Raw genomic sequence first — 57,026 nt, forward strand, 5'->3', positions numbered from 1 at the left:
GCACGCAGGTGCTGGAAAAAGCGTATGAGATTAACGGTGTGCGGTATGACGACTGGGTGTATCGACTGGAGTGTGGTGCGGTTTGATGCCCACACTCCGGCCCTCTCCCACCGGGAGAGGGGAAAGGCAAAACCTACTTCAAAGACCCCTTCAGGAACTGCTGTAAACGTGGGCTTTGCGGGTTCGCTAACACCTCATCGGGATGCCCCTGCTCTTCGATTTTCCCCTGATGCAGGAAGATGACGTGGTTAGAGACGTTCCGGGCAAAGCCCATCTCGTGCGTCACCACCACCATCGTTTTGCCCTCTTCGGCGAGCTTCTGCATGATGCGCAGCACTTCGCCAACGAGTTCCGGGTCCAGCGCGGAGGTCGGTTCGTCGAACAGCAAGACTTCCGGCTCCATCGCCAGCGCGCGGGCTATGGATACGCGCTGCTGCTGCCCGCCGGACAGATGTACCGGATACTTCATCTGCTGGCGCTCATCAATACCCACTTTCGCCAGGTATTTCACCGCACGGTCTCGGGCGTCCTGTTTGCTAAGACCCAGCACCTGGATTGGCGCTTCCATTACGTTCTCCAGTACCGTCATATGGCTCCAGAGATTAAAGTGCTGGAAAACCATCGTCAGGCGCGTACGCAACAGACGTAGCTGATTTTTATCCGCCACCTTCAGCTGGCCGTCTTTGTCACGCACCAGATTGATGTTCTGCCCGCTCACCACAATTGAGCCTTCGCTCGGTTTTTCGAGGAAGTTAATGCAGCGCAGGAAAGTACTTTTACCGGAGCCGGATGAGCCGATAATACTGATGACATCGCCCGCGTTTGCCTGCAGCGACACCCCTTTCAGCACTTCATGTTCGCCGTAGCGTTTGTGCAGATCAATAACGTTTAATTTGTTCTCAGCCATCATCATTCTCAGTGCGTCGAAGAAGGTTTTATATGCTGCAACCAGCGTTTTTCTGCCTTACGGAACAGGCTAATCAGGACGTATGAAATTATCAAATAAAGCACTGCCGCAATACCGAATGCGGTAAACGGCTGATAGGTTGCCGAGTTAATATCCCGGGCAATCTTCAGTAAGTCCGGCACCGTGGCGGTAAAGGCCAGCGCCGTGGAGTGCAGCATAAGAATCACTTCGTTACTGTACGCCGGTAACGCAATACGCAGCGCCGACGGCAGAATGATGCAACGGTAAAGCTTCACGGAGGAGAAGCCGTACGCACGCGCCGCTTCAATTTCACCGTACGGGACAGAGCGAATCGCCCCTGCGAAAATCTCGGTGGTATAGGCGCAGGTATTGAGCGTCAATGCCAGCACCGTACAGTTCAGACCGCTGCGGAAGAATGCATTGAGCATTTCAGTGCCTTTTACGATCTCAAGCGTGTACATCCCCGAATAGAACACCAGCAGTTGCACGTACAGCGGCGTACCGCGAAACACATAGGTAAACAGCCAGATTGGGAACTGGATAAATTTATTGTTCGACACACGACCAATGGCGAGAAATACCGCCAGAATGCCGCCCATCACCACGGAGGAGATCAGAAGCCAGAGCGTAATGGCGACGCCGGTGAAGCGATAGCCATCTGTCCACAGCAGCGATTTCCAGTATTCCTGAATAATCTCAATCACAGATCAGCCCTCTTCACACCCACGGAGTAGCGACGTTCGAGCAGAAGCAGCACACCATTGGAGGCGGTTGTAAAGACCAGATAGATTACGCCACATACCACCGCAAAGTAGAACGGCTCCCAGGTGCTTTTGCCGGCAAGCTGGGTCGCTTTCACCACATCTTCCAGGCCAAGCAGAGAGACCAGCGCGGTTGCCTTAAGAATAACCTGCCAGTTGTTACCGATACCTGGAAGCGCATAGCGCATCATGGCCGGGAACATGATTCGACGAAACGTCTGTGAGGAGGTGAAACCGAATGCGGTTGCCGCTTCAATGTGGCCTTTCGGCACAGCCATATACGCGCCGCGGAAGGTTTCGGTGAAGTAGGCCCCGTAGATAAAACCGAGCGTAATAATACCGGCCACCATCGGGTCGATATCGATTTGTCCCATACCCATTGCGTCCGTTACGCTGTTAAGCGCAATCTGCAGACCGTAAAAGATCAGAAGCATCAGCACCAGATCGGGAACACCGCGAATCAGCGTCGTATAGCCTTCAAAAATCAGCGCCAGCGGCTTGTTAGCCGAAAGCTTCGCCCCCGCGCCCGCCAGACCTATCAGCACCGCCAGCACCACGGAGCTGAGAGCCAGCTCAAGGGTGACAAGCGCGCCCTGTAAAATAACGCCAGAAAATCCGTACAGCATACCGCGAGCCCTGTCGTATCGTGAGTGGTGGAACCGTGTCTTTTCCCCTCCCACAGTGGGAGGGGCTGCACGTTATTTGACGGGGCGATTAGCCGCCGTAAACATTAAAATCGAAGTATTTTTTCGCAATTTTCTCGTACGTGCCGTCAGCGCGCATTTCGGCAAACGCTTTGTTCAGCGCTTCACGCAGTTCGTTGTCTTCCTTGCGCAGGCCCATACCGGTGCCTACACCAAACAACTTCACATCCTTGATGGATGGACCGCCAAACTTATAGTCTTTGCCGACCGGCTGCTTCAGGAAGCCTTCGCTCGCCGCGACTTCATCCTGGAACGCCGCGTCAATACGACCTGCCGTCAGGTCAGCGTAGATATTTTCCTGGCCCTGATAAGAGACGATTTCAATCCCTTTCGGCGCCCAGTGTTCGTTACCGTAGGTTTCCTGAGTGGTCCCCTGCAGCACGCCCACGCGTTTGCCTTTCAGCGACTCGAGAGTGGGCTGAATGTCGGAAGATTTGGCGACGACCAGACGTGAATCTGCCGCGTAGAGTTTGTCCGTGAAAGCAATCTCCTGCTGGCGTTTTTCAGTGATGGAGAGCGAGGACATAATCACGTCGATTTTTTTCGCTTTCAGCGACGGGATCAGCGCGTCCAGTGGGTTCTCAACGTAGGTACACTGCGCTTTGATGCGTTTGCACAGTTCGTTGGCCAGATCGATGTCAAAACCAACCAATTCACCTTTAGAATTCTTCGATTCGAACGGTGCATAGGTAGGATCGGTACCGATTCGAATTTTCTGCGGAATTGCTGCGAATGCCGCGGTGGCGCTGGAAAAAGCCAGCACCAGAGAAAGTGACAATACTAGTTTTTTCATATCTGTCCTCAACAAACTGTCTACATACGGGATTTTTACGACGACGGGGTGGTGCTAATGTGCCATCAATCCCCTCCGTCAGGCAAAGAATAATGCCTTTGAGCCGGGATTTTTTGCATTATAAATGCGTAAGTATGCACACAGCGATCCAATACAGTGCATTAATTGCACCATATTGGATCATCCCGCCCAACAATGCACCTCAGCAGTGCATTGCCGTCAGGTATTAGTCACCGTAGACGTTGAAGTCGAAGTATTTCTTCGCCAGTTTGTCGTAGGTACCGTCTTTACGCAGCTCAGCAAACGCTTTGTCGAAGGCGGCTTTCAGCTCGGTATCGTCCTTGCGCAGGCCGATACCCGTACCGTCACCAAAGTACTTTTTGTCTTTCACGGACGGGCCAGCAAAAGCGTACTCTTTGCCCGCTGGCTGTTTCAGGAAGCCTTCGCTCGCGGCGACTTCATCCTGGAATGCCGCATCCAGACGGCCTGCCGCCAGGTCAGAGTAGATCAGATCCTGGTTCTGGTACGCCACTACGTCGACGCCCTTCTCACGCCAGTTCGCATTGGCAAACCCTTCCTGCGTTGAGCCCTGAAGCACGCCGACATGCTTGCCTTTCAGCGAGTCGATGGTGGGTTGAATCGGGGAGCCTTTAGCGGCAATCAGACGTGAATCTGCAGCGTAAAGCTTGTCAGAGAAGGCAATCTCCTGCTGACGTTTTTCGGTGATAGAGAGAGAAGAGATAATGGCGTCGATTTTCTTGGCTTTCAGCGACGGGATTAACGCATCAAAGTCGCTGCCCACCCATGTGCATTTCACCGCAATGCGTTTGCACATTTCATTTCCCAGATCGATATCAAACCCAACGAAATCGCCTTTCGCATCCTTGGAAGAGAATGGCGCGTAGGTTGCGTCTGTACCGATACGAACTGTCTGTGGAAGCGCTGCGTAGCTACCTGCTGCCGCACTTAACCCCACCAGCAAAGACAGAGCCAGAACCGTCTTCTTCATACATTTACCCTCAAGTACCGTGATTTTATTATGTATTGTGTTGTGTGTTGTGTTGCAGGCTTCTCTTGCAGGTCTTATGCCACATTGCCGTCTGGTGAAAAGTTCGACGTTAAATATGTTAATAAAACGTTGCGATATTGCCTTAATGGTGAAAGATAGCAGGTCTGCCGAACGAACCGGAAAGAGAAAAAGGGAAAAAGCGAATTAAATGTCGAGGATATGATCGCCGTTGCATAATTGCCCTGAAACAGGGCACGTTATCTTTTCATGCACGCTGTGAGTGCACAGATTCAGGCACCCTGCCAGCGGGTGAAGAGGTCTTCAGGCAGGTCGATATCAAACTGATCGAGAACGCGGTTAACCGTCTGATTAATCACATCATCCAGTGAAACGGGCCGGTGATAGAACGCCGGTACCGGTGGCATGATCACCGCGCCGAGTTCAGCAGCCTGAGTCATTAAACGCAGATGTCCCAGGTGCAGCGGCGTTTCCCGCACGCAGAGAACCAGAGGACGACGCTCCTTCAGCACCACGTCCGCGGCGCGGGTCACCAGCGTGTCGGTATAGCTGTTTACAATGCCGGAGAGCGTTTTAATGGAACAAGGCAGGATAACCATGCCGGCCGTTTTAAACGAGCCTGAGGAGATGCTGGCGGCGATATCGCGGGCATCGTGAACCACATCCGCCAGCGCCTGGACATCACGCAGTGAGAGGTCGGTTTCAAGAGAGAGGGTCTGACGTGCCGCCTGGCTCATGACCAGATGCGTTTCCACTTCTGCCACGTCGCGCAGCACCTGTAACAGACGTACGCCGTAAATCGCGCCACTGGCACCACTGAGCCCAACAATGAGTCGTTTCATGATTTTCGCCCTAACTGATTTCAGGGCAGACTGTGCAGGATTTTGCGGGGAGTTGCAAGTGAGGGCAAATGCCCTCACTTGCACAGACATCAACCTTCGTTGTGCATCTCTAAACTTTCGAGATCGTTTTGCAGCTGGACGGCTTTCGCATCGTCGTTGCGCAGCGAATCAAGGTAGTCGAGGTACTGCTGGTCAACGTCTTTCGTCACGTAAACGCCATTAAACACGGAGCATTCGAACTGCTGAATATCCGGGTTCTCAGCGCGTACTGCGTCGATAAGATCGTTCAGATCCTGGAAAATCAGGCCGTCGGCACCGATGATCTGACGAATTTCGTCCACTTCACGACCGTGAGCGATCAGCTCATTGGCGGTTGGCATATCGATGCCGTACACGTTCGGGAAACGAATTTCCGGTGCGGCTGAGGCCAGATACACTTTCTTCGCACCCGCTTCGCGCGCCATCTCAATAATCTGTTCTGAGGTGGTGCCGCGAACGATGGAGTCATCCACCAGCAGGACGTTTTTGTCGCGGAACTCAGCGCGGTTTGCGTTCAGTTTACGACGTACGGACTTACGGCGCAGCTGCTGACCCGGCATGATAAAGGTACGACCAACGTAGCGGTTTTTCACAAATCCCTGACGGTATGGCTTGTCCAGAATGCGGGCGATTTCCAGAGCGATATCGCAGGACGTTTCCGGAATAGGAATAACGACGTCAATATCCAGATCGTCCCATTCGCGGGCAATCTTCTCGCCAAGTTTTGTCCCCATGTTCACGCGCGCGCTGTAAACGGAAATCTTGTCGATAAACGAGTCCGGACGGGCGAAGTAAACATATTCAAACAGGCACGGATTGCTCACCGGGTTGTCAGCACACTGGCGGGTGAACAGCTGGCCCTTCTCAGTGATATAGACCGCTTCGCCAGGCGCAACATCACGCAGGAACTCGAAGCCGAGGGTATCCAGCGCCACGCTTTCAGAGGCAACCATGTATTCGGTACGACCATCACCGAGATCGCGCTTACCGAGCACCAGCGGGCGGATGCCGTTTGGATCGCGGAAGGCAACCATCCCGTGGCCGATAATCATCGCCACGCAGGCATACGCACCACGGATCTGGCGGTTAGTCGCGGCAACGGCGGCAAAAATGTTGTCTACTTCCAGCGGGTAGTGACGGAAGTTATCCAGCTCGCTGGCAAAGATATTGAGCAGAATTTCAGAATCAGAGGTGGTGTTAATGTGGCGACGTTTCTCTTCGAACAACTTCTTACGCAGCTCGTGCGCGTTGGTCAGGTTGCCATTGTGGGCAAGCGTGATGCCATACGGTGAGTTGACGTAGAAAGGCTGAGCCTCAGAGGCGCTGGAACTGCCAGCAGTAGGATAACGAACGTGACCGATCCCCATATTACCTTGCAGACGCTGCATATGGCGGGCTTCAAACACATCATTTACCAGACCATTCGCCTTACGTAAACGGAAGCAGTTGTTTGCATCAATGGTGATGATACCCGCAGCATCCTGCCCACGGTGCTGAAGCACCGTTAACGCGTCATAAATCGACTGGTTTACCGGCATGAAACCGGCGATACCGACAATACCGCACATTCGTCTTTTCCTCGTTAAGCCACATCTCAGAGCGCATTACGCTCTGGGCAAGAAACTCGACGAGCTTTGCAGATAGTCAAAGAACCATCTGATGATGAAACTGAACTCTGGAATGAGCTGCGATTTTTGCCAGTCTTCACTTTTGGAGAACCCGGTAAAGGTATCCAGGAAGAACAGGATCGCGGCCACAATCAGCACGCCTCGTAGTGCGCCGAAACAGATCCCGAGTACCCTGTCTGTTCCTGACAGACCGGTTTTCTCGACCAGCTGACCTATCACGTAATTTACGATAGCGCCGACAATCAGCGTCGCGATAAACAGCACCGCGATAGCGATTCCATTTCGGACCAGTTCATCTTCAAAGCCCGTGAACCAGACAGACAGGTAAGTGTAGTAATGACTGGCAACAAAGAAAGCACAACCCCAGGTTACCAGCGATAACGCTTCACGAACAAAGCCACGGATCAGGCTAACCAGACAGGAAAAACCAATCACCGCAATGATGGCGTAATCAATCCAGACCATATGTGTCCCACGATTTAACGCCCTGTCATCCAGTTCGGGGCGAATTCTAACAGAAAAAGAAAACGTTTGCGTAGGGATTTCCTTCCCACGCGTAAATAAAAAAGGCGCTGAAAAAATGTTCAACGCCGTGGCTTTTTACGTCTCTGTGGACGTCTGCCGTCACTCTTCCCCCCCACCTTCTCTTCATAGAAAGGATAAGGGTGAGGGAGGGGTTAGTTCGCGCTGTAGCTCATCACCACACCGCTCAGGCCGGAGATCTGCTTCAGCTCACCCAGCGATCCTTTAAGCTTATCTTTGGACGCTTCTGGCCCCACGAGAATACGGGTAATTTTACCCTGTACCGGCGTGGAAGGTGAAGTGTAAACACGATATCCCGCACTGCGCAGTTTACCCACGACCTCATTGACCTTATCGGCATTTTTCAGCGCACCCAGTTGCACGACGTAGGCTTTGCCCGTCGGTGCGGCTTCCTGCTGAGCCGGTTTCGCCGGAGGCGGTGTCTCAGTCGCTGCGGCAAGCTGTTCGCTCGTTTTATCACGCTGCGGTTTCGGCTGCGTTTTTTCGACCGGCTTCGGTTTCTCAGCCGGTTTAGGCTGCACGACCGGAACCGGTACAGGATCGATATCGTTGGTGTTGCTCGCCGCCAGACGAGACGGATCAAGAGACGGCGCAGCCGCATCACCCGCGCGAACCTCTTCCGCTGCGCCTTCCGGCGGCTGAGCAGGAAGGGCCTGTGTCGCCGCAGGCAGCATATCCGGCTCGTCGCGATCGCCCGGTTTCGGTACCAGAGGAATGGCTGCAAACTCATCCTGATAGTGCTTTTTCTGCCCGTCGAGCAGGCCCGGGAGAATAATGACTCCCAGCGCCACCAGCACTATTGTTCCTGCTAAACGGTTCTGAAACTTACTCGCCACCGGTTCTCCCCGCGTCCATCACTTCCATGACATGTGCCACCGTGTGGAACGAGCCACACACCAGCACGGTATCTTCTGGTTTAGCATCCGCCATCGCGGCATGCCAGGCCTGAGCCACGCTATTATAGATTGCGCCTTTGCCGAGATGTTCCATCAACTGCTCAGCGGTCGCCCCGCGTGGCCCCTCCAGAGGAGCACAATACCAGCTATCGACCACACTCTCCATGCAGGCCAGCGTACCGCCAATATCTTTATCATGAAGCATACCGATAACCGCCAGCACGCGCCCGGTTTTTGGTAACGATTTGAGACGTCCCGCGAGATACGCCGCGGCATGCGGGTTATGCGCCACATCGAGGATCAGGCGCGGTGACTCGCTGACAATCTGGAAACGCCCGGGCAGAATCGCCCGCTCGATGCCCTCGCGAATCGCCTGCTCGCTCACCGCCAGACCGCTTGCGCGCAGTGCCGCCAGCGCGGTTGCCGCGTTAGGCTGCGGCACCTGCGGCAATGGCAGGTTGTCCAGTGCGCCCTGCGCATCGCTAAAGCGCCAGCCGTCTGCCTGAACCTCATACTGCCAGTCTACGCCACGGCGCAGCAGACGCGCACCCGTCTCATTCGCCACCTCTGCAATGGTGTGCGGCATATCCGGCTCGCCGACCACGCCAGGTTTATTCGCCCGGAAAATCCCGGCTTTCTCGCGACCAATGCTTTCGCGATCCGGCCCCAGCCAGTCGGTATGATCCAGCGCAATGCTGGTCACGACGGCCACATCCGCATTCACCATGTTGGTGGCATCAAGACGCCCGCCGAGGCCGACTTCCAGAATCACCACGTCCAGCTGCGCCTGCTTAAACAACCACAGTGCCGACAGGGTGCCGTATTCAAAATAGGTTAATGAAATTTCACCGCGCGCGGCTTCAATTTCCGCGAAAGAGGCAGTATGCGCTGATTCCGGCAGCTCGCGGTTTTGCACACGCACCCGCTCGGTATACCGCACGAGGTGTGGAGAGCTGTAAACGCCAACCTTATAGCCTGCTGCCATCAGGACAGATTCCAGCGTGCGGCACGTCGTGCCTTTACCGTTCGTTCCGGCAACGGTGAACACAAACGGCGCTGGTTTCAGTACGTCGAGACGCGCGGCAACCTGGCTTACGCGCTCAAGCCCCATATCGATGGTTTTACTGTGCAGGTTTTCCAGATAAGAAAGCCACGCGGCCAGGGGCGACGTGGCTTGGGGAATGCTTTTATTTTCCATGATGCCCGGTCATTAACAGTTGAGAAAGCAAAAGGGCAGCGCCATCCGGCCCTGCCCTTTTCAGTTATCAGGCCTCGGGTTCCTGATCCGGCACCACCACGCCTTCGCGCGGCTCATCCGGGTTCGGCGCTGGCAGATTCATCAGCTTCGCCAGGATGCTTGCCAGTTTCAGGCGCATCTCCGGACGGCGGACGATCATGTCGATAGCGCCTTTCTCGATGAGGAACTCACTGCGCTGGAAGCCCGGCGGCAGTTTTTCACGTACGGTCTGTTCGATAACGCGTGGACCCGCAAAACCGATCAGCGCTTTCGGCTCAGCGATGTTCAGATCGCCCAGCATGGCAAAGCTTGCGGAAACGCCACCCATCGTCGGGTCGGTCAGCACGGAGATGTACGGCAAACCGCGCTCCTGCATTTTCGCCAGCGCAGCAGAGGTTTTCGCCATCTGCATCAGCGACATCAGCGCTTCCTGCATACGTGCACCACCGGAGGCGGAGAAGCAGATCAGCGGGCAGTTGTCTTCCAGCGCCTGCTCAACGGCACGCACGAAACGCGCACCCACGACAGAGCCCATTGAGCCACCCATAAAGGAGAACTCAAACGCGGCAGCCACCACCGGCATCGTGTGCAGGGTGCCTTTCATGACGATCAGCGCGTCTTTCTCGCCGGTCTCTTTCTGTGCAGAGGCCAGACGGTCTTTGTATTTTTTGGAATCACGGAACTTCAGCACGTCTTTTGGCTCAAGCTCGCTACCCAGTTCTACCAGAGAACCTTCGTCCAGCAGGCTATGCAGGCGATTACGCGCCGTCATACGCATGTGGTGGTCACACTTCGGACACACCTCAAGATTGCGTTCCAGCTCTGCGCGGTACAGAACCTGGCCGCAGCTATCACACTTCGTCCATACCCCTTCAGGAATGCTCGCTTTACGAGTCGGGGTTATGTTGCTTTTAATTCGTTCAATCCAGCTCATTGATAACCTTTCTGCCTGAACCTGGTCGTATGCCAGTTTTGCTATAAGAGGCGAATAATGCCATTTTTGCCTCCAACAGACCATGAATGTTGCACATTAAAACATAACAGCCCGAAACTTTGGATAAAAAAGTGGTCGAACCGCCAGTATGCATTTACTTCGCTTGCTTTGCTGCCGCACGTCGGTGACGAATAATCTCAATAACGCCAGGCAGTACCGAAAGCACAATAATCGCTACAATCAGTAACTTAAGGTTTTCCTGGACCACCGGGAGATCGCCAAACAGGTAGCCGGCATAGGTAAACAGCAGCACCCACAGCAGCGCGCCAACAACGTTATATGCCGCAAAGTGACGATAGGACATATGCCCCATTCCCGCCACAAACGGTGCAAATGTACGCACAATAGGCACAAAACGGGCAAGGATAATGGTTTTGCCGCCATGACGTTCATAGAACGCATGGGTTTTGTCGAGATAGCTGCGACGGAAAATTTTCGAGTCCGGATTGCTGAAAAGCCGCTCACCAAACACCCGTCCAATCGTGTAGTTCACCGCATCACCAATGATCGCGGCGATAACCATCAACACAACCATCAGATGCACATTCAAATCGTTAGTCGGTAACGCGGATAACGCGCCGGCCACGAACAGCAGTGAATCCCCCGGCAGGAACGGGGTGACAACCAGACCGGTTTCACAGAACAGAATGAGGAACAGAATAGCGTAAACCCAGACGCCGTACTGCGCGACCAGCTCCGCCAGGTGAACATCAATATGCAGGATGAAATCAATCAAAAAACGTATTACGTCCATTTTGTCTAAGCCTTAATTGCACCTTTGATTAGTCCGCTAAAAACAGCGGGCCCATTGGCGGTTTCGGCAGGTCAAACCGATCCGGATAGTCTACCGAGACCAGATACAGCCCTTCCGCTTTCGCCGTGGCTGCCGCAAGCGTTCTGTCCTTCGCTGCCAGCAGTTCTGCAATCCAGCTCTCCGGCTGGTGTCCGGCACCCACTTCCATCAGGCTGCCCACAATATTCCGCACCATATGATGTACAAAGGCATTGGCTTTGATATCCACCACCACATACGCGCCATAACGGCTGACGTTTATGTGCATGACATTACGCCACGGCGTACGGGACTGGCACTGCACCGCACGGAACGAGGTAAAGTCATTTTCACCAATCAGACACTGCGCCGCACGATGCATACGTTCAGCATCAAGCGGTTCATAAAAATGCGTCACGCCCTGGCTTAACACCGCCGGACGCAGGCGCTGATTGTAGATGACATAGCGGTAACGGCGCGCGGTGGCGCTGAAACGCGCATGAAAATCATCGGGAACATCTTTAACCCAACGAACCGCAATGTCTCCAGGTAAATTCGCATTCACCCCCAGCGTCCATGCAGCGTCCTTTCGCACAGCGGTGGTTTCAAAATGAACCACCTGCCCCGTGCCGTGAACGCCGGCATCCGTACGCCCGGCACAGAAAACGCTTATCGGTTCATTCGCCACCTGAGAGAGCGCTTTTTCCAGTTTTTCCTGGACGCTGCGCACCTCATTTTGACGCTGCCAGCCATAATACTTACTGCCATCGTACTCAATACCGAGGGCAATTTTATGAACAGGCTTGTGATCCACTTCTGACATCAGTACAGGTACTCCTGCACGAGTTTCTCCGCAATTTTCACCGCCATCAGCGCGCCGCCAAAGCGAACGTTATCGGCAACTGACCAGAACTGGATCTGCTCAGGCATTCCGTAATCGTTACGCACGCAGCCAACAGACAGATGTGCACTACCGGTCGCATCACCAACCTGCGTCGGGAACTCACTCTCTTCGGAGAGGGCGATATCCTCACCACGACCAAACGCGTCACGCGCTTCTTCTGCGGCGAGCGGGCGCAGCGCTTCAAAACCAACCATCTGCGCGTGGCCGTAGAAGACCGGAGACTGCACGCAGCTGGCAGAGATCATCAGGCCGTCATCCTGCAGGATTTTGCGGACTTCATCGACAATACGGCGCTCTTCGCGCACGCTGCCTTCGCGATCCGGCAGCAGTGGCAGCATGTTAAACGCCAGCTGGCGACCAAAATAGTCGTCTTCATCAATCGGAACGCCGCTCAGCAATTTCGCGCTCTGCCCGGCCAGTGCGTTAACCGCTTGCTTGCCGTTGGCAGACGCAGACAGCAGGCTGGTAACGAAGATACGCGACAGGCCGCCTTCGTCGATCAGCGGTTTCAGCGCGGTAAGCAGCTGACTGGTCAGGCTGTTCGGTACGGCGATAACGTTGCGGTTACGGTAGTCTGCCAGCACAAACGGGTTCACATCCGGCACCACCAGCGGCACATCCGGCTCAAGCGCGAACAGACCGCTTAAATCAATCACCAGACAACCCGAGTTGGTGGCCTCTTCAATATAGGACGCCGTAGCCTCAGCACCGGCTGCAAAAAACGCCAGCTGCGCCTGAGTCCAGTCGAACCCGGCCGCATCCTGAACCATGACAGATTTACCGCCAAAACGCAGATGTTCACCCGCGCTATCTGTACGCGCCAGCGCATAGATATCACCCACCGGGAACTGACGCTCAGCAAGGGTTTCGAGCAGGGCTTCACCCACGGCACCCGTGGCACCTAAAATGGCAATGTTCCAGCCTTCAGACATGGTGGTTTACTCCAGAAATAAAAAAGCGTCCCTGTCGGAGTATCCAACAGGGAGCATTAAGAAGACATTAATGTGCCGGGTGATGAACGGCGTTAAAACCCAGTTTATGCAGTTGCGTCGCAGCCGTTGCGTCGTCGCAAATCACATACAGGGAAGACCACTCGCGGCGCTCAACATAGTTCTTGCGCAGCTTATCAAACTCACCCGGAATACCCGCCACTTTACGCAGCAGCGCGTCATCGCGGCGCACATCATACACCAAATGGACCAGTCGTTTCAGCGTTGCCTGATCGAGTGGTCCGTGCAGGGTGATGCGGCCAAATTCAGGGGGAGGCAGTAAGGTATCCAGCGCCACCTGCTGTGGATGGCCGATAAAGGCGCTATAGGCCTCAAAGACCTGCGTCGTGCCGCGGGCTTTTCCTTCAAGGGTATAACCGGCAATATGCGCCGTTGCGACGTCCACCTTGTTAAGCAGCGCAACGTTAAGCTCAGGCTCCGGCTCCCAGACGTCCAGCACCACGCTAAGCGCTTGCCCCTCGTCCAGACATTTCAGCAGCGCAAGGTTATCGACCACCGGGCCCCGGCAGGCATTTATCAGAATAGTGCCAGGCTTCAGACGACGGATCAGGGCTTCGTCAGCAAGGTGCAGCGACTTATAAGGCCCCTCTTTAAACAGCGGCGTATGGAAAGTGATCACATCGCACTGCGCAACCAGTTCATCCAGCGAACGGAAGTCGCCTTCATCACCGTTGTCTTTACGCGGCGGATCGCACAGCAGAGTGCGAATGCCTAACGCCTCAAGACGTTTATGCAGGCGCCCGCCCACGTTGCCCACACCAACAATCCCGACGGTACGGTCCTGCAACGCAAAACCGTCGCGCTCTGCCAGCATCAGCAGGGAGGAGAAGACATATTCCACGACCGCAATGGCGTTGCAGCCCGGCGCGGCTGAAAAACCGATCCCCGCCTGCTTAAGCCATTTATCATCCACATGATCCGTCCCTGCCGTTGCGGTCCCGACAAATTTCACCGCTTTGCCGGAGAGCAACGCCTCATTTACTTTGGTTACCGAGCGCACCATCAGCGCGTCTGCATCATCCAGCTCGTTTACCGGGATCGGCCGACCCGGGACAGCCTTAACGTTGCCGAGGCGGCTAAAGAGCTCGCGGGCATAAGGCATATTTTCATCAACGAGGATTTTCACGTCTGAGTACCTGTTTGAGAGGAAGAAAACCCATCAAGTGTGCCATAATCTGGCCGCCAGGCATATACGTCTGCCAGGTTTACGCTGAGTTTTGACTTTAAGGATTTTTTGACGATGCAGCCCATTTCAGGTACGCCGCCGCGCCCTCCGGGTGAAGGCCCTGTCACACCAAACGTTGCAGGCGAACAACCGCTATCCACACAACAGCGCACCGTGCTGGAGCGACTGATCACGCGCCTGATCGCGCTGACGTCGCAGCAAAACGCGGAAGTCTGGGCTGGGGTAAAGCACGATTTAGGTGTCAGGAACGACGCACCTTTGCAGTCGCGCCATTTCCCTGCTGCCGAGCAAAACCTGAACCAGAGGATTGATACTGCACAGCAGAATCACAGCACACGCCAGATTGTCTCGCAGCTGACCGAGCTGTTGGGCCAGGGAAATAACCGCCAGGCGGTGAGTGACTTTATTCGCCAGCAGTTTGGTCAGACCGCCCTGAGCCAGCTGACCCCGGAACAGCTCAAAACCGTACTGACGCTGCTGCAAACCAATCAGCTGTCAATTCCACAGCCTCAGCAACGCCCTGCGACCGAGCGTCCGCTGCTGCCTGCCGAGCACAACACGCTCAAGCAGATGGTGACCAAGCTGGCCGCCGCCACCGGCGAACCGACGAAGCTTATCTGGCAATCAATGCTGGAACTCTCCGGCGTAAAAGCGGGCGAGCTTATCCCGGCGAAACAGTTTACGCATCTGGTGACCTGGCTACAGGCGCGTCAGACGCTCAGCACCCAGACCGCTCCAACCCTGCACACGGTTCAGGCGGCACTTAAGCAGCCGCTGGAGCCGAACGAATTTGACACCATTCGTGATTACGCCCAGCAGACCTGGCAGGCTACACCGCAAACGGTACTGACCACCGCGCAGGTGCAGGATGTGCTCAATCAGATTTTCGTTCGCCGCGCCGAACGCGAAGGGGGCGTGCCGGAGGCACGAAACATACAGCCAATCTACAATCCGCTGTTTGCGCCGGTGGTGGAAACGTTCAGACCCCTCTCTGCCCGTCCAGGATTGATGTTTATTGCGTTAATGATTGCACTGGCGATTTTCTGGCTGGTCGCATAACGGTTTCGCCCGGTGGCGCTACGCCTGCCGGGCCGACAGCACACCGGGGAGGGCTTGCCGCCCCGGCACTTAACCGCTAAGACTGACGAAACGCCACCAGCGTCACCACAATGCCCACAACCGCTGCAACCGCGCCCGCCAGGAAAACAGACGGATACCCGAACGACGTCGCTAACAGACCTGCCAGCGGCCCGGTTACCCCGTATGAGATATCCTGAAACGCCGCATAGCCGCCAAGCGCCGTGCCACGCACCTGCGGGGCGACACGTTTTACCACCTCCACGCCCAGCGCCGGGAAAATAAGCGAGCATCCGCAGCCGGTCAACGCCGCGCCTAACAACGCTACGGACGCAACGGGTGCATTCCACAGTAACAGCAAACCCAGAGTTTCAATCACCAGTGATGCCACTGCAACCTTCACGCCGCCAAAACGATCCGGCATCCAGCCGAACAGCACGCGCATTAAGACAAATGCGCCACCAAAGGCGGTCAGCGTAAAACCTGCCATCGCCCAGCCGCGGCTCACAAAGTAGAGCGAGACGAACGTACCGATTACCGCAAAACCGACGCCCTGCAGGGCCAGGCCAAGGCCCGGCTGCCAGATTTGACCCACCACGCTCCACAAAGACGGGCGCTCCCCTTTATGGGCAGGGACTTTACGCACCGGACCGTTGAATGCCCATGCCAGCAGCGGCAGCATCAGGGTGGTCGCTGCCAGCGCGGCAAAGCCAAAGTGGCTGTGGATAAGCAACCCGAGCGGGGCGCCTGCGGCAAGCGCGCCATAAATGGCCATGCCATTCCAGGACATGACTTTGCCGGAGCGTGCAGGCCCCACCAGTCCCATACCCCATGTCAGCGTACCGGTCAGGAGCTGGCTTTCACCAAAGCCCAGGATTAAACGCCCCACGATCAGCAGCGCAAATTTATACGCAGCGTCAACCGGCAGGAGAGCGGCCAGCAGCCATGCACCTCCCGCCAGACCACAGGCAAACATGCCCTGTAACGCCGAGCGTTTTGCCCCGTGCTGATCCGCCAGACGTCCGGCATAACCGCGGGTTAATACCGTAGCCAGGAACTGAATACCCACAGCGACGCCGACCATGGTGTTGCCATAGCCCAGCTCCTGATGAACAAACAGCGGGATCACCGGCAGCGGCAGGCCGACGGTCATATAGGTCAGGAACACCGCAAACGCGATGCGAAACAGCGAGACGTTCGCTGAAGAGGTTGTTTCTGTTTGAGTGACTGCAGTCATGCTTTACTCCGAAATGAAGAGTAAGGCGGGGAAAAACCACGCCCCCTCTTCCTGATAACCAGGATTTAGGTGCGTTGGTTGACGTTGAACGCTTACGCATTATCGTGAGGATAATGTTGAGGTAGGAAGTTTGCCTGCGAGATCAGCCGCTTGTCAATGCATAAAAAAAGGGAGCCGTCAGGCTCCCCTTTTGAATCAGTCAGAACTTATGCGTTGTACTTACGCATCACCAGCGTGGCGTTAGTACCGCCGAAACCGAAGCTGTTGGACATGACGGTAGTCAGTGTCGCTTCTTTTGGCTGGGTCACGATGTTCAGACCTGCGGCCTGCTCGTCCATCTCGTCAATGTTGATGCTTGGGGCGATAAAGCCATTTTCCAGCATCAGCAGAGAGTAGATCGCTTCCTGAACGCCAGCAGCACCCAGAGAGTGACCGGTCATGGCTTTGGTCGCGGAGATAGCCGGGCTGTTGTCGCCGAACACTTCACGGATCGCACCCAGCTCTTTCACGTCGCCTACCGGAGTAGAGGTACCGTGGGAGTTCAGGTAGTCGATTGGTGTGTCAACGCCGTGCATCGCCATCTTCATGCAGCGCACTGCGCCTTCACCGGATGGAGCCACCATGTCAGCGCCGTCAGACGTTGCACCGTAGCCCACGATCTCAGCGTAGATGTGCGCACCACGCGCCAGCGCGTGCTCCAGCTCTTCAACCACAACCATACCGCCGCCGCCTGCGATAACGAAACCGTCACGGTGCGCATCATAGGTACGGGATGCTTTATCCGGAGTTTCGTTATATTTGGTGGACAGTGCCCCCATTGCGTCGAATTCACAGGCCATTTCCCAGCCCAGTTCTTCGCCGCCGCCAGCAAACACGATATCCTGTTTACCCAGCTGGATCTGCTCAACCGCATTACCGATGCAGTGTGCGGAGGTCGCACAGGCAGAGCTGATGGAGTAGTTAACGCCGTGGATTTTGAACGGGGTCGCCAGGCAAGCGGAAACCGCTGAACCCATAGCTTTAGTCACAACATAAGGACCTACCGCTTTCAGACCACGTGGGCTACGCATTGCGTCGGCACCAAAGACCTGCGCTTTAGATGAGCCACCGGAACCGGCGATCAGACCTACGCGTGGGTTATTCTGGTAAACTTCCGCGCTCAGACCCGCATCCGCAATCGCTTCCTGCATGGAGAGATAAGCATAAATAGAGGCATCGTTCATGAAACGAACCACTTTACGGTCAATCAAACCGGTGGTGTCCAGTTTGACGTTACCCCATACGTGGCTACGCATACCTGAATCTTTAAACTCTTCAGAGAAAGTGATCCCGGAGCGTCCTTCACGCAGAGATGCCAGGACTTCCTGCTGGTTATTACCGATGCTGGAAACGATGCCCAGGCCAGTAATCACTGCACGTTTCATTCAATACCTCTGTAAGTCGCACTATATTAAGTTTCGAGTCGCACAATAGCGTACACTTGTACGCCGAACAAGTCCGATCAGACATTTTCTGCGGAAATTTGCACCGATGGACGCACATCGTTAAGATCGTGTCACTGCCTGTCAGACGAGTAACTTACGTGAAACAAAACGCTATACAACCCGCCAACCTCGAATTCAACGCTGAGGGTACACCTGTTTCCCGAGATTTTGATGACGTCTACTTTTCTAATGATAACGGACTGGAAGAAACCCGCTATGTTTTCCTCGACGGAAACCAGTTAAACGCCCGTTTCCCCACGCATCCGCGCAGTCTGTTCGTGGTCGCTGAGAGCGGGTTTGGTACCGGTCTGAATTTTCTCACCCTCTGGCAGATGTTCGATCAGTTTCACGCTGCTCACCCTGACGCTACACTGCAAAGATTACATTTCATCAGTTTTGAAAAATTTCCGCTCACCGCGCATGACCTTCGTCTCGCCCATCAACACTGGCCGGAACTTGCGCCATGGGCGGAGCAGCTTCAGGCGCAGTGGCCGCCGCACCTCGGCGGTTGCCATCGTCTGCTGCTGGACGGCGGGCGCGTCACGCTGGATCTGTGGCTCGGCGACATCAATGATCTGACCGATAAGCTTGATGATTCGATGAACCAGAAAGTGGACGCATGGTTCCTCGATGGTTTTGCCCCCGCCAAGAATCCGGACATGTGGAGCCAGCATCTGTTTAACGCAATGGCACGCCTGGCGCGTCCTGGCGCAACGCTCGCGACCTTCACCTCGGCAGGCTTTGTCCGCCGCGGATTGCAGGAGGCCGGCTTTACCATGCAAAAGACCAAAGGTTTTGGTCGCAAGCGCGACATGCTGGTCGGAAGAATGGATCAGACGCTGGAGATCCCCGCTCAGACGCCCTGGTTTTCACGCAGCGCCAGCACATCACGAGAGGTAGCAATTGTCGGCGGCGGGATTGCCAGCGCCCTGCTTTCGCTCGCGCTTTTACACCGTGGCTGGCAGGTAACGCTCTACTGCGCCGACGACGCGCCGGCAAAGGGCGCTTCCGGCAACCGCCAGGGGGCGCTCTACCCACTGTTAAGCGCTCACGATCCGGCGCTGAGCCAGTTTTTCCCGGTAGCCTTTACCTTTGCCCGGCGCCTGTATGATGCCCTGCCTGTGGCGTTTGACCACGACTGGTGTGGCGTTACGCAACTGGGCTGGGATGAGAAGAGCCAGCAAAAAATCGCGCACATGTTGTCGCTGGGTCTGCCGCTCGAAATTGCCCGGGCGGTGAATGCGCAGCAGATAACCGAAACCGCGGGCGTCGATACGGGCTGCGACGGTATCCACTATCCGCTCGGTGGCTGGCTGTGTCCGGCAGATCTGACGACGGCAGCCATTGCGCTGGCGCAGTCGCGCGGGTTGACGGTGCACTATTCCCGCCAGGTCGCCTCACTTCACCACACGGAGCACTGGAACCTGCATTTCACCACCGGCGAAGAGGCGCAGCATACCTGCGTAGTGCTGGCCAACGGTCACCCTATCAGCCAGTTCAACCAGACGGAAAAGCTGCCGCTTTACCCTGTCGGCGGCCAGGTCAGCCATATCCCCACCTCGCCAGCGCTGGAAAAACTGCAGCATGTACTCTGCTACGACGGCTATCTGACGCCACAAAATCCGTCCAACGGCCACCACTGCATTGGTGCCAGCTACCATCGCGGTGAGACCGACATGCGCTACAGCGAAGACGATCAGCAGCAAAATCGCCAGCGCCTGCTCAACTGCTTCCCGCAGGCCGACTGGGCAAAAGAGGTTGATATCAGCGCCGGTGACGCGCGCTGTGGCGTACGCTGCGCCACCCGGGACCATCTGCCGATGGCGGGAAATGTGCCTGACTATGAAGCAACGCTTGAGGCCTATCAGGATCTTGCTGAAAACCGTGATACCGCGGTGAGTGCGCCAGTTTATCCGCAGCTGTTTATGCTCGGGGGACTCGGTTCACGGGGATTATGCTCAGCGCCGTTGCTGGCCGAAGTGCTGGCGGCACAGATGAGTGATGAGCCCGTTCCGCTGGACAGCGTTACGCTTGCGGGGCTCAATCCCAACCGTTTGTGGGTACGGAAGTTACTGAAAGGAAAAAGGGTGAAGTAACGTGCGGGCCGATGTCCTCCCTCTCCCACCGGGAAAGGGAGGAGAAATGACTACCTGGCTTTTGCCTGCTGGAACAGGGTGTCCCACATACCCAGCACTAATGACTGGTCACGCGGAGAGAGTTCCCCTGCCTGGATCGCTTTCTCCAGGCTGCGGCTCACTTCATCATGAATGGCCTCGGCAGAGTGATCGTCCCCTGCTTCCAGCTCAGCGACAGCCAGCGTCAGGTGACCACGCAGATAACCGCTGGCGAACAGCTCATCATCACTGGCGTGTTCCACCATGTCATCAATTAACGCCAGAATGCGTGATTCAAATTCTGCGATCATCTTCTTTCCTCTGTTAAAGATCTTCCGGCCAAGGGAAGCATTCCGCCGTGATCTCCGGCGTGTGGTAATAATTCTGTAAGGCCTCGATCAGGCGCGCCGGACGTTCCGGGATGCCTTTCTCAAGATACTCCATCACCTGCGCATGAACGCGGCGCTGGAAGACAATACGGTCTGGCTCGACCTCTCCTTCGAGGTTGTCACAGCTGACGTTGAACGGGAAACCTGCCGCCACACAGAATAACCATTCCAGCGCCTGCGGTTTCACCTCCACATCTTCAAACTGGCTCTGCGTGGCGGCGTCACGGCCGTCCGGACAATACCAGTATCCGAAGTCCACCTGCTCACGACGCGCTTTCCCCGCTATACACCAGTGCGAAATCTCGTGTAACCCGCTGGCGTAAAAGCCGTGCGCGAACACGATACGGTTATACGGCACGTCCGCATCAGCAGGAAGATAGATCGGTTCGTCGTCGCCTTTAATCAGACGGGTATTAAAATCATCAGCAAAACAGCCATCAAAAATCTCAATCAGCTGTTCGTATTTATGCGTTGTGTTCATTAATTCATTCCCAGCCAGGTGAGGATCTCTTGTCCATGGCTGTCATAAAGCAGTTTGGCACTCATGACCGCTGAGACGACAACAATCATCGGGCGAATGAGCTTCTGTCCTTTGCTTAATACCAGACGCGAGCCCGCGCGTGCGCCTAAAAACTGCCCTGCCATCATCACAAATCCGGTTGCCCAGATAACTTTGCCACCAATGATAAACAGCAGCAGGCCGCCGACGTTTGACGTCGCATTGAGCACTTTGGCGTGGGCGGTGGATTTAGCGAGGTTAAAGCCGGCCAGCGTCACGAACGCAAGGGCATAGAACGAGCCTGCTCCGGGGCCAAAGAAGCCATCGTAAAACCCGACGCAGCCACCCGCGATAAGAGCGAACGGCAGGCCATGCAGACGACGCTGCCGGTCTTCTTCCCCGAGCTTTGGCATCAACAAAAAGTAGAGACCGATGCAGATAACCAGAATGGGGAGGATCTGGCGCAAAATATCGGACTGTACATGCTGAACCAGCAGTGCACCCGAGGTCGAGCCAATAAAGGTCATCAGAATATTGAGCTTCTGGTCAGCCAGACTGACGACCTTACGGCGAATAAAATAGAGTGACGCGGAGAGCGAGCCGCCGCACGCCTGAAGCTTGTTAGTGGCGAGCGCCTGTGCCGGGCTCATGCCCGCGGCCAGCAGCGCCGGTACGGTTAACAAACCACCGCCGCCCGCCAGAGCATCAATAAATCCGGCCAGCATCGCCACAAAGAAAAGCACCACCAGCAGAAGCGGCGACACCATAAACAGTTCGACGAAATTATCCATTAAAGTACATGCTCATCCAGTAGCGCCTGGCAGGAAGGCGGCAACGGAGGCGGTGTCTTCTTCTCAGGCTTAGAGGTTCCAGGTTTTGCCGGCTCAAACCAGCTCTGCAGTTCCGCACCACAGCCATCGCCTGGCGGGGGTAACGGCTGATCTTCACATTCCAGGCTGTTTGCCGGGCAGCGCAGACGAACGTGCATATGTGCACGATGCTGGAACCACGGGCGCACTTTACGCAGCCAGTCGCGATCGGTGCCGGCATCCAGGCAGAGCTGCTGCTTGATGGCCGGGTTAACGAAAATCCGCGTGACATCGTTATCTTTCGCCGCCAGCTTAATCATGCTGAAGACGTCCTGCGTCCACAACGATGGCACGACGTTTTTACCGTCGCGCGCCACCAGATCCAGCGCCTGCGGTTTCAGCAACTGGGCTGAACTCCAGCGCGCTTTCGGCAGTTGCAGGAAGATATCGACATCGAGACCGGTCTGGTGACTGGCGTGTCCGCCGTTGAACCGACCGCCGGCAGGCATCCCCATATCGCCAATCAGCATCGTGCCCAGCCCCAGGTTATGCACCTGGTTTCCCAGACGCTGGATAAACAGCACCAGGTCCGGATGGCCAAAATAACGACGCTGGTCGGTCCGCATCACCTGATAGGTATCGGACTGCAGCGGAAGTTCCTGTGCCCCAACGATACAGCCGTTCGAGAACGCGCCAATTGACTGCGCGCTGCCCGCCACAGGATGGGTAATTTTCTGCCATGGCGTCGCGGCCAGACTGGCTCCACTGGCAAGCAGTGCCAGCAGAGCAATGACGGTTTTTTTCATGTTTACCAGCGTGGAATGGTGGTCGTCACATCCGCATTCTGCGCGCGCTGGCGCAGGAAGTGATCCATCAGTACGATCGCCAGCATCGCTTCTGCGATCGGCACCGCACGGATCCCCACACAGGGATCGTGACGTCCTTTAGTGATCATCTCAACTTCTTCGCCAGAGCGGTTAATCGTGTGGCCTGGCACGGTAATGCTGGAGGTGGGTTTCAGCGCAATATTGGCAATAATCTGCTGACCACTGCTGATACCGCCGAGGATGCCGCCCGCGTGGTTGCTCTGGAAACCGTCTTTGGTGATTTCGTCGCGGTTCTGGCTGCCGCGCAGCGCAACGACGTCAAAACCGTCGCCAATTTCTACGCCCTTCACCGCGTTGATGCTCATCAGCGCGTGAGCGATGTCCGCATCCAGACGGTCAAATACCGGTTCACCCCAGCCTGGCGGTACACCATCAGCCACGACGGTAACTTTGGCACCAATGGAGTCGCCCTCTTTTTTCAGGCCACGCATCAGTTCGTCCAGCGCTTCCAGCTTATCTGCATCGGCACAGAAGAACGGATTTTGCTCGACCAGATCCCAGTCTTTGATAGCCAGTGGAATATCGCCCATCTGGGTCAGACAGCCGCGGATCACAATGCCAAATTTCTGCTGCAGATATTTTTTGGCGATAGCCCCTGCCGCAACGCGCATCGCGGTTTCACGGGCAGACGAACGTCCGCCGCCGCGATAATCACGGAAGCCATACTTTTGTTCGTAGGTGTAATCGGCGTGTCCAGGACGGAATACATCTTTGATGGCGCCGTAATCCTGCGAGCGCTGATCGGTATTTTCAATCAGCAGCCCGATGCTGGTGCCGGTGGTGCGGCCTTCGAAAACGCCGGAAAGAATTTTGACCTGGTCCGGCTCGCGACGCTGCGTGGTGTAGCGAGAAGTCCCCGGACGACGACGGTCGAGGTCGTGCTGTAAATCAGCTTCGGTCAGTTCGATGCCTGGCGGTACGCCGTCAACGATACAGCCCAGTGCCAGCCCGTGCGATTCACCAAAGGTGGTCACCCGGAATAATTGTCCAATACTGTTTCCTGCCATCACGGCTCCGATGTCGTTATTTGTGTTTGAGCGTTGTGAAACGGGCCGAAGCCCGCTGGATTAATCTTTGTAAATGCTGAAGTATTCGCGCGCGTCAAGCAGCTGCGCTTTGGTCAGCATAAAGACGCCGTCACCGCCGTTATCGAACTCAAGCCAGGTGAACGGCACATCCGGGTACTGCTCTATCAGATGTACCATGCTGTTGCCCACTTCACAAATCAGAACACCGTCGTCGGTCAGATAATCCGGCGCGCAGGCCAGAATGCGACGGGTAAGCTTCAGGCCATCAGAGCCTGACGCCAGACCCAGCTCCGGCTCGTGGCGATATTCGTTTGGCAGATCGGACATGTCTTCCGCATCTACATACGGCGGGTTGGTGACGATCAGATCGTACTGCAGCGTTGGCAGATCGCGGAACAGATCGGAGCGGATTGGCGTAACGTGATGGATCAGACCGTGCTCTTCAATATTGTGCTCGGTCACAGCCAGCGCATCGGTGGAGATATCCACGGCATCCACCTCCGCTTCCGGGAAGGCGTACGCACAGGCAATCGCGATACAGCCGCTGCCGGTACACATATCAAGGATATGCTCTGGCTGATGGTTAATCAGGCCTTCAAAGTGGTTGTTGATCAGTTCGCCAATCGGCGAGCGCGGCACCAGTACGCGTTCATCAACATAGAACTCGTGACCACAGAACCAGGCTTTGTTGGTCAGATAGGCAACCGGAATGCGCTCGTTAACGCGGCGGATAACACGCTCCACGATACGGTGCTTTTCGCTGGAGGTCAGGCGTGCGGTACGCATGTCTTCCGGAATATCGAGCGGCAGGTAGAGGGACGGCAGTACCAGTTGAACGGCCTCATCCCACGGGTTATCGGTACCGTGCCCGTACCAGATATTTGCGGCGCTGAAGCGGCTAACCGACCAGCGCAACATGTCCTGTATGGTATGCAGCTCGTTTACTGCTTCATCGACAAAAATTTTATCCACTCTTTCCTCCAGGGCATGCTCGCATAATTTTCGGCGGCTAGTTTGCCATGAAGACGGCGATAAATCAGCAATGACGCGTCGCGCTTGAGGTTAAAAAATGCGTTTAGTCGGGTACACTGTCGGAAATACGAGATGAGAATGACCCATGAAAAAGAAAACATCCCTTAGCGAGGAGGATCAGGCGCTCTTCCGTCAGCTGATGACCGGGACGCGTCAAATCAAGCAGGACATCATTGTCCACCGTCCGATGCGCAAAAAAATCACGGAAGTCCCGGTCAAGCGAATGCTCCAGGAGCAGGCGGATAATAGCCACTATTTTTCAGATGAATTTCAGCCGCTGCTCAATACGCAGGGCGCGGTGAAGTACGTACGGGAAGATGTCAGCCACTTTGAGCTGAAAAAATTACGCCGGGGGGATTACTCGCCCGAACTGTTTCTTGATCTGCACGGTTTGACGCAGATGCAGGCGAAGCAGGAGCTGGGCGCGTTAATTGCCGCCTGTCGTCGCGAACATGTTTTCTGCACCTGCGTGATGCACGGCCACGGCAAACATATCCTGAAGCAACAAACACCGCTGTGGCTGGCTCAGCATCCCCACGTGATGGCGTTTCATCAGGCACCCAAAGAGTACGGCGGAGATGCCGCATTACTGGTGTTGATTGAAGTAGAAGAGTGGCAGCCGCCAGAATTACCCTGACAGGACGGCGGGAGGCATGTTCTGCTCCCCGCCATATCGCACGTCACATCAGATAGCTTTTGCCATCTTCAGATTGCACGGACTCATTTGCCAGTTGAAGACCCCTTTGCCCGTTTCGTCGAGAGCGACGTTGGCAATGGCGGAAGTCGTGAACATCGGCGGCGTCTCGCCCGGGCACAGCTCAGATACCAGATAGCCAACCAGTGGCAGGTGGGAAATGACCAGCGCGGAAGCGACACCTTCATTGCACAGCGCCTGAAGATAAGCGCTGACAAGGCCGACATCACCGCACGGGGTGAGTTCCGAGAGAACATCCACACTGGCTGGCAGGTTCATACACTCCCCCACCACTTCCAGCGTCTGTTCTGCACGCAGGAACGGACTCACCAGAACGCGTTCGATGTCCACTTTTTGACCTTTAAGCCATGTCGCCATCAGACGAGATTCGTCGCAGCCACAGACGGTCAAAGGACGTACTGAGTCACTGGCGGCATCGAGTGCCGCGTCGCCGTGACGCATGATAAAAACTTGCATATTGCACCGCTTTTGTTAACCAGAATCACCGGCGTTGACTACCTGCGATTACCGCTCCGAGGTAGAAAACCCGATGGTCGGGCATTGTGCCTGATCCATTCGGTGAATGAAACGCTGTTTTTTACCTCAATGGCGTAAGTATAGTCAATCTCTGTTTACAAAATCGCCAAAACAGGTTCGTACACTTCAGGATTTACCCTTTTTTGACCTCAACTTACGAGGACAGTTTCCCTTGAAGGCCAAAATGTCTGGCCCCGTTCCGCCATCTGCAATAATTCGTCACACGGTGTAAACCGCGGACCGTATTGCGAGGCCAGACGTTGCAGGATTGCAACCACTTCACCCGCACCGAGAGTGTCCATGTAACGGAACGGGCCGCCGAGGAACGGCGGGAAACCAATGCCAAATACCGCACCGATGTCACCATCGCGCGCGCTTTTAATCACCTGCTCACCAAAGCAGCGTGCCGCTTCATTAAGCATCATCATCACACAGCGTTCAGCACACTGAACGGGTGACAGTTTCCCCTGACCGGTTGTCGGAATAAGCCCATAAACCGAAGGGTCGACCTGTTTCTTGCTTTTACGCCCTTTCGCGCCGTAAAGATAGAAACCGCGTTCATTTTTTCTGCCTTTGCGATCGTCCTTCAAAATTGCAGAAACAATGTTTGCAGGCGGGCTAAAACGATCTCCATAAGCATCTTCCAGCACAGGTATAATTTTAGTGCCGGTGTCGATTCCCACCTCATCCAAAAGTTGGATTGGGCCAACGGGGAACCCAAACTTCACCAGCGCCTCGTCGACGTGTTCGATCTTCTCCCCTTCCGTCAGCAGCCGCATCGCTTCATTTATATAAGGCGCCAGAATGCGGTTAACGTAAAAGCCGGCTTTGTCCGCCACCACTATCGGTGTCTTACCCTGCATTTTGGCCAGTTTAACCACGGTAGCAACGGTTTGCGGGCTGGTACTGGCGTGTGGGATAACCTCCACCAGCGGCATTTTTTCAACCGGACTGAAATAGTGCAGGCCAATCACCTGCTCCGGACGCTGGGCTCTGGCCGCAATATCACCAATGGGCAATGACGAGGTGTTCGACGCAAAAATGGTATGGGGTGCGCAATGTTGCTCAACGTCAGCCACCATCTGCTGCTTAAGCGCCAGGTCTTCAAACACCGCTTCAATCACCAGATCGCGATGGGCAAAACCGCTGTAGTCTGTCGTGCCGGAGATCAGTGCCAGGGTTTTATCACGCTCATTGGCCTTGATATGGCGGCGTTTAACCTTTTGATCAAGGTTCTGCCAGCTGTACTGCAGCGCGTGATTGATTCCCTTCGCATTGATGTCTTTGATACGTACAGGCAATTTGCCTTTGCTGGCGGTAACAAAAGATATTCCGCCCCCCATCAGCCCGCCCCCCAGTACGCCAATGGCATGCAGCGGTGCAGGTTGCGCCTCGCTGCCGGGGTCTTTTTTTACCTCTGTACTGGCAAAAAAGATGTTACGCAGCGCCTGAGACTGCGGCGTCATCGCCAGCTCGCCAAAGGCTTTTGCTTCTGCGGCATAGCCGCTGCTGCTGCCCTGAGATAACCCCACTTCAATAACCTCAAGGATACGTTTCGCCGCCGGGTAGTTGCCTTTGGTTTTTTGTTCGGTTTTCTTGCCCGCCATGCTGAACAGGAGTGTGCGGCCCAGTGGCCCGGCCAGCACGCGCTCACGCACCGGCAGAGGACGTTTTGCCTGCCGTCCTTTGAGCGCCAGTTCAACCGCTGCCTCAAGCAAAATGGCGTGAGGAACCACCTCGTCGACCAGGCCGGCTTTCAGCGCCTGACGGGCACGCAGTTGTTTGCCGGTTAATATCATTTCCAGCGCAGTGCTGACCCCAACCAGACGCGGCAGACGCTGCGTCCCGCCGGAGCCTGGCAGGAGGCCTAACTGTACTTCAGGCAGGCCCAGAACGGTTTTCGCATCGTCGGTACAAATGCGGCTGTGACAGGCCAACGCCAGCTCCAGCCCACCGCCCAGACAGGCACCGTGGATCGCCGCGATAACAGGGATAGACAGCGCATGGATCTCCGCCATGACCTGTTGCCCCTGACGCGCCAGCTCTTCGGCTTCCTGAGCGTTTTGCGCCCTGGCAATCATGTTGATATCGGCTCCGGCAATAAAGTTGTCCGGTTTCGCTGAGATAAACACCAGGCCGCGAATCGCTTTGTTCTCGCGGATCTGCTTTAGCATCGCGCGCACCTGAACGCCGAACTCGGCTTTCAGGGTGTTCATCTTCTCGTTGGGAACATCGATAGTAATAACGGCGACGTTATCGAGGCGTACCGTCAGATTAAATGCAGATGGCATATCCATTATTCAGCCTCCAGAACCATTGCCGCGCCCAGACCACCCGCTGCGCAGGCGGTTACGAGACCAAAACCACCGCCCCGGCGGCGTAACTCATGTAATGTCTGGGTGATCATCCTCGCCCCCGTCGCCGCAAATGGATGACCGTAGGCGATGGAGCCACCCAGGACGTTAAATTTGCTCTGATCCACTTCGCCAGTGGCATGCGCCCGGCCAAGAACATCGCGCGCGAAACGCTCACTCGCCAGCAGTTGTATGTTTGCCAGGGTTTGTGCGGCAAAGGCTTCGTGCATATCAATGAGGGTTAAATCCGCGAGGGTCAGTCCCGCGCGTTCCAGCGCCAGCGGTGTGGACCACGCCGGCCCTAACAACATGTCCTGCCACACATCTATCGCCGTGAAGGCGTAGCTGCGCAGGTAGCCCAGCGGTTTTATGCCCAGCTCTTTGGCATGGGATTCCGTCATCAGGATCACCGCGGCGGCACCGTCCGTCAGCGGAGTACTGTTGGCGGCCGTGACGGTACCGTGTTTGCGGTCAAATGCCGGACGGAGCCTGGCGTAATCCGCCATCGTCGAGCTGCCGCGAATATTGTTATCTTCTGAGAGCGGTTCACGGTATGGCGGGATGTACGCCGTCATGACTTCATCAGCCAGTTTGCCTTCCGACCAGGCTTTCGCCGCCAGCTGATGTGAGCGATGAGCCAGCGCATCCTGCTGCTCACGGGTGATCCCGTAAGTTTTTGCCATCTGCTCGGCGGTATCGCCCATTCTCAGACCGGTGGAATACTCCGCCACTGCGGGCGGTACAGGCATGAGGTCACGCAGGCGTAAGCGTGAGAAAAGTTTGAGTTTCTGACCGACGGTACGGGCTTTGTTGGCGTCAACCAGGATCCGGGCCAGCTTTTTACTGACCCCAATCGGCAGAACCGAAGAGGAGTCCGCCCCGCCGGCGATCCCAGCACGAATGGTACCTGCCATCAGGCTTTCAGCCACGTTAGCCACCGCCTGGAAACTGGTAGCACATGCCCGGCTGACGCTGTAGGCATCAGTGTGGACATTCATCCCCGTACCGAGGACGATTTCGCGCGCAATATTGGGTGCTTCAGGCATCTGCACAACCTGGCCAAAAACCAGCTGCTCGATGACCTCAGGCGGAATTTCGCTGCGAGCCAGCATCTCCCCCACCACCATTTTCCCCAGATCGACAGCCGGTATGCCATGAAACGCTGTCGCCTGACGTGCAAATGGCGTACGTAATCCACTGACAATGGCAATGCGATCGCCCTGACGGGTAATAAGCGGTAACGCCTGACTCATAACCTTCCCCTGTAAAATTTTTTACTCAAACATAAAGTGGTCTGACCTGATAACAGTCTTAACTATTTTTTTACATTCAGCCAATCAGGGAAACGAAAAAGTGCGAGCTAAGGCACAGAGAAGAAAAAGAAAATGTCTCTGCGAAAACAAAAGCAAAACGGTAACCCGAAGGTTACCGTTTTAGTGTGCACCCTCTTCTGTGAGAGAGGGGCCAGGATGAGGGCATTACGCCGTTGAGATTAGCGCAGACCCAGCTGGAAAATCAGCGTTTCCGCCTCGCAGGCGAACACAAAGTCGATATCCAGCTTCACGCCGCCGTCCACGTCAGTAAAGGTGGATTTGATTTCGCACGGATCGGATTCGACCTCACGTGCACGTTTGCTCAGCGCGGCCAGGGTTTCTTCCGCTTCGGCGCGGTTGCTGAATACGCGGCTGTAAGAGGCGGTGCAATCGGAGTTGTCCATGATGGTACCAACATCCATACAGCAGCAAACCGGGGTTTCATCAGCACTGCATTTACTCATAGCTCAATTTCCTCTGTATTCGCGCAAGGCGCGAGATAAACACGATGCTGCTATTTTACGCCCCGGGGCTGGCTCTCTCCAGCCGTTAATGGCGCAAAAGCGGATAAGTGACCAATATCACACTAAAAAATGATCTAGAACAAAAATCACCCTTTCAGACGATTCGCAATGGTCACAATTTTGCCAACCAGATCTCGTTTCAAGAAACATGTTTGAAAATATTAATAAACAAACTTGCAACATTCTGGCTGGTCAGACCTATACTCTCGCCACTGGTCTGATTTGTATGTCATACCTCAGACCCTACACTTCGCGCTCCTGTTACGGTATGTAACAATTATTGAATAAAAATAACTCAATGAGGTTATGGTCATGAGCCAGAAAACCCTGTTCAAAAAGACTGCGCTGGCAGTCGCAGTGGCAATCGTCTCTACGTCCGCCTGGTCCGCGGGCTTTCAGTTAAACGAATTTTCTTCCTCTGGCCTTGGCCGTGCGTATTCCGGGGAAGGCGCAATTGCTGATGATGCGGGCAACGCGAGTCGTAACCCTGCACTGATCATGATGTTCGATCGTCCGACCTTCTCTGCTGGTGCAATCTTTGTTGATCCGGGTGTTGATATATCGGGCCGCTCGCCAACAGGCGCCAGCCTGAAGGCAGACAACATCGCGCCAACAGCCTGGGTGCCAAACCTCCACTTCGTTGCGCCAATTAATGACCAGTTCGGCTGGGGCGCTTCCGTGACGTCTAACTACGGTCTGGCTACCGAGTTTAATAATAACTACGCCGCAGGGGCGTATGGCGGTAAAACCGACCTTGAAACCCTGAACCTGAACCTGAGCGGTGCTTACCGTCTGGACAACCACTGGAGCTTCGGCGTCGGCTTTGATGCGGTTTATGCTAAAGCGAAGATCGAGCGCTACGCGGGTGACCTGGGTAAAGTCGTTGCTGGCTCAGGCGCTCTGCCGCCGATTCCGGGTCTGGCACAGCAGGTTGCAGGTATTCCGACAGATACCCAGATTGCTTACCTTAAGGGTGACGAATGGGGCTTCGGCTGGAACGCCGGTATCCTTTATGAAATCGATAAAAATAACCGCTACGGTTTAACCTACCGTTCCGAAGTGAAAATTGACTTCGATGGCGATTATAAGAGCAGCCTGCCTTCAGCCTATAACCAGATTCTGGGTAGCTTCGGCCTGCCAATGGGCACCGACGGCCGTACCACTGGCGGTTCTCTGAGCCTGCACTTGCCAGAAATGTGGGAACTGTCGGGTTATAACAAAGTGGCGCCGCAGTGGGCGGTTCACTATAGCCTGACCTATACCAGCTGGAGTCAGTTCCAGGAGCTGAAAGCGACCAACAGCAATGGTGACACGCTCTTCTATAAAGATGAAAGCTTCCGTGATGCCTACCGTATCGCGCTGGGTACCACCTACTATATGGATGACAACTGGACATTCCGTACCGGTATTGCCTTCGATGATAGTCCTGTACCGGCTGACAAGCGTTCCATCTCCATTCCGGACCAGGACCGCTTCTGGCTGAGCGCAGGTGCAACCTATGCTTTCAATAAAGATGCTTCTATCGATGCGGGCATCTCTTACATGCACGGTCAAAAAGTTAACTTTAAGGAGGGGCCGTATGAGTTCTCTTCTGAAGGTAAAGCCTGGCTGTATGGCATGAACTTCAACTACGCGTTCTAATCGCGCAGGGATTAAAAAAGGTGAGCATGGCTCACCTTTTTTCTTTATTCCGGGTCGATATCTTTATTCCGAGTCGATATCTTTTAATTCGTTCTCGATTGCTTTCGCGTTCGGATTCTCTTCCGGCTTCAGCTTGCCACCATTGGCAATAAAGTCGTGATTCTGGAAGTAAGCTTCGCGGACCATAATATACGGGTCAGAAGACTGACGCAGCAGACCGTCCGAATCAAGCAGTTGCGCACGCGTCTCGATCCCTTCCACCGTCCATTTCCCTACCGACAGCGGCCAGGTCAGCCACGACAGAACCGGATACAGCGTATCCACCATGTCGCCGCCGTCATCACGTACGGTGAAACTGCCGTAGAATGGCAGATGAACATACGGACCATAACCCACGCCATAATGCCCCATCGTACTGCCGAAACGGTGCGGTTGCTCACGCTGAAGTTTCGGGTTCGCCATACCGGCAACATCGATGAAGCCCCCCATCCCCAGCAATGAGTTCAGGAAGAAGCGGGTAAAGTGCACCATACCCTGATACGGATCGCCCTGCAGGAAGTAGTTCACCATCACCGCAGGTTCTTCCAGGTTACTGGTGAAGTTACTCAACCCGTTACGCGCAGGTTGTGGAACATAATCACGCCATGCAACTGCCACCGGGCGAACCACATACGGGTCCAGCACGTTGTAGTTGAAGCTGTACATTGAGCGGTTAAATCCTTCGAGAGGATCGGAGCGTCCCGTTTGCTCTCCAGAGCTGGCGCAGCCCACAAGCATCGTCGCGCCCAGCGCAAGCGCCGACAGCCGAAGTTTCATAAATATCTCCCTGTTCAGTATGGCTATCGTTGATTGCCATCCGTAACGGAGCATGGGTTGCTCCGCCTGTAAACGTGCAAGTGATTGTAACAGCACGTTTACCGATGTCTACGAGCACAATTACGGGCAGTAACCACCGTCACTCTGATCTCAGCATAGCCTGGCTTTTAGAATTCGTTTCGCTGGCAATTTTATAATGTCTTTTAATGAGATGTATCGCCTTTGTTGCCATTGCCGCCAATTTAAGAGCATCCCCACGGGCATTTCATTAAAAGCCGCTACGCTTTATAGAAAGATCATCGTGTTGGAGTGGCTATGAAAGAAGTGGGCGAAGAAAAAATTGGCGAGAGTAATGAGGAAATTGAAATTGAAAGCGAGGAAAAAGAGCGCGGTGAGGAGATAGAAATCAATGAAGATCGCCTTCCTTCCCGTGCGATGGCGATCCATGAACATATCCGACAGGATGGCGAAAAAGAGATGGAGCGTGATGCCATGGCTCTGTTTTGGTCGGCCATCGCGGCAGGCTTGTCGATGGGCGCCTCACTCCTCGCCAAGGGAATATTTCATGTGCAACTGGAAGGGGTACCCGGTGGATTTTTACTTGAAAATCTCGGCTACACCTTTGGCTTTGTGATTGTCATTATGGCGCGCCAGCAGCTGTTTACTGAAAACACCGTTACCGCCGTTCTCCCGGTGATGCAAAACCCTACCCTCGGTAATTTCGGTTTACTGATGCGTTTATGGTGCGTCGTGCTGCTGGGGAATATCATCGGTACAGGCGTGGCGGCATGGGCATTTGAATATATGCCGATATTCGATGAGCCCACCCGGGATGCCTTCGTGAAAATCGGTATGGACGTAATGAAAAACACGCCGTTCGAAATGTTCTCGAATGCCATCATCTCCGGCTGGATAATCGCGACCATGGTGTGGATGTTTCCTTCCGCGGGCAGTGCCAAAATTGTCGTGATCATATTAATGACCTGGCTGATAGCGCTGGCTGACACCACGCACATCGTGGTCGGAACTGTTGAAATCCTCTATCTGGTCTTTAATGGTACGCTTCACTGGAGCGATTTTTTCTGGCCGTTCGCCCTGCCGACGCTGGCAGGCAATATCTGCGGCGGAACGTTTATCTTCGCACTGTTAAGCCATGCGCAAATCCGTAACGACATGTCTAATAAGCGCAAGGCCGAACAGAAAGCGCGGGAAAACGATGATAAATCTGCAAAAAAATCGACCTGAATGGTGACTCTTTGAGCAGTCAGGCGGCGATGAGCTTAACGCAAAGTGTAAATGAGGCTATACTCGTGCCGCCTTGTCCCCTTAGTTAAATGGATATAACGAGCCCCTCCTAAGGGCTAGTTGCAGGTTCGATTCCTGCAGGGGACACCATATACCCCCTCTCCTGATGTCTACCAGACTCAAGAAAACTCCCTTATAAACAGTGATACACTCTCTCCTCTTGCTACCCGATCTCAACCGACCTCGCGCTTTTTCAATCGCTCTTTTGGTCCTGATGGTTACAGCTGTGCCTACTCAGGGATAGTCCGCTTTAAGAATATCAAGTTGCTCATCGCGTCAGATACGACCACTTTGCACTCCAGACGTCTCCACCATCACCCCTACCGCATCTGAAGTCCGCTCTGGTCACTCAGTCATCTCGGCAACAGACTGAATCGCATAAAATTTTTAGCACCATTTTACTCTGGTGAATTCCGTTTTATTTCAGCGTATCGGGCTGCCAGTTGTTTCAGATGCATCTCCAGCTGAGACCTCGCAGCTGCAGGTAAAGGTACACCAGGAGGATTTTCTGACAAGATACGCAGTTGCTCTTCAGCCGGAATGGACTGGTTAAAAGACTGCCGGACGGAAAATACAACGGACTTCAGTTCACTGACCGTCATGTACTTGCCTTTCTGCTCATCAAGCCCGTTCAGCCGGTCACTCAATTTTTGTAGCGTTGACATCCCCTTATACCAGCCATTGAGCTGTTCTACCGGTAATGCGGCAGCATTAAGATGTTGCAGCCACTGTTGTATCAGGGGTTTTGCTTGCTCCGGCCACAGCACCTGAGCCTGTTCTGTAAGTTTTCGGCTGTAAGTAATACTCCAGTCAGGAGGCAATTTATCCAGTCGGGCAAGCTGCTGCTGTGTTTGTTCTATCATTGTTTGTGATGACGGAGATTGCTGACGCAACATATCCAGTTTTTCAGGCGCGAGAGGTGCAGGTAACGGAGCCAGTGAGGCAGCAAGCTGAGTCTGTAGCGGGTCTGGCCGGTGAAGAAATTGCCAGCTCCACACTGCGCCCGTACTTATTATCAGCATGCTACACATTCCGGCAGCGAAGGATTTCCACTTTTTTACCTGAGTGGGTATTGCCGTCAGTACTTCCACATTTGCGTGGTGTTCTGGCTGTGCAACGAATACCCACTTCACTGGGCTGTCTGGCGCTGGGGTCTCTTCAGAGAGACTACCGGTATGAGAGCCTGTTGATATTACTGCACCATTCTTTACGGTGGCAGGCAGGACAATCCCAGACTGAATATTCGACCCGGTACCGGTTGTATCGTTGCTGTTTTCCAGCCGGACAGCACTGTTGTGCATCAGGGAACGCAACGTATCGAGCTGGCTCAGATGCTTAAGTTCCAGACGTTGAAGCACCTCCCCCAGACTGCCAAGCAGTTGCTCAGCCCGATACAGTTGTCTGAGGTCGCTGTAATTGAGCGGGAGCGAGCGCATCCGCTGCTGAAGACGCTGGTTCAGACTGCTGAGGATTTCCATGCGGGCATGTACCGGTTGCGGCCACAGTGTCCCCCACTGATGGCTTATCAGCGCATCCAGTATCGCCAGGCCTTCATTGAGGCCGAATAAGCCGGCCAGTTGCGTCCGTGCCAGCGTGTACCAGGCCGCCGTCTGTAACTCCACACCGTTTTGCTCAAACAGTGAAAGGCAGAGTTTTTCGACATAATGCCAGTTCACATCCGGACGAGCCGGATGTGTCAGCTTACTCAGTTCATCACGCAGGGTGGCATAATCCGCTAGCGTGCGCGGATCGCCACCGGTTTTTAGTTTACGTGGAGTGATGTCATGCATGACCAGTTGTCCATTTGACATATAAGGAGGAGCTATAGAAGGTTATTGTTTCTGCAATATCAGCCAGACTTTTACTGACAGATGGAGCCTGCGCGGGCTGTCTGATCTTACAGGCGGGTCGTCGTGTCGAGATAATGCTGTTGCTTAAGATGTCGCAGGAGAACCCGCCCTTCTGGCATAAACTCGGTGCCATAGCGCACCAGACCAACACCTTTGAGTTCGGCATCAATGGCATAGCGCATTTCGCCCGGGACGTCCTGCTCCAGCAGGACAACCGTTATTTTTTTCAGACGAGGCTCATATTTGAGCAAAACAGCCGACAGGGTGCCCATCAGCTCATGGGCAGTGCCCGGCATGCCCTGCAGAATTTTTGCCATATCCGGCAAACCATAGTCCGGCAGATGCGCCAGCGTGCCCGCACGGCTGCTGAGAATACGCTGCATGTTGTCGAGTACGGACAGAATGACCTGGTTCTGCTCACTGACCTGATGCAGGTCGAGGCTGCCGGTAAAGTTGCCGTAGAGCGTTTCATACAACGAAGGACGGGCTGACTCACTCATCTTTCAGCGCCTGCAGGGTCAGCCGGTTATTGTCCGCTTCAATCACCCGGGCCTTATCCGGATCAAGGTCATCGCGGCTCAGTACCACGCGCCAGGTATTGTTCACCTGATCCGGTGACATAAACATCCCGGCTATCCGGACCATAAGGCAGGCGCCCCAGTACACGCGGCATGACCAGACCGATATAGCGGGAATCATCCGTCTCGCGGAAGGATTTCCACTTGATGTACTCAGCGCGGTCAAAGTAATTACCGATATCTTTAATGGCCGCCACATCCTCCATGTTGTCTTTCAGGAAGAATTTCGGGCCGGCAGAACCGATAAACGGCATATGTGCAGCAGCAGACACTTTAGAGATGTTGCGCAGCAGGGCTACATCCTGGGCAGACGCATCAAATTCGTAAGCGGAAATCAGCGCAGCAATCGGCTCGCCACCCGGGGTATCATACTCATCAATGTATGTATGTTTATACAGCCCGCTCTGGACGATTTCCGGGCAGTCTTCAAAGTCCTGACGCAAATCTTCTTTAGACATATCCAGGAGTTCAACTTTCACGTTCTGGCGAAAATCGGTTTTGTCGACAAGAGATTTCACACCGCGCCACAGACTTTCTACTGCCTGAAAGTCTTCATGATGCATAACAGCATCAAGCTGACGGCTGATCTGGTAATCCAGTTCCGCGATATGGTGGTCAATCAGGTTTTTGTCGAGTTTCTCAACTTTTGAGCCCGCTTTTGTCAGACATTCCAGGAACACCTTCATGCCGGCAGTTAAACGTTCGTCTGCTGTTGCATCCGACATCGCCTGTGCATCCTGCCAGATATCAAGCGCACTTAGCTCAGAGACAGGGTTAAGATTGATTTTTTCAAACAGGGACGCATATACCCCACCTGCTGCAGGACGTTCAAGCACTACACTCTCGTTACCCGCGGCATTCTCATTTTTTACAGACATCAACATATTCCTTATTAATCCGTTAAAAGCACATGGGCGTTATGGCTGTTTCGGGGCCAGGGCTGAGAGTTCGGCTCTGAGTTCTGCACTTAATGCAGGATCGAGAAGAATTTTTTCCAGCTCTTTTCGGAAAGCCTGGTTATCAAGCAGGTTTGCTTTTAAATCGCGAAGCAAATTGCGCATGGAAAGCATGGCCTTCAGCTGAGGTATTTGCCGCGAAACCTGCTCCGGGGAGAAATCATTAATACTCTGGAATGTCAGATTGATGTTGTCTTCACTGCCATCACCAGCAAGCGTGTTTTTAACGGTAATATTTACGATTGGGGAATATTCGGAAAGAACAGAGTCAAAGTTGTTTTTATTCAGATTAACTTTTTTGCGCTCCGATAGTGGTGCACTCTCCTGACCATTACTGAAGTCTCCCGCCACCAGTAATTTCAGGGGGAGCTCAGTTTTCTTGCTCGCTCCGCCCGTATGCAAATCAAGCTTTAAATTAATACGTGCTTTGGGTATTTCGGACTGAAAAGAAGAGTTAGACATGGCTATCCCTGTTTTATGGAGTTATAAAAACGGTCAATGCCAGTGAGAAATTAATAAGAAAGGCAAACCCAGCCAGAACAGCTTCCAGGTTCACGTCATCGGACGAAAATCAAAACCCCGGAATTAAAAGCGGGCACATTCCATTCACCAGCATATCGACATTGTGTTTTTGAGCATTTGTCTGAAATGAAAAAATTTCGGATAAGACCCAATAGCCGGAGTGTAGGAACGTTCCCTGCCCGATCGGAAACCAAAAAATGTAACAAAACGTTGCCGCTAAAAATCTTAACAACCAAAGATCATCTTTCTGATTTATAAGAATTTTCTTGCACACCCCTTTAACCCTTATGAAATAAGGGTGTACAGCAAGTGATCAATTTAATTTAGGGGTGGTTTTGTATAAAATCTCATCAATGACATGAAATATCTGATTTTGTACTTTTATCAAAAATGAAAGGCAGAACATGCCTGCCTATGTGAAAAAATTGGCGACATTTACAGGCCTTCACCATTTTTTATTATTTACTTAAATGAGTTTTATTATTTTCATCAGAAAAGTAAATATCACGGGGACTTTATCGATGCCACATCCCAGTGCCAGCGATAGGTAAATTTCAGGCATCAATCGAGGAGTGGGCACAACCTTGAACAACAACCCTATCTTGTTGCTAAAATCAAGGTTCCAGGGATACAGAGGGGAGGACGCTGACACAACGTCATTAAAGTTGGTTTTGAAATCTGTATAACACCGTCTGGTGCAACGTTGTTGATTTAACTTTCCTGAAAGATATCATCACGCCCTTAACCGGGCCCCCTCTGTAACCCAAAGCATGCTCTCACTTTACATAATAAAGGGTCATTCCTGCCGTTGCATTCCTGCAGAGGACACCATGCTCTCATCGGCGCGCCGATACACCGGCACAAGGCGAGTGGTTCCGGTAAGATTATCAAATACCTGTTTTTCCGCAGTGGTAATTCTCATTCCGGCCTTTCTCAGACGCGACACCTCAGCAGCAATCCGCTGGATCCCAAACCAGAACAGCGCATCAAGCGCGGTTACCTCCAGACCACTTAACAGAGCACGCTTCAGACGTTCCGTGGGGGGCTTAATTTCTTTGGCTATCTGCAGAAAAGGTTCCGCGGTCAATTGTGTCGCTTCCGTTCGCCGTATACGTGTGGACAGATGATATTGAAAAACGTCAGGTACACCGCTCAAATCGGACTTCACGCTCCAGACACAGCCAAACCGCTTCCCGTTAAAAATGACATTCTTCTGGCTGAGCTGCAGTTCATCACGCAACCCGGCAATTAACTGAGGAGTCCGCACGAGCAACAGGCGGAAAGGCAGCTCAAAGCTGGTAACGTAATCGACATTGGTCAGGGCAATACGCAGACGCGCCTCGGCCCCGGCCTGCATCGCCTTGCACTCGCTTAAAACGTCGGCCCACTGACGGGTAAGACGCGGAGGTTCATTCGCCTCGGTAAATCTGTATTTTTCAATCTGATAATCGATTTGCTCTGTCACCCGCTTTTCCCTGTCAGTCACGTTTTAGCCGCTAAAGAGAATTTAGCAGCACAGGTTATTATGCTCCAGAGGTGATGTGCAGTGATTGAACCCTCATTTATACGGGTTATGTTATTCCGTATTACAATTCCACTGCTTTGCTCCACAGGCCCTCTTCTCTTTAGGCAACCACCATGAAACAAATCACGCTCTCCGATTTGAAGCAACAAAGTGAAGCGGCGGCTAACGCCCCGCGTTTACGCGCGCATCGTAACTTTCATCCTGAACTGAGCGACCCGGTTCAGCGACTGGCCATCGCGATGGAACCTGGCACCTATGTTCGCCCTCATCGTCATCCGCATACCTTTGAGCTGTTACTTCCCCTTCGCGGGCGTTTTGTCGTGCTGAATTTTGACGACCAGGGCGTCGTCACCCGTCGCGTCGTATTAGGTGAAGCGTGTATGGCGCTGGAGATGGAGGCGGGAACCTGGCATGCCGTGCTGTCACTGGATCATGGCGGCGTTATTTTTGAAGTTAAACACGGTGGCTATCAACCGGTGGCTGATGAGGATTTCGTTACCTGGGCCCCCGCCGAGGGAGAGCCCGATACAGCCGCGCTGATGGCATGGTATAAACAGGTACAGCCTGGCGATGCGGCCTGGAAAGCATAACGACTGCTTTCAAAATATCCAAACAGATGCCGTCGCGCATCTGTTCTGGTTTATAAAAACAGAAAAATCAAAGACCTTTCGAATTGCCGCTTTTTTAATCAAGCACGAGTAATAGCACATACCGTATAAAGGGTGCTACATTATACCGCCCACCCAACGTCAGCAATGGCCAGGCAACGCCGTAAAGATCGGTAAAGCCTGCAACCATGACCTTGTACTACGGTCTAACAGGTACGTGGTTACGCAATGCGTGACTTTCACCGACTTTATATAGGTTCCCATTATTTTGTCACAATCCAAATTCAAACGCGCGTTTCTGCACCCGCGTTACTGGTTCACATGGTTTGGTCTTGGCGTGCTCTGGTTACTGGTTCAGCTTCCTTATCCCGTAATCCGCATTCTGGGCTCCAGGCTTGGCAGCGCATCGCGCCACTTCCTTAAACGTCGTGAGTCTATTGCGCGTAAAAATCTCGAACTTTGCTTTCCACAGTACAATGCGGAACAGCGCGAAAAACTGATTGCTGAAAACTTTAAATCTATCGGCATGGCTCTGCTTGAAACCGGTATGGCATGGTTCTGGTCTGATGAACGTGTTCGTAAATGGTTTGATGTGGAAGGCCTGGATAACCTGAAACGTGCCCAGTTACAAAACCGTGGCGTGATGGTGGTCGGCGTTCACTTTATGTCTCTGGAACTGGGGGGTCGCGTCATGGGGCTTTGCCAGCCGATGATGGCAACCTACCGTCCGCACAACAGCGCCGTGATGGAATGGGTGCAGACACGTGGTCGTATGCGCTCGAATAAGGCGATGATCAGCCGTAACAACCTGCGCGGCATGGTTGGCGCACTGAAAAAAGGTGAGGCCGTCTGGTTCGCACCGGACCAGGATTATGGCCGTAAAGGCAGTAGCTTCGCTCCGTTCTTTGCGGTGAAAGATGTCGCCACGACCAATGGTACCTTTGTGATTTCACGTCTTTCCGGTGCCTCCATGTTGACCGTCACGATGGTCAGAAAAGCGGATAAATCAGGCTATCGCCTGCATATTTCCCCTGAGATGGCTAACTATCCGGAAAACGAAGGCGAAGCCGCTACGTTCATCAATAAAGTTATCGAAATGGAAATCATGCGTGCGCCTGAGCAATATCTCTGGATGCATCGCCGTTTCAAAACACGCCCTCTTGGCGAAGCCTCGCTGTATATCTAAATTCCAGAAGGTTAGTTTCGTTAAGAAACTAACCTTTTCAATGACCTGTAATCACGCTGTGTACTGTCTTTCTTTGCGTCGCTCAAAGTGAATTTATTGCGTTCTGAAATCAAACTGTCGCCGTTCCACGACACCCGTAAGTGACGGAAATTATTTAAAAAAATCCCTCTTGTCACCCCCCATTTTTAGGCGTACATTAGCGCCGTCTGGCAACAGGAAAGCACAGAATTCTGAGCGGGAGTCGGCGGTATTACGGGGAAAATCTTATTTCCGCTATAAGCCAACTTCAGCTCTCTATAATCAGGTGGACTCTGTTTTTAAATGCGTACCACAAGATACGCGGAGCGATGAAACGTGAAATATTTCTTTATGGGCATTTCGGTGATTGTTTTAGTCTGGGCCGGAACGTTTGCCCTGATGATCTAGTGAAGAACATGCAGTCAAAAAAACAGGAGCCGATGGCTCCTGTTTTTTTATGTCATGATGACGCGTGATGTTCGGTGACGCTTTTCGATGAGAGAAGTCCGTCGGCGCGGAACATACTCTTGATGCCCCTCACCGCCTGGCGGATGCGGTCACTGTTTTCAATCAGAGCGAATCGCACATGGGTGTCGCCATAATCACCAAAGCCAATGCCCGGCGAGACACATACCTTCGCGTCCTGCAGCAGCTTTTTGGCAAACTCCAGCGATCCCATTGCCGCATACGGCTCCGGAATTTTAGCCCAGACGTACATGGACGCTTTCGGCATGTCCACCATCCAGCCCGCTTCATGCAACCCTTTGACCAGCACATCACGGCGACGCTTATACTGCGCAGCAATCTCATGCACACACTGCTGATCGCCTTCAAGTGCTGCAATAGCCGCGACCTGAAGCGGGGTAAAGGTACCGTAGTCGTGATAACTCTTGATGCGCGCCAGGGCATTCACCAGCGTCTTGTTGCCCACCATAAAGCCGATGCGCCAGCCAGCCATGTTATAGCTTTTCGACAGCGTAAAGAACTCAACCGCCACATCGCGTGCGCCAGGAACCTGCATAATCGAAGGGGCTTTCCAGCCGTCATAGACAATATCGGCATAGGCTAAATCATGCACCACCAGCACGTCGTAACGTTTGGCCAGGGCGACCACTTTTTCAAAGAAATCGAGCTCTACGCACTGCGCCGTCGGGTTCGAGGGAAAACCGAGGATCATCATCTTAGGTTTCGGATAGCTTTCACGAATCGCACGTTCCAGTTCGTTAAAGAAATCGACCCCTTCCACCAGTGGTACGGAGCGAACCTGCGCTCCGGCAATCACTGCGCCATAGATGTGAATCGGGTAGCTCGGATTGGGCACCAGTACGGTATCACCATGATCCAGAGTCGCCAGCATCAGGTGCGCCAGACCCTCTTTTGAGCCGATGGTGACAATCGCCTCGCTTTCAGGATCGATATCGACCTGGTAGCGATCCTGATACCAGCGAGAAATTGCACGACGTAATCGAGGAATACCGCGAGAGGTGGAGTAGCCGTGCGTATCCGGACGCTGAGCAACCGTACATAATTTCTCAACAATATGCGTCGGTGTTGGGCCGTCAGGGTTACCCATGCTGAAATCAATAATGTCTTCGCCGCGCCGACGCGCAGCCATTTTCAGTTCAGCAGTGATGTTGAATACATAAGGGGGGAGACGATCGATACGCGTAAAACGGCGTTCAGGACTGAATTCAGCCATAGATTCCTCAGATTAACGTTAGCGCCCGGACCGTCCGAGCGACGCTGCCACCGATGTGGCATGTTTAGAAAATAACCTGAAAAAAATCATGCTGTCGAGAGGGAAATGAAAAAAAAGAGTGCGCGCTAAAATCGGAACCCTGCTGCATTGAAAAGCGGAAGCGTCCGAAGTGACAGCCTCTTTCTGATATCTGTTGTGTAACACGATGATATCAAAACCGTTACCTGCTCAGGCGTTATCACAAAAAAATCGGGAGACTTCAGCCCTCTCCTGATAATCCCCTTTGCAAAACAGGGTTTTTCCCCATTTGATAAACCTGACGGATAGCTGGTCAATACGCGCCAGGTTTTTTATCATGGTTCTTTCCCGTTTTCCCTGGTCTACTCGTGCACGAAATATTCAATATGCTGCTGGCGGTTTTTGACCGTGCGGCATTAATGCTGATTTGCCTGTTTTTCCTCATCCGCATTCGCCTGTTCCGCGAGCTTTTGCACAAGTCTGCGCACTCGCCAAAAGAGCTGCTGGCCGTCACCGCGATCTTCTCGCTGTTCGCGTTGTTCAGCACATGGTCCGGCGTGCCGGTCGAGGGATCGCTGGTTAACGTGCGTATCATTGCCGTCATGTCCGGCGGGATTTTGTTTGGCCCGTGGGTCGGCGTCATCACCGGACTGATTGCCGGTACGCACCGTTACCTGATTGATATCGGTGGCGTGACGGCAATTCCCTGTTTTATTACCAGTATTATTGCCGGGGTACTGTCAGGATGGATTAACCGCAAGATCCCGAAAAAGCAGCGCTGGCGCGCCGGGATCATCGCCGGCATGGTGTGCGAAACGCTGACCATGATCCTGGTGGTGGTGTGGGCCCCCACTATCGCACTGGGGCTGGATATCGTTTCGAAAATCGGTATTCCCATGATCCTCGGCAGCGTCTGCATCGGTTTTATCGTGCTGCTGGTACAAAGCGTTGAGGGAGAAAAAGAGGCCAGTGCCGCGCGTCAGGCGAAGCTGGCGCTGGATATCGCCAACAAAACGCTGCCACTCTTCCGCCATGTGAACGCGGAGTCGTTACGTCAGGTCTGCGATATAATCCGCCGCGATATTCATGCCGATGCGGTCGCCATTACCAATAACGACCACGTACTGGCTTACGTCGGCGTCGGGGAACACAATTACCGCGATAATGACGATACCATTAGCCCCACCACCCGACAGGCGATCAACTACGGTAAAATCATCATTAAGAACAATGATGAAGCTCACCGAACGCCGGAAATCCACTCCATGCTGGTGATTCCGCTGTGGGAAAAAGGCGTGGTAACGGGCACACTAAAAATCTACTACTGCCACGCGCACCAGATCACCTCCACGCTTCAGGAGATGGCCATCGGCCTGTCGCAAATTATCTCTACCCAGTTGGAAGTTTCCCGTGCAGAACAGCTGCGCGAGATGGCAAATAAGGCAGAACTGCGCGCGCTTCAGAGCAAAATCAATCCTCATTTTCTGTTTAACGCGCTGAACGCCATCTCGTCCTCCATCCGGATGAATCCGGACACCGCGCGTCAGCTTATATTCAATCTGTCGCGCTACCTGCGCTACAACATTGAACTGAACGATGATGAGCAGATCGACATCAAAAAAGAGCTGTATCAGATCAAGGACTATATCGCGATTGAGCAGGCCCGTTTTGGTGACAAGCTCACGGTGATTTACGATATCGATGAAGAGGTCAACTGTGTGATCCCAAGCCTGCTGATCCAGCCGCTGGTGGAAAACGCGATTGTTCACGGCATTCAGCCGTGTAAAGGTAAAGGCGTGGTCACCATCAGCGTAACCGAAAGCGGTAACCGCGTGCGCATTGCCGTGCGCGATACCGGCCACGGTATTGATCCAAAAGTCATTGAGCGCGTGGAGTCTAACGAAATGCCGGGCAATAAAATTGGACTGCTGAACGTGCACCATCGGGTCAAGCTGTTGTTCGGCGACGGACTGCACATTCACCGTCTCGAACCCGGCACCGAAATTGCTTTTTACGTCCCGAATGAACGCTCCCCCGTTCATGCGGCGACATCACTGTTGCCATAGGCCGGAGTAATCAATGAAAGTCATCATCGTGGAAGATGAAATTCTGGCTCAACAGGAGCTGAGCTGGCTTATCAAAACGCACAGCCAGATGGAGATTGTGGGTACCTTTGAGGATGGTCTGGACGTACTCAAGTTTTTGCAGCATAACCGGGTCGACGCCATTTTTCTGGATATCAACATTCCATCACTGGACGGCGTATTACTGGCGCAAAATATTAATCAGTTTGCCCATAAGCCGTTTATTGTTTTCGTCACCGCCTGGAAAGAGCACGCCGTAGAAGCCTTCGAACTGGAAGCGTTTGACTATATTCTGAAGCCTTACCAGGAATCGCGTATTGTCAGCATGCTGCGAAAGCTGGAAGCCGCATGGCAACAACAGGCCACGCCTGCTAACGCAAGCCCGGCGATACGTGAAAACGACACCATAAACCTGGTCAAGGATGAACGCATCATCGTGACGCCTATCGACGATATCTACTATGCCGAAGCGCACGAGAAGATGACGTTTGTCTATACACGGCGTGAATCGTACGTGATGGCAATGAACATCACCGAGTTTTGCAACAAACTGCCGGCGGCGCACTTTTTCCGCTGCCACCGTTCGTTTTGCGTCAATCTAAACAAGATCCGCGAGATCGAACCGTGGTTTAACAACACCTATATTTTGCGTCTGAAGGATCTTGATTTTCAGGTCCCGGTGAGTCGCAGCAAGGTGAAAGAGTTCCGCCAGCTGATGCATCTGTAAAAATCCCCTCTCCCGCAGGAGAGGGATAGTCGTCAGAGGATTTGACCCAGTACCTGACGCAGGTGCGCGCCCGAGCCAAGCAGGCCAGGGTTATCGTGCACAATCAGGTACACAGGGATGTCCTGCACATAGCTTCTGAAGCGACCTTTGTCTTCAAACGCACCGCGAAAGCCTGAGGCAGTAAAGAAGTCGAGGAAACGCGGTACGATCCCGCCCGCGATGTAAACTCCCCCGAAGGTGCCCAGCGTCAGCGCCAGGTTGCCGCCAAACCGTCCCATGATCACACAGAACAGCGACAGCGCACGGCGACAGTCGATGCAGCTGTCCGCCAGCGCGCGTTCGGTCACATCTTTTGGCTGCAGATTTTCCGGCAGACGGCCGTCTGATTTTACAATCGCCCGGTACAGATTCACCAGACCCGGACCGGAAAGCACGCGCTCGGCGGAGACGTGGCCGATTTCAGCACGCAGCTCTTCGAGGATAATGCCCTCTTCTTCGCTGTTGGGCGCAAAGTCCACGTGACCGCCCTCACCCGGCAGGCTTACCCAGCGCTGGTCGACGTGAACCAGATGTGAAACGCCAAGACCGGTACCGGCACCGTAGACCGCAATCGGCTTACCTTCTACTGGCGCTGTACCGCCAAACTGAATCAGATGCTCTGGCTTCAGCATCGGGATCGCCATGGACACGGCAGTAAAGTCATTGATGATTTCAAGATGCGCAAAACCAAGGTTTTTTTTCATCTCAGCGATGGAAAATGCCCAGACATGGTTGGTCATCGCCACCCAGTCACCGGTAATCGGGCAGGCAATGGCGATACATCCGTCTTCGATGCTCACCTGTTGCTCTTCAAGATAGACCCGAACAACGGCCTCAAGACTTGGATAATCCAGCCCTGAATAAGTTTTCGCCCGGGAAATTTCACCGCTATTTACATCGCATAAGGCAAGGCGAGCATTCGTGCCGCCCACATCGCCTACCAAAGCATACTTTGTCATTCTTCTACTGCTCCGCTAAAGTCAGAATAAATCTTTGGGACACTGTAAGTTCAAGGCGTGATAACAACAACGACCGGAAGGTGAATGCCCGTGGATTATCGATCTTCGTCACAGAATAACTTTACCGTTTCAGCACCTTTTGCACTATTGCCATAAAGCTGATTGTGCAAAGTAACGTAATAGCGTTTTGTACAAGGAAATCATCATGCTCCATCCGCGAGCCAGAACCATGCTCTTACTGGCAATACCGGCGCTGATCATTGGCGTTGCCTCAAGTCTGGTGCTCATTGTCGTGATGAAAGTCGCGTCGGTGTTGCAGGCGATGTTATGGACGGCGCTTCCTGCACAACTGGGCGTCAGCGTGGATTCGCCGGGATGGATCATGTTGATGCTGACGCTCACCGGCGTTGCGGTGGGTCTGGTGATCCGCTTTAGCCCCGGGCACGCCGGGCCGGACCCGGCGCTTGAGCCACTGATCGGTGCGCCCGTTCCCCCCTCGGCGCTGCCGGGGCTGATTATCGCGTTGATCCTGGGTCTGGCGGGCGGTGTCAGCCTTGGTCCTGAACATCCCATCATGGCGGTAAACATTGGTATGGCGGTCTTTCTCGGTTCGCGCATTTTACCCCGGGTCGGTGCGCTGGACTGGACCATCCTCGCCTCTGCAGGCACCATCGGGGCGCTTTTCGGCACGCCCGTTGCCGCCGCCCTTATTTTTTCTCAGACGCTTACCAGCAATAACGACGTCCCGCTCTGGGATAAACTCTTTGCGCCGCTGATGGCCGCTGCGGCTGGCGCGCTCACGACCAGTCTTTTTTTCCATCCTCATTTCTCACTCTCTCTGCCCCACTACGGTCAAATGCATATTGCCGATATTTTCAGCGGTGCCATCGTCGTCGCGATCGCCATTGCACTCGGGATGATTGCGGTATGGTGCCTTCCGCGCCTGCACCGTCTGATGCACCGGCTGAAGCACCCGGTGCTGATTCTGGGGGCGGGTGGTCTGATGCTGGGCGTATTAGGGGCTATCGGCGGAACGGTAACGCTGTTTAAAGGCCTTGATGAAATGCAGCAGTTGGCTTTCAGCCAGGTGTTCAGCGTGTCTGATTACCTGCTGTTTGCGCTGGTTAAACTGGCGGCGCTGGTGGTGGCTGCAGCATGTGGGTTCCGCGGTGGGCGTATCTTCCCGGCGGTGTTTATCGGCGTGGCGCTGGGGCTGATGCTGCATGAACATGTGGATGCGGTGCCGGCAGCGATAACGGTCTCTTGCTCAATTCTGGGGCTGGTGCTGGTGGTGACGCGCGATGCGTGGCTGAGCCTGTTTATGGCGGCGGTAGTGGTGCCAGATTCAACGCTCTTCCCCCTGCTCTGTATCGTGATGTTGCCCGCCTGGCTCCTGCTGGCGGGCAAACCGATGATGATGGCCTGGCGAAACGACAAGTAATCAGGCGTTATTACGCGCTTCCAGAGCTTTGGTAAGCGCCCCGAGCAGCGGCGGGATATCCGCTTTCGGGAGCATCACCTCAATCAACGAGAGCCGCTCGTGGTGCGCCACTTTTTCAAGTACGTCCGCCAGCTGTTCCGCTTCACTGACCCGCCAGCACTCAGACTGAGGATCGAGGCTCAACGCCTGTGGAATGTGCGTCCAGTTCCATAAAGCAATGTCGTTATACCGCTGCTCCGCCCCGTGGATAGCCCTTTCAACCGTGTAGCCTTCGTTGTTGAGCACCAGAATAATGGGGTGCTGTTTATCACGCAGCATCGAGCCTAGTTCCTGAATGGTGAGCTGGGCCGCGCCATCCCCCGTCAGCACAATCACGCGCCGGTTCGGGCATGCGGTTTGTGCACCAAACGCCGCCGCCAGCGTGTAACCAATTGAGCCCCACAGCGGCTGGACGATAAAGTTCACATCAGCCGGTAAACGCAGATCAATCGCGCCGAAGGCCGAAGTTCCCTGGTCGGCAAGGATAATGTCCCCCGGGCGAATAAAGGTTTGCAACGTTCTCCAGAAATTCTCCTGGGTAAGCGAACCGTCCGGCTGCGGGAACGGTATTGCGCCGGATGATGACGACATAAGGCCAGCATGCACGTGCTGTTTGCAGAGTTCGACCAGCGTCTCAATCGCCTGGTTCATTGGGATGCCGGTAAACCAGACATCCCCGACGCGTGCGGCATGCGGCTGAACTTCAATGGTCTGCGCCGGGGTAAGCTGGTGCGTGAACCCGGCCGTCAGGGTATCGGTAAAACGCGTGCCAACACACAATACCGTGTCAGCCCCTTCAATCGCCTCTTTTACCGCGCCAGTGCTGGCTGAACCACTGTATGTGCCGTAAAAACCCACCTGACGCTCGTCGAATATCCCTTTCCCCATCAGCATGGTGGCATGGGCCATCGGTACCTCTTTCACCCACTTCTGTAGCGCATGTTTCAGGCCATGGCGCAGAACAAGGAAGTCGGCCAGCAGCGCGGTACGTTTGCTCATCGCCAGTTTGTTCTCAGCAGCATCCCGGAACGCTTTCAGGCAGGCGCTATCGGCATGAGCCTGCTTATGAGTGAGAGCGTTTACAGGCGGCGTGGCGGCTTTTTTTGCCACATCGGCGGGTAACATCAGATAACCGGGGCGGCGTTCCCGAAGCATGGTTGTCAACACACGGTCGATTTCATAACAGGCATTTTGTTCGGTAAGGACCGCCTGTGCGACGGTGATCGGCTCGCTCATATGATAAAAGTGACGGAACTCCCCATCCCCCAACGTATGATGCAGCAACTCTCCCCTTTGCTGTGCCGCCGTACCCGGCGCCCCCACAATATGTAAAACCGGGACATGCTCGGCATAGCTGCCGGCAATGCCGTTCATGGCACTTAACTCCCCAACGCCGAATGTGGTCAGTAGCGCGGCAAAGCCCTTACATCGGGCGTATCCGTCAGCGGCATAGGATGCGTTCAGCTCATTGGCACAGCCCACCCAACAAATATCCGGGCTGTCTATTACGTGGTCGAGAAACTGCAGGTTATAGTCGCCCGGCACGCCAAACAGATGATCGGCACCACAATCTGTAAGACGGTCCAGCAGGTAATCGGCGACGCAGTATGGGGTTCGCATAACAGGTGTCCTTCTGACGTTGACCTCACTTTGAGTATTAAAGAAGCGTGATGGCTGTCCAGAATTGGTCGTAAGAAGGGCATGGAAAGAATGCTTTACAAAAAAGGCTGCGCTATGCTCTTTTTTTTCATGTAAATGTAAACGTATACACTGATTTTTCCTTTCAGCGCCAGAGGGCATCAGAATGGGTTACCAGCCGGACAAAAATCGTTATCAGACAATGCAGTATCGCCGCTGCGGGCAAAGCGGACTCAGGTTGCCCGCTATCTCACTCGGGTTGTGGCACAATTTTGGCGACGCCACGCTTGTCGAAAACAGCCGTCAACTTTTACAACGCGCGTTCGATCTGGGTATTACGCATTTCGACCTTGCCAATAATTATGGTCCTCCTCCCGGCTCAGCCGAACGTAACTTCGGTCGCATTTTGCAGGAAGATTTCCTGCCATGGCGCGACGAGCTGATCATCTCGACCAAAGCGGGTTATACCATGTGGGATGGCCCCTACGGCGACTGGGGGTCACGCAAATATCTGGTTGCCAGCCTGGATCAAAGCCTGAAGCGTATGGGGCTGGAATATGTGGATATCTTCTATCATCACCGCCCTGACCCACAAACGCCACTGCTGGAAACCATGAAAGCGCTTGACCATGTGGTGCGCCAGGGAAAAGCCCTTTACGTCGGGTTATCAAATTACCCTGCAGAACAGGCCCGCAAGGCTATCGATATCCTGAACGACCTTGGGACGCCGTGTCTGATCCACCAGCCGAAATATTCGATGTTTGAACGTGCGCCAGAGGAAGGCCTGCTGGACGTGCTGCAGGAAAAAGGCGTCGGCTGCATTCCCTTCTCGCCGCTGGCGGGGGGACAGCTGACTAACCGCTACCTGAACGGTATTCCTGCAGACTCGCGTGCGGCAAGCGGCAGTAAGTTCCTGAACCCCGATCAGATCACCAAAGAGAAGCTGGAGAAGGTTCGTCAACTGAACGCGCTGGCGGAAAGCCGCGGCCAGAAATTGTCACAGATGGCGCTGGCCTGGATTTTACGCCACGAGTCGGTAACGTCAGTGCTGATTGGGGCCAGTAAAACTGCCCAGATTGACGATGCCGTGACCATGCTGGAAAACCGCCATTTCTCGGCGGAAGAACTGGCAATCATTGATGGGATCCTGAACAGCTCAAAATAAAATCACTTTTAGCAAAAAGTGCTCTCATTCATGAATTAGGAGTTGAGGCGATGAAACGAGCCTTTACCAACTCGTAATATTGCGTTAACAGGCCCCACAAAGGCCCCGATCGTGAAGGAGAAAGAGTATGTTCAGGTCACTGATTCTTGCAGCGGTATTACTGGCTTCGGCCCCGCTGATCGCCACTGCGGGCGAAATCACCCTGTTGCCATCAGTTAAATTACAAATTGGCGATCGTGACGACTACGGCAGATACTGGGACGGTGGCTACTGGCGCGACCGTGATTACTGGAACCGTCACTATGAGTGGCGCGGCGACCGCTGGCGCAGACATGATAATGGCCTGCATCGCGGCTGGTACAAAAACAACGCCTATGAGCGTGGTTACCGTGAAGGCTGGAACGATCGTGACGACCGCCGCGGTGGCTGGGGTCACGGTGGCAGAGGACGCGGTGGTCACGGCCATCATCACTAATGCGTCATCAGTAATGCAAAAAGGAGCCTCCCGGCTCCTTTTTCTTTGGTTCAACGCGACGCTATAACCCCAGAGCAGTGCCGACCAGGAGCCACAGGTTCAACGACACCACTACCGCCACAATGACCCAACCGGTTCGTTTCACCAGCGTGCTGTTCACCAGTTCGCCCATCAGGCTTTTGTCACTGGTAAAGATAAGTAGCGGCACCAGTGCAAGCGCGATACCAAAACTCAGCAGTACCTGGCTCATGACCAGAATTCTCGTGGGATCCAGCCCCATCAGAATCACAACAAAGGAGGGCAGCATGGTCACGGAGCGACGAACCCAAAGCGGAATGTGGAAACGAACAAAGCCCTGCATCACCACCTGCCCTGCCAGCGTCCCCACAACCGTTGACGAGAGACCGGCCGCCACCAGGCTCAGCCCGAATATCGTGGCAGCAGCGTGGCTCAGTAACGGTTCCAGCGTAAGGTATGCCTGGTCGAGATCGGCAATACCGGTGTGACCGTTGAAATGGAAAGCGGCAGCAGCAGTCGCCATCATCGCCAGGTTCACAAAACCGGCAATGGTCATGGCGATCGCCACATCCCATTTCGTCGCAGAGTAACGCTCTTTGCGCGTCCCTCCGTGCAGGTGCTGTGTCAGCGAGGAATGCAGGTAAATGACATGCGGCATGATGGTTGCGCCCAGCACCCCGGCAGCCAGGAACACCGCTTCAGAGGTTGGCAGGCTCGGGATAATCATCCCTTTGCTGAGCTGTGCCAGATTCGGCTGAGAGAAAATCAGCTCGACGATATAGGCCGCCGCCACAAACAGCAGCAGCCCGCCGATAACTTTTTCCAGCGGTTTTTGACCGCGACGCTGCAGCATCAGGATCAGGAAGGTGGCAATCCCGGTGAGCACCGCGCCCTGAAGCAGCGAGACGCCGAGGATCAATTTAAAACCAATCGCGGCCCCGATGAATTCGGCGAGGTCGGTTGCCATGGCGATAATTTCCGCCTGAACCCAGTAAAGCCATACCGCCGGACGCGGATAATGATCGCGAATTTGTTCAGCCAGGTTTTTGCCCGTGGCAATCCCCAGCTTCGCGGACAGCATCTGGATCAACATGGCCATCAGGTTAGCCCACACGACCACCCAGAGCAGCTTATAGCCGAAGCTGGCCCCGGCCTGAATATTGGTCGCAAAGTTACCTGGATCGATATAGCCGATGGCAGCAATGAACGCAGGTCCCATTAACGCGAACCGCAACTTGCGCGCTGCTCTGCCACTGCTACCCTCTACGCGACTGTTTGTCATTTCTGCCTCTGGAAATATAGCCTTTGCTATGTTTAATGCTATCAAAATGAGAATGATTATCAAGATCATTTAGTGAGTTTATAGTGATTTCTCTGATAGCTTTGAACAATAGACGGGCGGGTAAGGTGGGGCGATCTAACAAAACCTGCAATCGCGCACGCTTTTGTGAAGACTAGCACACAAACTTAACTTTTCACTCATTTACCTAACATAACAAAAATGTATTGTGGATCACTAATTTTGAGACTCGTCACAGGATGTAACTATAGTGTGTCCTTGATCTCGTTTTCTTTTCGCTTGTTACATAGAATGTGCACGAAAATTAAACCTGCCTCATATTTGGAGCAAATATGGACCGCGTCCTTCATTTTGTCCTGGCACTCGTTGTCGTTACTGCGCTTGCGTTACTGGTCAGCCATGACCGTAAAAAAATCCGCATCCGCTTTGTTGTTCAGCTTCTCGTTATTGAAGTTTTGCTCGCGTGGTTCTTCCTGAACTCCAACGTGGGGCTTGGCTTCGTAAAAGGCTTCTCCGAAATGTTCGAAAAACTGCTCGGATTCGCCAACGAAGGGACGAACTTTGTCTTCGGTAAAATGAACGACGAAGGTCTGGCGTTCTTCTTCCTGAAGGTACTGTGCCCTATCGTCTTCATCTCTGCGCTGATCGGTATTCTGCAACACATTCGTGTTCTGCCTGTCGTTATCCGCGCCATTGGTACCGTACTCTCCAAAGTTAACGGCATGGGTAAACTGGAATCGTTCAACGCCGTCAGCTCCCTGATCCTGGGTCAGTCTGAGAACTTCATCGCCTATAAAGACATCCTCGGTAAGATGTCCCGCAACCGCATGTACACCATGGCAGCCACCGCAATGTCTACCGTCTCCATGTCTATCGTGGGTGCGTATATGACGATGCTGGAACCTAAATACGTGGTTGCCGCACTGGTCTTGAACATGTTCAGTACCTTTATCGTTCTCTCTCTGATCAACCCGTACCGTGTTGACGAAGGCGAAGAGAACCTGCAGATGGCAAATCTGCATGAAGGTCAGAGCTTCTTCGAAATGCTGGGTGAGTACATTCTGGCTGGTTTCAAAGTGGCGATTATCGTTGCGGCGATGCTGATCGGCTTTATTGCCCTGATTTCTGCTCTGAACGCCCTGTTCGCAGCGGTTCTGGGTATCTCCTTCCAGGGCATTCTGGGCTACATCTTCTACCCGGTTGCCTGGGTGATGGGTGTTCCTGCACATGAAGCGCTGCAGGTAGGCAGTATCATGGCGACCAAACTGGTCTCTAACGAATTCGTTGCAATGATGGATCTGCAGAAAATTGCCAGCACGCTCTCGCCACGCGCGGAAGGCATCCTGTCCGTGTTCCTGGTCTCCTTCGCTAACTTCTCTTCCATCGGTATTATCGCCGGTGCGATTAAAGGTCTGAATGAAGAACAGGGTAACGTGGTTTCTCGCTTCGGTCTGAAGCTGGTTTACGGTTCTACGCTGGTGAGCGTACTGTCTGCCTCTATTGCGGCACTGGTACTGTAACACCTGCAGCGAAATAAAAACCGGGAGCTCAGCTCCCGGTTTTTTTATGTCCGTAGTTCATTAAGCGGTTTGGGTTTACCAATCAGGTAACCCTGCAGATAGTCGACCCCGAAGTGAAGCAGCTTCTCCCGCTGTTCCGGCGTTTCAACATACTCGGCCACCACACTCAGTGATTTCGTCTTCGCCAGGTTGCAAATCGACTGCACGATCATCGCATCCATATCATCGGTACAGATATCTTTTACAAAGCACCCGTCAATTTTGATAATGTCCGCCTGCAGACGTCTGAGACGTTCGTAGTTGGCATATCCGGTGCCGAAATCATCAATCGCGATCCGGAAACCGCAGTCCCGCAACTGCTGAATGTTTTTGATACTGCTGCCCGAATTAGAGAAAGCCTGCTCTTCGGTGATCTCAATCACCACCGCCTGTGGTGCTACGCCATAGCGTTCAAAGAGCGAGCAAATCTCGATGGCCACCTCTTTTTGCATCAACGTCAGGGGCATCAGATTGACAGAAAAACGCACTCCGGCATGCGTCGCTGGATGATCGCGCAGCCACACCAGTAATTTTTCCATCACGCACATGTCGAAGCGGTGGCTCAGGTTAAACTGGGCAATCAGCGGTATAAAGCGGTCTGGGGTGATGATCTCGCCCTCGCTTTCCATGCGCGTCAGTATTTCGTAATACCCGCTACCATCTGCCTTCTGGATTGGCTGGGCGTATAAATGAAACTGTCCGGCATCCAGAGCATGTTTAATGCGCGCTAACATCAAAACCCGCTCGGTTGTTTGTCCTGATGCCACCTCGAGGCTATTGGTGAGCGCCAGTACATTATGCGCTCCGCAAGATTGCTCAGCCAGCCAGCTGAGCTGCCCCAGCGTATGGTGTAACTTCTCACCGTTTTCAACCATTCCCCAGGAAGCGCCAAATTCAATATCCAGCCCGGTGTTGTTCCAGACAATCTTACGGCTGTTCAGCTGATCGACCATATGCTGCAGGCGCTCAGCGGTTCCCGGCCCCAGCAATACCAGCACCAGTTCGCTGCCCGGGAGCTGGAAAAGCCGCTCATCTTTTTGCAAAAATGGCTGCAGCGAGGTGGTCACCATCCGTTTGCAATGCACCCGCATAAGAATGCCGTAGTGACGACTCAAGAACTCGAGGTTGTCCATTCGCAGACAGCACACTTTGGCATCAGGGTGGTCCTGCAAAAAATCTTCCAGTGCACGAATGTTCGGTAAACCGGTCAGCGGATCGGTTAGCGCCCTGTCCTGCCAGTCCTGCTTCAGCCACTCGCTGCGCTGATAAATCCGCGACATGTAGAGCAAACAGATGGCGAAAGAGATAAGGACAGACAAAATAAAGGAGAGCGAATGGCCTGACTCCACGCCATTGAGGAAATTATAGTTATAGGTCAACAGCAGAAGTGCGGATGCCGCCCAGAAAAGAGAAATGAGCGCGTAGCTCAGGCGACTGATCCCTAACGTAAAGAGAATAAAAATCACTGGCATTAAATAGCCCGCAATAATAGGTGACTCAAAAGGAGCACATAAAATTGCGAGGATGACGATTAAAAGCATCAGCCAGACTAATATATATAGCGATTTCTTTTGAAAAAACACGGGCTTCACACTGCGTCGCCAGAAGGTGATGGCATAACGTGGATTAATTATCATTCTTAACGGGTAATAGAACATCATGGTAAATATCAACGCCGCGCAGATCAGACTTTGTATATCGACTACGTTATAAATTGCGGTACCTTCACCGAAGAAGGTTGAGATAGTAACCGGGAAATGGAACAAATAACCTGCCAGGTACATCGACACTTTTATGCCTATCGGTACCATAAAGCCGAGCCAAAATATCCGTAACCCAATATGCTTGTTCGGCACGCAGTAGCGCCAGCGCTTGCCCAGTATGATCCTGAGGATGCCGCACCCCGCAAACACCGAGAACGTCTGACAGAACAATAAAACTGAATATTGTAGCGGTGCTAAATCAATGCTGAATATATTAGTGATAGTAAAACTTAACAGAACAGGAATAACCGCCCGACGCCCAAATACCAGAATAACCGCCAGCATTACGCTTAAAGGCAGCCATGCTAAATATACGTCATGACCATTAACAACAGCGCGCGGAGAGATATAACGGGAGAATGGCACCGCAACCAGGCAAAGCGCGAGGGCAGTTATAAATATCTTTACATTATTGTAAGTTTTTCTATTCATTAAGTTAGATAATCTATTTTCCATTCGTATCATTGACCGGATGGATAATAGGTTTATTAATTGCGCGAATCAAGTTGAAGTCTATTTATAGACCGCTTTATTGATTTTGATTGAGGTGAGGTACAAAAATACCTCTATTTCAGCAACAAATTAGGGTGAAGAGTTTTACAAAAGCATAAAAAAAACCCCCGTCTTTCGACGAGGGTTCAAATTTTGGTGGAGCTAAGCGGGATCGAACCGCTGACCTCTTGCATGCCATGCAAGCGCTCTCCCAGCTGAGCTATAGCCCCACATGTTGACTTTACTGACCGCACTCTGTTGGGTTCAGAGTGTGGTGGAGCTAAGCGGGATCGAACCGCTGACCTCTTGCATGCCATGCAAGCGCTCTCCCAGCTGAGCTATAGCCCCACATGTTGACTTTAC

The 57,026-nt window shown here is 53.7% G+C and carries 52 protein-coding genes, 3 tRNA genes and 2 pseudogenes (1 of these 57 cut by a window edge); 16 read left to right on the top strand and 41 right to left on the bottom strand.

The annotated features are described in order from the left end of the window. Window positions 1-86: the end of a GNAT family N-acetyltransferase gene (locus tag AC2FAP_RS10745; protein ID WP_449541815.1), read on the top strand. It extends 424 nt beyond the left edge of the window; the window shows 86 of its 510 coding nt (coding positions 425-510); the start codon falls outside the window, past its left edge; the stop codon is at window positions 84-86. Window positions 87-133: 47 nt separating this feature from the next. On the opposite strand, the gene hisP is transcribed toward AC2FAP_RS10745, so the two are convergent. From hisP to pdxB, 15 genes are all read right to left on the bottom strand, one after another. Continuing rightward, window positions 134-907: a histidine ABC transporter ATP-binding protein HisP gene (hisP, locus tag AC2FAP_RS10750; RefSeq protein ID WP_020883129.1), complete on the bottom strand. Its 774-nt coding sequence runs from the start codon at window positions 905-907 to the stop codon at window positions 134-136. A gap of 8 nt (window positions 908-915) precedes the next feature. Further along, window positions 916-1,632: an ABC transporter permease gene (locus tag AC2FAP_RS10755; protein ID WP_008502590.1), complete on the bottom strand. Its 717-nt coding sequence runs from the start codon at window positions 1,630-1,632 to the stop codon at window positions 916-918. After that, complete coding sequence (locus tag AC2FAP_RS10760) at window positions 1,629-2,315, bottom strand: histidine ABC transporter permease HisQ (RefSeq protein WP_020883127.1); 687 nt, start codon at window positions 2,313-2,315, stop codon at window positions 1,629-1,631. The genes AC2FAP_RS10755 and AC2FAP_RS10760 overlap by 4 nt, the downstream gene beginning before the upstream one ends. Before the next feature lie 88 nt (window positions 2,316-2,403). Then, on the bottom strand, window positions 2,404-3,186 hold the full coding sequence (gene hisJ, locus AC2FAP_RS10765) for a histidine ABC transporter substrate-binding protein HisJ (protein ID WP_020883126.1): 783 nt from the start codon (window positions 3,184-3,186) through the stop codon (window positions 2,404-2,406). Between the two features lie 226 nt (window positions 3,187-3,412). Then, a complete protein-coding gene (gene argT, locus AC2FAP_RS10770) occupies window positions 3,413-4,195 on the bottom strand; it encodes a lysine/arginine/ornithine ABC transporter substrate-binding protein ArgT (protein WP_014171026.1) in 783 nt (260 codons plus the stop codon). Between the two features lie 290 nt (window positions 4,196-4,485). Continuing rightward, window positions 4,486-5,055 carry a UbiX family flavin prenyltransferase gene (locus AC2FAP_RS10775; protein ID WP_014171027.1) on the bottom strand — a complete coding sequence of 190 codons (570 nt, stop codon included), beginning with the start codon at window positions 5,053-5,055 and terminating at the stop codon, window positions 4,486-4,488. A gap of 89 nt (window positions 5,056-5,144) precedes the next feature. Continuing rightward, window positions 5,145-6,662, bottom strand: coding sequence for an amidophosphoribosyltransferase (gene purF, locus AC2FAP_RS10780; protein WP_449541814.1), 1,518 nt, complete (start codon window positions 6,660-6,662; stop codon window positions 5,145-5,147). Between the two features lie 36 nt (window positions 6,663-6,698). Next, on the bottom strand, window positions 6,699-7,187 hold the full coding sequence (gene cvpA, locus AC2FAP_RS10785) for a colicin V production protein (protein WP_000262116.1): 489 nt from the start codon (window positions 7,185-7,187) through the stop codon (window positions 6,699-6,701). A gap of 212 nt (window positions 7,188-7,399) precedes the next feature. Then, complete coding sequence (dedD, locus tag AC2FAP_RS10790) at window positions 7,400-8,101, bottom strand: cell division protein DedD (protein WP_014171030.1); 702 nt, start codon at window positions 8,099-8,101, stop codon at window positions 7,400-7,402. Beyond that, window positions 8,091-9,359 carry a bifunctional tetrahydrofolate synthase/dihydrofolate synthase gene (gene folC, locus AC2FAP_RS10795; protein ID WP_438369043.1) on the bottom strand — a complete coding sequence of 423 codons (1,269 nt, stop codon included), beginning with the start codon at window positions 9,357-9,359 and terminating at the stop codon, window positions 8,091-8,093. The genes dedD and folC overlap by 11 nt, the downstream gene beginning before the upstream one ends. A gap of 67 nt (window positions 9,360-9,426) precedes the next feature. Further along, on the bottom strand, window positions 9,427-10,332 hold the full coding sequence (gene accD / locus AC2FAP_RS10800) for an acetyl-CoA carboxylase, carboxyltransferase subunit beta (protein ID WP_020883123.1): 906 nt from the start codon (window positions 10,330-10,332) through the stop codon (window positions 9,427-9,429). Window positions 10,333-10,486: 154 nt separating this feature from the next. Then, a complete protein-coding gene (locus tag AC2FAP_RS10805) occupies window positions 10,487-11,146 on the bottom strand; it encodes a DedA family protein (protein WP_020883122.1) in 660 nt (219 codons plus the stop codon). A gap of 28 nt (window positions 11,147-11,174) precedes the next feature. Then, window positions 11,175-11,987: a tRNA pseudouridine(38-40) synthase TruA gene (gene truA, locus AC2FAP_RS10810; protein ID WP_025203571.1), complete on the bottom strand. Its 813-nt coding sequence runs from the start codon at window positions 11,985-11,987 to the stop codon at window positions 11,175-11,177. After that, window positions 11,987-13,000 carry an aspartate-semialdehyde dehydrogenase gene (locus AC2FAP_RS10815; RefSeq protein ID WP_014171035.1) on the bottom strand — a complete coding sequence of 338 codons (1,014 nt, stop codon included), beginning with the start codon at window positions 12,998-13,000 and terminating at the stop codon, window positions 11,987-11,989. Before AC2FAP_RS10815 ends, truA begins: the two co-directional genes overlap by 1 nt. A 67-nt stretch (window positions 13,001-13,067) precedes the next feature. Beyond that, window positions 13,068-14,204 (bottom strand): 4-phosphoerythronate dehydrogenase PdxB, encoded by a 1,137-nt coding sequence (gene pdxB / locus AC2FAP_RS10820; protein WP_449541813.1) that lies wholly within the window; start codon window positions 14,202-14,204, stop codon window positions 13,068-13,070. Between the two features lie 114 nt (window positions 14,205-14,318). Here pdxB and flk point away from each other — a divergent pair, with 114 nt between their 5' ends. Next, entirely contained in the window at window positions 14,319-15,323 is a 1,005-nt protein-coding gene (gene flk, locus AC2FAP_RS10825; protein WP_449541812.1) for a flagella biosynthesis regulator Flk, read from the top strand. Window positions 15,324-15,399: 76 nt separating this feature from the next. Here the strand turns inward: flk and AC2FAP_RS10830 are convergent, their stop codons facing one another. Both AC2FAP_RS10830 and fabB read right to left on the bottom strand, forming a co-directional pair. Then, a complete protein-coding gene (locus tag AC2FAP_RS10830; protein WP_059306631.1) occupies window positions 15,400-16,578 on the bottom strand; it encodes an MFS transporter in 1,179 nt (392 codons plus the stop codon). A 206-nt stretch (window positions 16,579-16,784) separates the two neighbouring features. Beyond that, the gene (fabB, locus tag AC2FAP_RS10835) at window positions 16,785-18,002 is read right to left on the bottom strand and encodes a beta-ketoacyl-ACP synthase I (RefSeq protein ID WP_014171039.1); all 1,218 of its coding nucleotides are present in this window, start codon (window positions 18,000-18,002) and stop codon (window positions 16,785-16,787) included. Window positions 18,003-18,160: 158 nt separating this feature from the next. On the opposite strand from fabB, the gene mnmC reads away from it, so the two are divergent. Further along, window positions 18,161-20,158 (top strand): bifunctional tRNA (5-methylaminomethyl-2-thiouridine)(34)-methyltransferase MnmC2/FAD-dependent 5-carboxymethylaminomethyl-2-thiouridine(34) oxidoreductase MnmC1, encoded by a 1,998-nt coding sequence (gene mnmC / locus AC2FAP_RS10840; protein ID WP_449541811.1) that lies wholly within the window; start codon window positions 18,161-18,163, stop codon window positions 20,156-20,158. A 50-nt stretch (window positions 20,159-20,208) separates the two neighbouring features. On the opposite strand, the gene AC2FAP_RS10845 is transcribed toward mnmC, so the two are convergent. From AC2FAP_RS10845 to prmB, 6 genes are read right to left on the bottom strand one after another with little or no spacing between them, the layout of a single operon-like run. Continuing rightward, window positions 20,209-20,487: a YfcL family protein gene (locus AC2FAP_RS10845; RefSeq protein ID WP_020883115.1), complete on the bottom strand. Its 279-nt coding sequence runs from the start codon at window positions 20,485-20,487 to the stop codon at window positions 20,209-20,211. A 13-nt stretch (window positions 20,488-20,500) separates the two neighbouring features. Then, window positions 20,501-21,046 carry an elongation factor P hydroxylase gene (locus tag AC2FAP_RS10850; RefSeq protein ID WP_020883114.1) on the bottom strand — a complete coding sequence of 182 codons (546 nt, stop codon included), beginning with the start codon at window positions 21,044-21,046 and terminating at the stop codon, window positions 20,501-20,503. Beyond that, window positions 21,046-21,855, bottom strand: a complete 810-nt coding sequence (locus tag AC2FAP_RS10855) for a sulfite exporter TauE/SafE family protein (protein ID WP_014171043.1) — start codon at window positions 21,853-21,855, stop codon at window positions 21,046-21,048. The genes AC2FAP_RS10850 and AC2FAP_RS10855 overlap by 1 nt, the downstream gene beginning before the upstream one ends. Further along, window positions 21,855-22,679 carry a penicillin-insensitive murein endopeptidase gene (gene mepA, locus AC2FAP_RS10860; RefSeq protein ID WP_014171044.1) on the bottom strand — a complete coding sequence of 275 codons (825 nt, stop codon included), beginning with the start codon at window positions 22,677-22,679 and terminating at the stop codon, window positions 21,855-21,857. Before mepA ends, AC2FAP_RS10855 begins: the two co-directional genes overlap by 1 nt. 2 nt (window positions 22,680-22,681) lie before the next feature. Continuing rightward, window positions 22,682-23,767, bottom strand: coding sequence for a chorismate synthase (aroC, locus tag AC2FAP_RS10865; RefSeq protein WP_025203566.1), 1,086 nt, complete (start codon window positions 23,765-23,767; stop codon window positions 22,682-22,684). Between the two features lie 60 nt (window positions 23,768-23,827). After that, on the bottom strand, window positions 23,828-24,760 hold the full coding sequence (gene prmB / locus AC2FAP_RS10870; protein ID WP_014171046.1) for a 50S ribosomal protein L3 N(5)-glutamine methyltransferase: 933 nt from the start codon (window positions 24,758-24,760) through the stop codon (window positions 23,828-23,830). Between the two features lie 145 nt (window positions 24,761-24,905). Here prmB and smrB point away from each other — a divergent pair, with 145 nt between their 5' ends. Next, window positions 24,906-25,457 (top strand): endonuclease SmrB, encoded by a 552-nt coding sequence (smrB, locus tag AC2FAP_RS10875; protein ID WP_163305247.1) that lies wholly within the window; start codon window positions 24,906-24,908, stop codon window positions 25,455-25,457. Window positions 25,458-25,505: 48 nt separating this feature from the next. Here smrB and sixA read toward each other — a convergent pair whose 3' ends face one another. The 4 genes from sixA to AC2FAP_RS10895 all read right to left on the bottom strand — a co-directional run bounded on the left by sixA (window position 25,506) and on the right by AC2FAP_RS10895 (window position 30,182). Beyond that, a complete protein-coding gene (sixA, locus tag AC2FAP_RS10880) occupies window positions 25,506-25,991 on the bottom strand; it encodes a phosphohistidine phosphatase SixA (protein WP_163305245.1) in 486 nt (161 codons plus the stop codon). A gap of 209 nt (window positions 25,992-26,200) precedes the next feature. Next, complete coding sequence (fadJ, locus tag AC2FAP_RS10885; RefSeq protein WP_020883111.1) at window positions 26,201-28,348, bottom strand: fatty acid oxidation complex subunit alpha FadJ; 2,148 nt, start codon at window positions 28,346-28,348, stop codon at window positions 26,201-26,203. Beyond that, complete coding sequence (gene fadI, locus AC2FAP_RS10890; protein WP_449541810.1) at window positions 28,348-29,658, bottom strand: acetyl-CoA C-acyltransferase FadI; 1,311 nt, start codon at window positions 29,656-29,658, stop codon at window positions 28,348-28,350. The genes fadJ and fadI overlap by 1 nt, the downstream gene beginning before the upstream one ends. A gap of 239 nt (window positions 29,659-29,897) precedes the next feature. Then, on the bottom strand, window positions 29,898-30,182 hold the full coding sequence (locus tag AC2FAP_RS10895) for a YfcZ/YiiS family protein (protein ID WP_014171053.1): 285 nt from the start codon (window positions 30,180-30,182) through the stop codon (window positions 29,898-29,900). A gap of 372 nt (window positions 30,183-30,554) precedes the next feature. On the opposite strand from AC2FAP_RS10895, the gene fadL reads away from it, so the two are divergent. Beyond that, a complete protein-coding gene (gene fadL / locus AC2FAP_RS10900) occupies window positions 30,555-31,883 on the top strand; it encodes a long-chain fatty acid transporter FadL (protein ID WP_485452929.1) in 1,329 nt (442 codons plus the stop codon). A gap of 63 nt (window positions 31,884-31,946) precedes the next feature. Here the strand turns inward: fadL and mlaA are convergent, their stop codons facing one another. Continuing rightward, window positions 31,947-32,699: a phospholipid-binding lipoprotein MlaA gene (gene mlaA, locus AC2FAP_RS10905; protein ID WP_020883108.1), complete on the bottom strand. Its 753-nt coding sequence runs from the start codon at window positions 32,697-32,699 to the stop codon at window positions 31,947-31,949. A 315-nt stretch (window positions 32,700-33,014) separates the two neighbouring features. On the opposite strand from mlaA, the gene AC2FAP_RS10910 reads away from it, so the two are divergent. Beyond that, window positions 33,015-33,944, top strand: a complete 930-nt coding sequence (locus AC2FAP_RS10910; RefSeq protein WP_333096742.1) for a formate/nitrite transporter family protein — start codon at window positions 33,015-33,017, stop codon at window positions 33,942-33,944. A 75-nt stretch (window positions 33,945-34,019) separates the two neighbouring features. Continuing rightward, window positions 34,020-34,094 (top strand) — tRNA-Arg (locus tag AC2FAP_RS10915). Between the two features lie 308 nt (window positions 34,095-34,402). Here the strand turns inward: AC2FAP_RS10915 and AC2FAP_RS10920 are convergent. The 6 genes and pseudogenes from AC2FAP_RS10920 to AC2FAP_RS10945 all read right to left on the bottom strand — a co-directional run bounded on the left by AC2FAP_RS10920 (window position 34,403) and on the right by AC2FAP_RS10945 (window position 39,375). Then, a complete protein-coding gene (locus AC2FAP_RS10920) occupies window positions 34,403-35,794 on the bottom strand; it encodes a VasL domain-containing protein (protein WP_449541808.1) in 1,392 nt (463 codons plus the stop codon). Window positions 35,795-35,901: 107 nt separating this feature from the next. Beyond that, window positions 35,902-36,354 carry a type VI secretion system baseplate subunit TssE gene (gene tssE / locus AC2FAP_RS10925; protein ID WP_032678625.1) on the bottom strand — a complete coding sequence of 151 codons (453 nt, stop codon included), beginning with the start codon at window positions 36,352-36,354 and terminating at the stop codon, window positions 35,902-35,904. Next, window positions 36,347-36,496: pseudogene (locus tag AC2FAP_RS10930) on the bottom strand (type VI secretion system lipoprotein TssJ); the annotation flags it as partial. The pseudogene AC2FAP_RS10930 and the gene tssE, both read right to left, overlap by 8 nt. Beyond that, a pseudogene (tssC, locus tag AC2FAP_RS10935) lies at window positions 36,486-37,316 on the bottom strand (type VI secretion system contractile sheath large subunit); the annotation flags it as partial. The pseudogenes AC2FAP_RS10930 and tssC, both read right to left, overlap by 11 nt. 33 nt (window positions 37,317-37,349) lie before the next feature. Further along, the gene (tssB, locus tag AC2FAP_RS10940; protein ID WP_163304563.1) at window positions 37,350-37,850 is read right to left on the bottom strand and encodes a type VI secretion system contractile sheath small subunit; all 501 of its coding nucleotides are present in this window, start codon (window positions 37,848-37,850) and stop codon (window positions 37,350-37,352) included. Window positions 37,851-38,706: 856 nt separating this feature from the next. After that, complete coding sequence (locus AC2FAP_RS10945; protein ID WP_416436377.1) at window positions 38,707-39,375, bottom strand: ECs1377 family protein; 669 nt, start codon at window positions 39,373-39,375, stop codon at window positions 38,707-38,709. 173 nt (window positions 39,376-39,548) lie between these two features. Between AC2FAP_RS10945 and AC2FAP_RS10950 the strand changes: the two genes are divergently transcribed. From AC2FAP_RS10950 to ypdK, 3 genes are all read left to right on the top strand, one after another. Then, the gene (locus AC2FAP_RS10950; protein WP_032678645.1) at window positions 39,549-40,025 is read left to right on the top strand and encodes a WbuC family cupin fold metalloprotein; all 477 of its coding nucleotides are present in this window, start codon (window positions 39,549-39,551) and stop codon (window positions 40,023-40,025) included. Window positions 40,026-40,308: 283 nt separating this feature from the next. Then, entirely contained in the window at window positions 40,309-41,229 is a 921-nt protein-coding gene (lpxP, locus tag AC2FAP_RS10955; RefSeq protein WP_025203512.1) for a kdo(2)-lipid IV(A) palmitoleoyltransferase, read from the top strand. Between the two features lie 354 nt (window positions 41,230-41,583). After that, window positions 41,584-41,655 (top strand): membrane protein YpdK, encoded by a 72-nt coding sequence (ypdK, locus tag AC2FAP_RS10960; RefSeq protein WP_099458937.1) that lies wholly within the window; start codon window positions 41,584-41,586, stop codon window positions 41,653-41,655. A gap of 52 nt (window positions 41,656-41,707) precedes the next feature. Here ypdK and alaC read toward each other — a convergent pair whose 3' ends face one another. Next, window positions 41,708-42,946: an alanine transaminase gene (gene alaC / locus AC2FAP_RS10965; RefSeq protein WP_063214683.1), complete on the bottom strand. Its 1,239-nt coding sequence runs from the start codon at window positions 42,944-42,946 to the stop codon at window positions 41,708-41,710. Between the two features lie 386 nt (window positions 42,947-43,332). Here alaC and AC2FAP_RS10970 point away from each other — a divergent pair, with 386 nt between their 5' ends. Both AC2FAP_RS10970 and AC2FAP_RS10975 read left to right on the top strand, forming a co-directional pair. Then, window positions 43,333-45,030 carry a sensor histidine kinase gene (locus AC2FAP_RS10970; RefSeq protein ID WP_025203510.1) on the top strand — a complete coding sequence of 566 codons (1,698 nt, stop codon included), beginning with the start codon at window positions 43,333-43,335 and terminating at the stop codon, window positions 45,028-45,030. Between the two features lie 13 nt (window positions 45,031-45,043). Continuing rightward, window positions 45,044-45,775: a LytR/AlgR family response regulator transcription factor gene (locus AC2FAP_RS10975; protein WP_020883103.1), complete on the top strand. Its 732-nt coding sequence runs from the start codon at window positions 45,044-45,046 to the stop codon at window positions 45,773-45,775. A 32-nt stretch (window positions 45,776-45,807) separates the two neighbouring features. Here AC2FAP_RS10975 and glk read toward each other — a convergent pair whose 3' ends face one another. Continuing rightward, complete coding sequence (glk, locus tag AC2FAP_RS10980) at window positions 45,808-46,773, bottom strand: glucokinase (protein WP_020883102.1); 966 nt, start codon at window positions 46,771-46,773, stop codon at window positions 45,808-45,810. Window positions 46,774-46,978: 205 nt separating this feature from the next. Between glk and AC2FAP_RS10985 the strand changes: the two genes are divergently transcribed. Then, window positions 46,979-48,214: an ion channel protein gene (locus tag AC2FAP_RS10985; RefSeq protein WP_020883101.1), complete on the top strand. Its 1,236-nt coding sequence runs from the start codon at window positions 46,979-46,981 to the stop codon at window positions 48,212-48,214. Here AC2FAP_RS10985 and ipdC read toward each other — a convergent pair whose 3' ends face one another. Further along, a complete protein-coding gene (ipdC, locus tag AC2FAP_RS10990; RefSeq protein ID WP_449541437.1) occupies window positions 48,215-49,873 on the bottom strand; it encodes an indolepyruvate decarboxylase in 1,659 nt (552 codons plus the stop codon). A 184-nt stretch (window positions 49,874-50,057) separates the two neighbouring features. Here ipdC and mgrA point away from each other — a divergent pair, with 184 nt between their 5' ends. Next, window positions 50,058-51,056, top strand: a complete 999-nt coding sequence (gene mgrA / locus AC2FAP_RS10995; RefSeq protein ID WP_073396208.1) for an L-glyceraldehyde 3-phosphate reductase — start codon at window positions 50,058-50,060, stop codon at window positions 51,054-51,056. 127 nt (window positions 51,057-51,183) lie between these two features. After that, complete coding sequence (locus AC2FAP_RS11000; RefSeq protein ID WP_047743015.1) at window positions 51,184-51,531, top strand: DUF2502 domain-containing protein; 348 nt, start codon at window positions 51,184-51,186, stop codon at window positions 51,529-51,531. A gap of 61 nt (window positions 51,532-51,592) precedes the next feature. On the opposite strand, the gene AC2FAP_RS11005 is transcribed toward AC2FAP_RS11000, so the two are convergent. Beyond that, window positions 51,593-52,831: an Nramp family divalent metal transporter gene (locus AC2FAP_RS11005; RefSeq protein ID WP_020883097.1), complete on the bottom strand. Its 1,239-nt coding sequence runs from the start codon at window positions 52,829-52,831 to the stop codon at window positions 51,593-51,595. Between the two features lie 350 nt (window positions 52,832-53,181). On the opposite strand from AC2FAP_RS11005, the gene AC2FAP_RS11010 reads away from it, so the two are divergent. Continuing rightward, a complete protein-coding gene (locus AC2FAP_RS11010) occupies window positions 53,182-54,369 on the top strand; it encodes a NupC/NupG family nucleoside CNT transporter (RefSeq protein WP_014171069.1) in 1,188 nt (395 codons plus the stop codon). Window positions 54,370-54,413: 44 nt separating this feature from the next. Here the strand turns inward: AC2FAP_RS11010 and AC2FAP_RS11015 are convergent, their stop codons facing one another. The 3 genes from AC2FAP_RS11015 to AC2FAP_RS11025 all read right to left on the bottom strand — a co-directional run bounded on the left by AC2FAP_RS11015 (window position 54,414) and on the right by AC2FAP_RS11025 (window position 57,011). Further along, window positions 54,414-56,603 carry a sensor domain-containing phosphodiesterase gene (locus AC2FAP_RS11015; protein WP_025203504.1) on the bottom strand — a complete coding sequence of 730 codons (2,190 nt, stop codon included), beginning with the start codon at window positions 56,601-56,603 and terminating at the stop codon, window positions 54,414-54,416. A 214-nt stretch (window positions 56,604-56,817) separates the two neighbouring features. Continuing rightward, window positions 56,818-56,893 (bottom strand) — tRNA-Ala (locus AC2FAP_RS11020). Window positions 56,894-56,935: 42 nt separating this feature from the next. Then, window positions 56,936-57,011, bottom strand: a tRNA-Ala gene (locus AC2FAP_RS11025). Window positions 57,012-57,026 lie beyond the last annotated feature (15 nt).

The organism is Enterobacter cloacae complex sp. 394I7 (assembly GCF_057320345.1).

What these genes read in the sequence shown, in the direction of transcription:
- purF (WP_449541814.1), bottom strand. Translation starts at nt 6,662, where the DNA reads ATGTGCGGTATTGTCGGTATCGCCGGTTTCATGCCGGTAAACCAGTCG.
- fadI (WP_449541810.1), bottom strand. Translation starts at nt 29,658, where the DNA reads ATGAGTCAGGCGTTACCGCTTATTACCCGTCAGGGCGATCGCATTGCC.
- AC2FAP_RS10920 (WP_449541808.1), bottom strand. Translation starts at nt 35,794, where the DNA reads ATGCATGACATCACTCCACGTAAACTAAAAACCGGTGGCGATCCGCGC.
- cvpA (WP_000262116.1), bottom strand. Translation starts at nt 7,187, where the DNA reads ATGGTCTGGATTGATTACGCCATCATTGCGGTGATTGGTTTTTCCTGT.
- AC2FAP_RS11015 (WP_025203504.1), bottom strand. Translation starts at nt 56,603, where the DNA reads ATGAATAGAAAAACTTACAATAATGTAAAGATATTTATAACTGCCCTC.
- AC2FAP_RS10985 (WP_020883101.1), top strand. Translation starts at nt 46,979, where the DNA reads ATGCTCCATCCGCGAGCCAGAACCATGCTCTTACTGGCAATACCGGCG.
- smrB (WP_163305247.1), top strand. Translation starts at nt 24,906, where the DNA reads ATGAAAAAGAAAACATCCCTTAGCGAGGAGGATCAGGCGCTCTTCCGT.
- AC2FAP_RS11010 (WP_014171069.1), top strand. Translation starts at nt 53,182, where the DNA reads ATGGACCGCGTCCTTCATTTTGTCCTGGCACTCGTTGTCGTTACTGCG.
- fadJ (WP_020883111.1), bottom strand. Translation starts at nt 28,348, where the DNA reads ATGGATATGCCATCTGCATTTAATCTGACGGTACGCCTCGATAACGTC.
- mlaA (WP_020883108.1), bottom strand. Translation starts at nt 32,699, where the DNA reads ATGAAACTTCGGCTGTCGGCGCTTGCGCTGGGCGCGACGATGCTTGTG.
- AC2FAP_RS10845 (WP_020883115.1), bottom strand. Translation starts at nt 20,487, where the DNA reads ATGATCGCAGAATTTGAATCACGCATTCTGGCGTTAATTGATGACATG.
- AC2FAP_RS10910 (WP_333096742.1), top strand. Translation starts at nt 33,015, where the DNA reads ATGAAAGAAGTGGGCGAAGAAAAAATTGGCGAGAGTAATGAGGAAATT.
- mgrA (WP_073396208.1), top strand. Translation starts at nt 50,058, where the DNA reads ATGGGTTACCAGCCGGACAAAAATCGTTATCAGACAATGCAGTATCGC.
- AC2FAP_RS10805 (WP_020883122.1), bottom strand. Translation starts at nt 11,146, where the DNA reads ATGGACGTAATACGTTTTTTGATTGATTTCATCCTGCATATTGATGTT.
- AC2FAP_RS10975 (WP_020883103.1), top strand. Translation starts at nt 45,044, where the DNA reads ATGAAAGTCATCATCGTGGAAGATGAAATTCTGGCTCAACAGGAGCTG.
- tssE (WP_032678625.1), bottom strand. Translation starts at nt 36,354, where the DNA reads ATGAGTGAGTCAGCCCGTCCTTCGTTGTATGAAACGCTCTACGGCAAC.
- AC2FAP_RS11000 (WP_047743015.1), top strand. Translation starts at nt 51,184, where the DNA reads ATGTTCAGGTCACTGATTCTTGCAGCGGTATTACTGGCTTCGGCCCCG.
- argT (WP_014171026.1), bottom strand. Translation starts at nt 4,195, where the DNA reads ATGAAGAAGACGGTTCTGGCTCTGTCTTTGCTGGTGGGGTTAAGTGCG.
- fadL (WP_485452929.1), top strand. Translation starts at nt 30,555, where the DNA reads ATGAGCCAGAAAACCCTGTTCAAAAAGACTGCGCTGGCAGTCGCAGTG.
- AC2FAP_RS10775 (WP_014171027.1), bottom strand. Translation starts at nt 5,055, where the DNA reads ATGAAACGACTCATTGTTGGGCTCAGTGGTGCCAGTGGCGCGATTTAC.
- AC2FAP_RS10850 (WP_020883114.1), bottom strand. Translation starts at nt 21,046, where the DNA reads ATGAACACAACGCATAAATACGAACAGCTGATTGAGATTTTTGATGGC.
- hisJ (WP_020883126.1), bottom strand. Translation starts at nt 3,186, where the DNA reads ATGAAAAAACTAGTATTGTCACTTTCTCTGGTGCTGGCTTTTTCCAGC.
- AC2FAP_RS10830 (WP_059306631.1), bottom strand. Translation starts at nt 16,578, where the DNA reads ATGACTGCAGTCACTCAAACAGAAACAACCTCTTCAGCGAACGTCTCG.
- AC2FAP_RS10760 (WP_020883127.1), bottom strand. Translation starts at nt 2,315, where the DNA reads ATGCTGTACGGATTTTCTGGCGTTATTTTACAGGGCGCGCTTGTCACC.
- hisP (WP_020883129.1), bottom strand. Translation starts at nt 907, where the DNA reads ATGGCTGAGAACAAATTAAACGTTATTGATCTGCACAAACGCTACGGC.
- AC2FAP_RS10895 (WP_014171053.1), bottom strand. Translation starts at nt 30,182, where the DNA reads ATGAGTAAATGCAGTGCTGATGAAACCCCGGTTTGCTGCTGTATGGAT.
- ipdC (WP_449541437.1), bottom strand. Translation starts at nt 49,873, where the DNA reads ATGCGAACCCCATACTGCGTCGCCGATTACCTGCTGGACCGTCTTACA.
- flk (WP_449541812.1), top strand. Translation starts at nt 14,319, where the DNA reads ATGCAGCCCATTTCAGGTACGCCGCCGCGCCCTCCGGGTGAAGGCCCT.
- glk (WP_020883102.1), bottom strand. Translation starts at nt 46,773, where the DNA reads ATGACAAAGTATGCTTTGGTAGGCGATGTGGGCGGCACGAATGCTCGC.
- AC2FAP_RS10855 (WP_014171043.1), bottom strand. Translation starts at nt 21,855, where the DNA reads ATGGATAATTTCGTCGAACTGTTTATGGTGTCGCCGCTTCTGCTGGTG.
- AC2FAP_RS10950 (WP_032678645.1), top strand. Translation starts at nt 39,549, where the DNA reads ATGAAACAAATCACGCTCTCCGATTTGAAGCAACAAAGTGAAGCGGCG.
- mepA (WP_014171044.1), bottom strand. Translation starts at nt 22,679, where the DNA reads ATGAAAAAAACCGTCATTGCTCTGCTGGCACTGCTTGCCAGTGGAGCC.
- folC (WP_438369043.1), bottom strand. Translation starts at nt 9,359, where the DNA reads ATGGAAAATAAAAGCATTCCCCAAGCCACGTCGCCCCTGGCCGCGTGG.
- fabB (WP_014171039.1), bottom strand. Translation starts at nt 18,002, where the DNA reads ATGAAACGTGCAGTGATTACTGGCCTGGGCATCGTTTCCAGCATCGGT.
- accD (WP_020883123.1), bottom strand. Translation starts at nt 10,332, where the DNA reads ATGAGCTGGATTGAACGAATTAAAAGCAACATAACCCCGACTCGTAAA.
- tssB (WP_163304563.1), bottom strand. Translation starts at nt 37,850, where the DNA reads ATGTCTAACTCTTCTTTTCAGTCCGAAATACCCAAAGCACGTATTAAT.
- AC2FAP_RS11005 (WP_020883097.1), bottom strand. Translation starts at nt 52,831, where the DNA reads ATGACAAACAGTCGCGTAGAGGGTAGCAGTGGCAGAGCAGCGCGCAAG.
- AC2FAP_RS10815 (WP_014171035.1), bottom strand. Translation starts at nt 13,000, where the DNA reads ATGTCTGAAGGCTGGAACATTGCCATTTTAGGTGCCACGGGTGCCGTG.
- aroC (WP_025203566.1), bottom strand. Translation starts at nt 23,767, where the DNA reads ATGGCAGGAAACAGTATTGGACAATTATTCCGGGTGACCACCTTTGGT.
- truA (WP_025203571.1), bottom strand. Translation starts at nt 11,987, where the DNA reads ATGTCAGAAGTGGATCACAAGCCTGTTCATAAAATTGCCCTCGGTATT.
- alaC (WP_063214683.1), bottom strand. Translation starts at nt 42,946, where the DNA reads ATGGCTGAATTCAGTCCTGAACGCCGTTTTACGCGTATCGATCGTCTC.
- sixA (WP_163305245.1), bottom strand. Translation starts at nt 25,991, where the DNA reads ATGCAAGTTTTTATCATGCGTCACGGCGACGCGGCACTCGATGCCGCC.